Annotated in this window: 57 protein-coding genes and 1 rRNA gene (1 of these 58 only partly in view); 24 read left to right on the forward strand and 34 right to left on the reverse strand. The window is 59.1% G+C overall.

Annotated elements, in window-relative coordinates:
* Nucleotides 1–173 precede the first annotated feature (173 nt).
* Nucleotides 174–289: ribosomal RNA gene (gene rrf / locus ADS46_RS07225) — 5S ribosomal RNA — on the forward strand.
* A gap of 135 nt (nucleotides 290–424) precedes the next feature.
* Nucleotides 425–613 (forward strand): hypothetical protein, encoded by a 189-nt coding sequence (locus ADS46_RS07230; protein ID WP_066318197.1) that lies wholly within the window; start codon nucleotides 425–427, stop codon nucleotides 611–613.
* Nucleotides 614–684: 71 nt separating this feature from the next.
* Here the strand turns inward: ADS46_RS07230 and ADS46_RS07235 are convergent, their stop codons facing one another.
* The gene (locus tag ADS46_RS07235; RefSeq protein ID WP_066318199.1) at nucleotides 685–1710 is read right to left on the reverse strand and encodes a Fe(3+) ABC transporter substrate-binding protein; all 1026 of its coding nucleotides are present in this window, start codon (nucleotides 1708–1710) and stop codon (nucleotides 685–687) included.
* Between the two features lie 197 nt (nucleotides 1711–1907).
* On the opposite strand from ADS46_RS07235, the gene ADS46_RS07240 reads away from it, so the two are divergent.
* Nucleotides 1908–3020: an ABC transporter ATP-binding protein gene (locus ADS46_RS07240; RefSeq protein WP_066318202.1), complete on the forward strand. Its 1113-nt coding sequence runs from the start codon at nucleotides 1908–1910 to the stop codon at nucleotides 3018–3020.
* 20 nt (nucleotides 3021–3040) lie between these two features.
* On the opposite strand, the gene ADS46_RS07245 is transcribed toward ADS46_RS07240, so the two are convergent.
* From ADS46_RS07245 to dctP, 4 genes are all read right to left on the reverse strand, one after another.
* Complete coding sequence (locus ADS46_RS07245; RefSeq protein WP_066318204.1) at nucleotides 3041–4720, reverse strand: ABC transporter permease; 1680 nt, start codon at nucleotides 4718–4720, stop codon at nucleotides 3041–3043.
* Nucleotides 4721–4892: 172 nt separating this feature from the next.
* A complete protein-coding gene (locus ADS46_RS07250) occupies nucleotides 4893–6218 on the reverse strand; it encodes a TRAP transporter large permease (RefSeq protein WP_066318206.1) in 1326 nt (441 codons plus the stop codon).
* Complete coding sequence (locus tag ADS46_RS07255; protein WP_066318209.1) at nucleotides 6215–6718, reverse strand: TRAP transporter small permease subunit; 504 nt, start codon at nucleotides 6716–6718, stop codon at nucleotides 6215–6217. The genes ADS46_RS07250 and ADS46_RS07255 overlap by 4 nt, the downstream gene beginning before the upstream one ends.
* Nucleotides 6719–6800: 82 nt before the next feature.
* Complete coding sequence (dctP, locus tag ADS46_RS07260; RefSeq protein ID WP_066318211.1) at nucleotides 6801–7904, reverse strand: TRAP transporter substrate-binding protein DctP; 1104 nt, start codon at nucleotides 7902–7904, stop codon at nucleotides 6801–6803.
* Between the two features lie 321 nt (nucleotides 7905–8225).
* On the opposite strand from dctP, the gene ADS46_RS07265 reads away from it, so the two are divergent.
* A complete protein-coding gene (locus tag ADS46_RS07265; RefSeq protein ID WP_066318213.1) occupies nucleotides 8226–10406 on the forward strand; it encodes a GNAT family N-acetyltransferase in 2181 nt (726 codons plus the stop codon).
* Between the two features lie 32 nt (nucleotides 10407–10438).
* Nucleotides 10439–11905 (forward strand): aminoacyl-histidine dipeptidase, encoded by a 1467-nt coding sequence (locus ADS46_RS07270; RefSeq protein WP_066318215.1) that lies wholly within the window; start codon nucleotides 10439–10441, stop codon nucleotides 11903–11905.
* A 57-nt stretch (nucleotides 11906–11962) separates the two neighbouring features.
* Here the strand turns inward: ADS46_RS07270 and ADS46_RS07275 are convergent, their stop codons facing one another.
* Both ADS46_RS07275 and ADS46_RS07280 read right to left on the reverse strand, forming a co-directional pair.
* Complete coding sequence (locus tag ADS46_RS07275; protein ID WP_066318217.1) at nucleotides 11963–12439, reverse strand: Dps family protein; 477 nt, start codon at nucleotides 12437–12439, stop codon at nucleotides 11963–11965.
* 177 nt (nucleotides 12440–12616) lie between these two features.
* Nucleotides 12617–13753 (reverse strand): glycerate kinase, encoded by a 1137-nt coding sequence (locus ADS46_RS07280; protein WP_066318220.1) that lies wholly within the window; start codon nucleotides 13751–13753, stop codon nucleotides 12617–12619.
* Between the two features lie 92 nt (nucleotides 13754–13845).
* On the opposite strand from ADS46_RS07280, the gene ADS46_RS07285 reads away from it, so the two are divergent.
* The 4 genes from ADS46_RS07285 to ADS46_RS07300 are packed head-to-tail and all read left to right on the forward strand — an operon-like array spanning nucleotide 13846 to nucleotide 16455.
* Nucleotides 13846–14391, forward strand: coding sequence for a hypothetical protein (locus ADS46_RS07285; RefSeq protein ID WP_066318223.1), 546 nt, complete (start codon nucleotides 13846–13848; stop codon nucleotides 14389–14391).
* The gene (locus ADS46_RS07290) at nucleotides 14388–14750 is read left to right on the forward strand and encodes a hypothetical protein (protein ID WP_066318224.1); all 363 of its coding nucleotides are present in this window, start codon (nucleotides 14388–14390) and stop codon (nucleotides 14748–14750) included. Before ADS46_RS07285 ends, ADS46_RS07290 begins: the two co-directional genes overlap by 4 nt.
* Nucleotides 14747–15418, forward strand: coding sequence for a DUF1007 family protein (locus ADS46_RS07295; RefSeq protein WP_420706107.1), 672 nt, complete (start codon nucleotides 14747–14749; stop codon nucleotides 15416–15418). Before ADS46_RS07290 ends, ADS46_RS07295 begins: the two co-directional genes overlap by 4 nt.
* Nucleotides 15415–16455: a nickel/cobalt transporter gene (locus ADS46_RS07300; RefSeq protein WP_234346782.1), complete on the forward strand. Its 1041-nt coding sequence runs from the start codon at nucleotides 15415–15417 to the stop codon at nucleotides 16453–16455. Before ADS46_RS07295 ends, ADS46_RS07300 begins: the two co-directional genes overlap by 4 nt.
* On the opposite strand, the gene ADS46_RS07305 is transcribed toward ADS46_RS07300, so the two are convergent.
* Complete coding sequence (locus ADS46_RS07305; protein WP_066318225.1) at nucleotides 16452–16877, reverse strand: HIT domain-containing protein; 426 nt, start codon at nucleotides 16875–16877, stop codon at nucleotides 16452–16454. The genes ADS46_RS07300 and ADS46_RS07305 overlap by 4 nt on opposite strands.
* A 146-nt stretch (nucleotides 16878–17023) precedes the next feature.
* On the opposite strand from ADS46_RS07305, the gene ADS46_RS07310 reads away from it, so the two are divergent.
* Complete coding sequence (locus ADS46_RS07310) at nucleotides 17024–17155, forward strand: entericidin A/B family lipoprotein (RefSeq protein WP_066318226.1); 132 nt, start codon at nucleotides 17024–17026, stop codon at nucleotides 17153–17155.
* Between the two features lie 83 nt (nucleotides 17156–17238).
* Nucleotides 17239–17592: an I78 family peptidase inhibitor gene (locus ADS46_RS07315; RefSeq protein ID WP_066318227.1), complete on the forward strand. Its 354-nt coding sequence runs from the start codon at nucleotides 17239–17241 to the stop codon at nucleotides 17590–17592.
* On the opposite strand, the gene ADS46_RS07320 is transcribed toward ADS46_RS07315, so the two are convergent.
* From ADS46_RS07320 to ADS46_RS07350, 7 genes are all read right to left on the reverse strand, one after another.
* Entirely contained in the window at nucleotides 17589–18593 is a 1005-nt protein-coding gene (locus tag ADS46_RS07320; RefSeq protein ID WP_066318228.1) for a hypothetical protein, read from the reverse strand. The genes ADS46_RS07315 and ADS46_RS07320 overlap by 4 nt on opposite strands.
* A gap of 44 nt (nucleotides 18594–18637) precedes the next feature.
* The gene (locus ADS46_RS07325; RefSeq protein ID WP_420706108.1) at nucleotides 18638–19186 is read right to left on the reverse strand and encodes an acyl-CoA thioesterase; all 549 of its coding nucleotides are present in this window, start codon (nucleotides 19184–19186) and stop codon (nucleotides 18638–18640) included.
* Nucleotides 19187–19231: 45 nt separating this feature from the next.
* Entirely contained in the window at nucleotides 19232–20542 is a 1311-nt protein-coding gene (locus ADS46_RS07330; RefSeq protein WP_066318231.1) for a short-chain fatty acid transporter, read from the reverse strand.
* Between the two features lie 96 nt (nucleotides 20543–20638).
* Nucleotides 20639–21928, reverse strand: coding sequence for an MATE family efflux transporter (locus ADS46_RS07335; protein WP_066318233.1), 1290 nt, complete (start codon nucleotides 21926–21928; stop codon nucleotides 20639–20641).
* 9 nt (nucleotides 21929–21937) lie between these two features.
* A complete protein-coding gene (locus tag ADS46_RS07340; protein WP_066318235.1) occupies nucleotides 21938–22186 on the reverse strand; it encodes a YfhL family 4Fe-4S dicluster ferredoxin in 249 nt (82 codons plus the stop codon).
* A gap of 72 nt (nucleotides 22187–22258) precedes the next feature.
* Nucleotides 22259–22753: a pantetheine-phosphate adenylyltransferase gene (coaD, locus tag ADS46_RS07345; RefSeq protein WP_066318237.1), complete on the reverse strand. Its 495-nt coding sequence runs from the start codon at nucleotides 22751–22753 to the stop codon at nucleotides 22259–22261.
* Nucleotides 22750–24636: a beta-ketoacyl synthase gene (locus ADS46_RS07350; protein WP_066318437.1), complete on the reverse strand. Its 1887-nt coding sequence runs from the start codon at nucleotides 24634–24636 to the stop codon at nucleotides 22750–22752. The genes coaD and ADS46_RS07350 overlap by 4 nt, the downstream gene beginning before the upstream one ends.
* Before the next feature lie 313 nt (nucleotides 24637–24949).
* Between ADS46_RS07350 and trmB the strand changes: the two genes are divergently transcribed.
* Genes trmB through ADS46_RS07380 form a run of 6 tightly spaced genes read left to right on the forward strand, consistent with a single transcriptional unit; the run spans nucleotide 24950 to nucleotide 31751 of the window.
* Nucleotides 24950–25615 carry a tRNA (guanine(46)-N(7))-methyltransferase TrmB gene (gene trmB, locus ADS46_RS07355; protein ID WP_066318240.1) on the forward strand — a complete coding sequence of 222 codons (666 nt, stop codon included), beginning with the start codon at nucleotides 24950–24952 and terminating at the stop codon, nucleotides 25613–25615.
* Nucleotides 25612–25941, forward strand: a complete 330-nt coding sequence (locus ADS46_RS07360) for a DMT family transporter (RefSeq protein WP_066318242.1) — start codon at nucleotides 25612–25614, stop codon at nucleotides 25939–25941. Before trmB ends, ADS46_RS07360 begins: the two co-directional genes overlap by 4 nt.
* 10 nt (nucleotides 25942–25951) lie before the next feature.
* Nucleotides 25952–27421 carry a D-alanyl-D-alanine carboxypeptidase/D-alanyl-D-alanine-endopeptidase gene (gene dacB / locus ADS46_RS07365; protein WP_082926021.1) on the forward strand — a complete coding sequence of 490 codons (1470 nt, stop codon included), beginning with the start codon at nucleotides 25952–25954 and terminating at the stop codon, nucleotides 27419–27421.
* Nucleotides 27422–27446: 25 nt separating this feature from the next.
* Entirely contained in the window at nucleotides 27447–27818 is a 372-nt protein-coding gene (locus tag ADS46_RS07370) for a diacylglycerol kinase (protein WP_066318244.1), read from the forward strand.
* Between the two features lie 31 nt (nucleotides 27819–27849).
* Nucleotides 27850–30804: a bifunctional [glutamate--ammonia ligase]-adenylyl-L-tyrosine phosphorylase/[glutamate--ammonia-ligase] adenylyltransferase gene (gene glnE / locus ADS46_RS07375; RefSeq protein ID WP_066318247.1), complete on the forward strand. Its 2955-nt coding sequence runs from the start codon at nucleotides 27850–27852 to the stop codon at nucleotides 30802–30804.
* Between the two features lie 53 nt (nucleotides 30805–30857).
* Nucleotides 30858–31751, forward strand: coding sequence for an AEC family transporter (locus ADS46_RS07380; RefSeq protein ID WP_066318250.1), 894 nt, complete (start codon nucleotides 30858–30860; stop codon nucleotides 31749–31751).
* A gap of 44 nt (nucleotides 31752–31795) precedes the next feature.
* On the opposite strand, the gene ADS46_RS07385 is transcribed toward ADS46_RS07380, so the two are convergent.
* Nucleotides 31796–32155 (reverse strand): hypothetical protein, encoded by a 360-nt coding sequence (locus ADS46_RS07385; RefSeq protein ID WP_066318252.1) that lies wholly within the window; start codon nucleotides 32153–32155, stop codon nucleotides 31796–31798.
* A gap of 276 nt (nucleotides 32156–32431) precedes the next feature.
* Here ADS46_RS07385 and ADS46_RS18855 point away from each other — a divergent pair, with 276 nt between their 5' ends.
* Nucleotides 32432–32578 carry a hypothetical protein gene (locus ADS46_RS18855; protein ID WP_199825204.1) on the forward strand — a complete coding sequence of 49 codons (147 nt, stop codon included), beginning with the start codon at nucleotides 32432–32434 and terminating at the stop codon, nucleotides 32576–32578.
* Here the strand turns inward: ADS46_RS18855 and ADS46_RS07395 are convergent.
* Genes ADS46_RS07395 through ADS46_RS07405 form a run of 3 tightly spaced genes read right to left on the reverse strand, consistent with a single transcriptional unit; the run spans nucleotide 32575 to nucleotide 35285 of the window.
* Nucleotides 32575–33840, reverse strand: coding sequence for a GGDEF domain-containing protein (locus ADS46_RS07395; RefSeq protein WP_066318256.1), 1266 nt, complete (start codon nucleotides 33838–33840; stop codon nucleotides 32575–32577). The genes ADS46_RS18855 and ADS46_RS07395 overlap by 4 nt on opposite strands.
* Nucleotides 33833–34564: a substrate-binding periplasmic protein gene (locus ADS46_RS07400; protein WP_082926022.1), complete on the reverse strand. Its 732-nt coding sequence runs from the start codon at nucleotides 34562–34564 to the stop codon at nucleotides 33833–33835. Before ADS46_RS07400 ends, ADS46_RS07395 begins: the two co-directional genes overlap by 8 nt.
* On the reverse strand, nucleotides 34554–35285 hold the full coding sequence (locus tag ADS46_RS07405) for a substrate-binding periplasmic protein (RefSeq protein ID WP_234346783.1): 732 nt from the start codon (nucleotides 35283–35285) through the stop codon (nucleotides 34554–34556). Before ADS46_RS07405 ends, ADS46_RS07400 begins: the two co-directional genes overlap by 11 nt.
* Before the next feature lie 208 nt (nucleotides 35286–35493).
* On the opposite strand from ADS46_RS07405, the gene ADS46_RS07410 reads away from it, so the two are divergent.
* On the forward strand, nucleotides 35494–36846 hold the full coding sequence (locus ADS46_RS07410) for an MFS transporter (protein ID WP_066318265.1): 1353 nt from the start codon (nucleotides 35494–35496) through the stop codon (nucleotides 36844–36846).
* A gap of 63 nt (nucleotides 36847–36909) precedes the next feature.
* Nucleotides 36910–37089: a PLDc N-terminal domain-containing protein gene (locus ADS46_RS07415; RefSeq protein WP_066318266.1), complete on the forward strand. Its 180-nt coding sequence runs from the start codon at nucleotides 36910–36912 to the stop codon at nucleotides 37087–37089.
* Between the two features lie 83 nt (nucleotides 37090–37172).
* On the opposite strand, the gene ADS46_RS19080 is transcribed toward ADS46_RS07415, so the two are convergent.
* The gene (locus ADS46_RS19080) at nucleotides 37173–37304 is read right to left on the reverse strand and encodes a hypothetical protein (RefSeq protein ID WP_267886945.1); all 132 of its coding nucleotides are present in this window, start codon (nucleotides 37302–37304) and stop codon (nucleotides 37173–37175) included.
* A gap of 232 nt (nucleotides 37305–37536) precedes the next feature.
* Between ADS46_RS19080 and ADS46_RS07420 the strand changes: the two genes are divergently transcribed.
* Together ADS46_RS07420 and ADS46_RS07425 are read left to right on the forward strand one after the other, a co-directional pair.
* On the forward strand, nucleotides 37537–38295 hold the full coding sequence (locus tag ADS46_RS07420; RefSeq protein ID WP_066318268.1) for a winged helix-turn-helix domain-containing protein: 759 nt from the start codon (nucleotides 37537–37539) through the stop codon (nucleotides 38293–38295).
* 13 nt (nucleotides 38296–38308) lie between these two features.
* On the forward strand, nucleotides 38309–39904 hold the full coding sequence (locus tag ADS46_RS07425) for an ATP-binding protein (RefSeq protein ID WP_066318271.1): 1596 nt from the start codon (nucleotides 38309–38311) through the stop codon (nucleotides 39902–39904).
* Here ADS46_RS07425 and ADS46_RS07430 read toward each other — a convergent pair.
* Nucleotides 39867–40805, reverse strand: a complete 939-nt coding sequence (locus ADS46_RS07430; RefSeq protein WP_066318274.1) for a LysR family transcriptional regulator — start codon at nucleotides 40803–40805, stop codon at nucleotides 39867–39869. The genes ADS46_RS07425 and ADS46_RS07430 overlap by 38 nt on opposite strands.
* 99 nt (nucleotides 40806–40904) lie before the next feature.
* On the opposite strand from ADS46_RS07430, the gene metE reads away from it, so the two are divergent.
* Nucleotides 40905–43202, forward strand: coding sequence for a 5-methyltetrahydropteroyltriglutamate--homocysteine S-methyltransferase (gene metE, locus ADS46_RS07435; protein ID WP_066318275.1), 2298 nt, complete (start codon nucleotides 40905–40907; stop codon nucleotides 43200–43202).
* Nucleotides 43203–43253: 51 nt separating this feature from the next.
* Here the strand turns inward: metE and ppk1 are convergent, their stop codons facing one another.
* Nucleotides 43254–45380: a polyphosphate kinase 1 gene (ppk1, locus tag ADS46_RS07440; protein ID WP_420706111.1), complete on the reverse strand. Its 2127-nt coding sequence runs from the start codon at nucleotides 45378–45380 to the stop codon at nucleotides 43254–43256.
* A 205-nt stretch (nucleotides 45381–45585) separates the two neighbouring features.
* Entirely contained in the window at nucleotides 45586–46599 is a 1014-nt protein-coding gene (gene hemB, locus ADS46_RS07445; RefSeq protein WP_066318281.1) for a porphobilinogen synthase, read from the reverse strand.
* 160 nt (nucleotides 46600–46759) lie between these two features.
* On the opposite strand from hemB, the gene elbB reads away from it, so the two are divergent.
* Entirely contained in the window at nucleotides 46760–47419 is a 660-nt protein-coding gene (gene elbB, locus ADS46_RS07450) for an isoprenoid biosynthesis glyoxalase ElbB (protein ID WP_066318448.1), read from the forward strand.
* A 110-nt stretch (nucleotides 47420–47529) separates the two neighbouring features.
* On the opposite strand, the gene tatC is transcribed toward elbB, so the two are convergent.
* The 11 genes from tatC to ADS46_RS07505 form a co-directional block, all read right to left on the reverse strand.
* Complete coding sequence (tatC, locus tag ADS46_RS07455) at nucleotides 47530–48315, reverse strand: twin-arginine translocase subunit TatC (protein ID WP_066318284.1); 786 nt, start codon at nucleotides 48313–48315, stop codon at nucleotides 47530–47532.
* Complete coding sequence (gene tatB / locus ADS46_RS07460) at nucleotides 48312–48734, reverse strand: Sec-independent protein translocase protein TatB (protein WP_066318287.1); 423 nt, start codon at nucleotides 48732–48734, stop codon at nucleotides 48312–48314. The genes tatC and tatB overlap by 4 nt, the downstream gene beginning before the upstream one ends.
* 3 nt (nucleotides 48735–48737) lie before the next feature.
* Complete coding sequence (gene tatA, locus ADS46_RS07465) at nucleotides 48738–49013, reverse strand: Sec-independent protein translocase subunit TatA (RefSeq protein ID WP_066318289.1); 276 nt, start codon at nucleotides 49011–49013, stop codon at nucleotides 48738–48740.
* Nucleotides 49014–49055: 42 nt separating this feature from the next.
* Nucleotides 49056–49418, reverse strand: a complete 363-nt coding sequence (locus ADS46_RS07470; RefSeq protein WP_066318292.1) for a phosphoribosyl-ATP diphosphatase — start codon at nucleotides 49416–49418, stop codon at nucleotides 49056–49058.
* 21 nt (nucleotides 49419–49439) lie between these two features.
* Nucleotides 49440–51062 carry a ubiquinone biosynthesis regulatory protein kinase UbiB gene (ubiB, locus tag ADS46_RS07475; RefSeq protein WP_066318295.1) on the reverse strand — a complete coding sequence of 541 codons (1623 nt, stop codon included), beginning with the start codon at nucleotides 51060–51062 and terminating at the stop codon, nucleotides 49440–49442.
* Nucleotides 51059–51697, reverse strand: a complete 639-nt coding sequence (locus ADS46_RS07480) for a ubiquinone biosynthesis accessory factor UbiJ (protein WP_066318298.1) — start codon at nucleotides 51695–51697, stop codon at nucleotides 51059–51061. Before ADS46_RS07480 ends, ubiB begins: the two co-directional genes overlap by 4 nt.
* Before the next feature lie 22 nt (nucleotides 51698–51719).
* The gene (gene ubiE, locus ADS46_RS07485; RefSeq protein WP_066318301.1) at nucleotides 51720–52475 is read right to left on the reverse strand and encodes a bifunctional demethylmenaquinone methyltransferase/2-methoxy-6-polyprenyl-1,4-benzoquinol methylase UbiE; all 756 of its coding nucleotides are present in this window, start codon (nucleotides 52473–52475) and stop codon (nucleotides 51720–51722) included.
* 122 nt (nucleotides 52476–52597) lie between these two features.
* Nucleotides 52598–52981 carry a gamma-butyrobetaine hydroxylase-like domain-containing protein gene (locus ADS46_RS07490; RefSeq protein ID WP_066318303.1) on the reverse strand — a complete coding sequence of 128 codons (384 nt, stop codon included), beginning with the start codon at nucleotides 52979–52981 and terminating at the stop codon, nucleotides 52598–52600.
* A gap of 78 nt (nucleotides 52982–53059) precedes the next feature.
* Nucleotides 53060–54382, reverse strand: a complete 1323-nt coding sequence (gene hslU / locus ADS46_RS07495) for an ATP-dependent protease ATPase subunit HslU (RefSeq protein ID WP_066318306.1) — start codon at nucleotides 54380–54382, stop codon at nucleotides 53060–53062.
* 10 nt (nucleotides 54383–54392) lie between these two features.
* Nucleotides 54393–54926, reverse strand: a complete 534-nt coding sequence (gene hslV, locus ADS46_RS07500; protein ID WP_066318308.1) for an ATP-dependent protease subunit HslV — start codon at nucleotides 54924–54926, stop codon at nucleotides 54393–54395.
* A gap of 136 nt (nucleotides 54927–55062) precedes the next feature.
* Nucleotides 55063–55095, reverse strand: partial view of an SPOR domain-containing protein gene (locus ADS46_RS07505; protein ID WP_066318309.1) — the final stretch only. It continues 696 nt past the right edge of the window; the window shows 33 of its 729 coding nt (coding positions 697–729); its start codon lies beyond the right edge, outside the window; the stop codon is at nucleotides 55063–55065.

A 55095-nucleotide genomic window follows, 5' to 3' on the forward strand; every position in this document is an offset into this window, starting at 1 on the left:
GCTAACGTGTACTAATGGCCCGTGAGGCTTGACCCTATAACACCCAAGGGGTCTGGTCGTGATGATAACGATGGAAGAACCGGATACGCGTACTGAGCCAAGTGTTGATGACACAGGGCTTGGTAAGAGACGCACACAAAACACAGCCAGCATGATATGCATTAACAGTTACGCCTGACGACCATAGCAAGCGTGAACCACCTGATCCCTTGCCGAACTCAGCAGTGAAACCGCTTCGCGCCGATGGTAGTGTGGGGTCTCCCCATGCGAGAGTAGGTCATCGTCAGGCACCTATACCGCAGAAAACCCAGCCAACCGGCTGGGTTTTTTGTTTTTAAATGCCATTTATTGGCGTGATTCATGTGTGGCATCTAATATGTAGCGGCACTTGACTGTTTACTACCGTGATAGAAGGAGCATGGTGATGTATAAAGGATTCAAAACGATTGGTGTGGCACTTTTACTCGCATTCCTCGCCGTTGGTTTGACCGCCTGTGGCGATGATCAGGGCCCGGCAGAAGAAGCGGGTGAAAATATTGATGAAACCATGGAAGAAGCTGGCGATGAAATGGAAGAGGCCGGTGACGAAATGGAAGAAGCTGCTGAAGAGTAAGCGGCTGTAATGCAGTGACAAAAAAGCCCCACGTTCGATCGTGGGGCTTTTTGCATGGTTAACGCTGGGTATTAACGCCATTCAACCCGATCAAAGATACGAATCGCTTCGGGATTGTTTTCTCCCAGAATGTTGATATTGACGTCATCCTTTTTGAAGTTGCCCCATGATTCGAGGACAGGGTCACGCTTGACGTTATTCACGACGGGGAATTCATTGTTACCCGAAGCGAAGATTTCCTGAGCCGTATCGGATGCCAGGAACTCAAGGAATTCCACGGCGTTTTCGCGGTTGGGCGCACCTTCGACGACACCGGCTCCGCCAACATTGACGTGAGCGCCTCGGTCATCCTGATTGGGGAAAATGATGCCTACTTTGCGTGCAGCCTCGCGATCTGCTTCATCGTCCGACTTCAGCAGGCGCACGTAGTAATAGTGGTTGGCGACGGCGAGGTCGCATGCGCCGCTGGCGACACCAAGGATCTGGTCGGTATCACCGCCTTCTGGGTCACGTGCCATGTTATCGACAACGCCCTGAGCCCATTCTTCAGCGCCTTCCTCTCCGTGATGTTCGATCATTGAAGCGAGCAGGGACTGGTTGTAGATGTTATTGGACGAACGAATGCAGACGCTATACCCAAGGTCGTCGCTGGCAAGGTCTTCATAACGCGTGATGTCGCTGGGATCCACGTTCTCACGGTTGTAGTAGATCGCCCGTGCGCGCTGGCTAAACCCGAACCACATGCCTTCAGGGTGGCGCATGGATTCGGGGAGACGTTCAGCGAGCACGTCGGACTCGATGCCCTGGAAAATGCCCTCCTGTTCAGCGCGCCATAGCCTGCCAGCATCAACCGTCATCATGATATCGGCAGGGCTGGCGACGCCCTCGCGCTGGATGCGTTCGATCAGTTGATCGGAATCACCTTCCAGAATATTGACTTCAATACCTGTCTCTTCGGTAAATGCATCGTAAAGCCGCTCGTCAGAATCGTAATGACGAGCAGAGTAGACATTAAGCTCATCCGCTAGGGCGTGGCTTGCGAAGGCGGAGCTGGCAAGAGCAACCGCGATAGGGGCGGCGAAACGTGCAGTTTTCATTGGCGATAATCCTTACGTTGCTAATGATAATAAGTTGTATTATTAACTAGATTATTAGAGCTTTTTGCACCGTTAACGTCAAGGCGACTTACCGTTGAAGCGTGCATATAGAGTAAATAGAAAATAGAATGTTAATTACTTTCAAACGTATTGTAGGGTTGTCTGTTGCAGGCAATCGTGAATAGAGCGGTGGGTCAATGACAGCAACCATAAAGGCGGCGCAAAAAGCGCTTAATGAGACGGCGCTAACGATGCATCAGGTGCAGCACGCCTTTGGTCAGCATACCGTTGTGAAGGGTGTGGACCTAACCGTGGCACCGGGAGAGGTGGTGTGTCTGCTTGGTCCTTCCGGCTGCGGCAAGACCACCTTGCTGCGTATTGCAGCGGGTTTGGAAACGCTGCAAGAAGGCAGCGTCAGCTTGCAAGATGAACACATTGCCGCGCCAGGACTACGTCACGTGCCGCCAGAAAAGCGTAACGTGGGGCTGGCGTTTCAAGACTCGGCGCTATTCCCTCATCTGTCCGTGCTGGAAAACGTCACCTTTGGCCTGAAGCACTTGTCGGCCAGTGCCAGGCGTGAGCGTGCCGAGGAGTTGTTATCTCAGTTGGGGATGGCCAACTATGCGTCGACCTATCCCCATATGCTGTCAGGCGGGCAGCAGCAGCGTGTGGCCCTTGCCCGGGCGTTGGCGCCCGAGCCGAGGCTGATGCTATTGGATGAACCCTTTTCAAGCCTGGACGCGCGGCTTAGGGATAGGATACGCGACGATACACTGCACGTTTTAAAAAAGGTCGGGGCTGCGACCTTGCTGGTGACCCATGATCCGGAAGAAGCCATGTTCATGGCGGATCGTATTGCGCTGATGCGCGAGGGGCGCATTGTGCAAACAGGCACGCCAAGAGAACTCTACTGTTCACCCAAAGACCCGTTCGTGGTGACGTTTTTTGGTGAGGTCAATGAGATCGAAGGCGTGGTTGAAGAGGGGCATGTTACAACGCCTGTGGGGTGGGTGCCTGCTGAGGGCATCGCTGATGGGACGGCCGTGCAAGTGATGATTCGCCCGGAAGCCTTGCGTATCATCGAGCGGGACCTGCCTGTCAACTCCCATGCACATAGCCATATCGTGATGGCCAAGTTACTCGGTCGTAGTAGCCTGCTGCATCTTTGTGCCCATGCAGACGACGGCCAGGAAGCCCACTTGCATGCCAGGGTCCCTGGGGTTTTTCTGCCCGCTGAAGGGCAACCGATCGATATTCACCTGGATTTGTCGCAGGTGTTCGTGTTTCCCCGCGCCGCTGAGGACCGTTAACGACTTCTGGACAGTTACGGCTATGTTCCAGGGCGTGAGCGACGCATGGCCATACTCAGCAGTATCACTGGCAGAATGCCGACCACAACGATCGCCAGTGATGAAGTAGAGGCTTCAGCCAGGCGTTCATCAGACGCCAGGTTGTGCGCTCTGACGGCAAGCGTATCGAAGTTGAACGGCCGCAGTATGACGGTTGCGGGAAGTTCTTTCATGACATCGACAAATACCAGAATGCCCGCCGCAAGCAAGCTGCTGCGCATCAAGGGCGTGTGCACGTAGCGCAATGTACCACCCGCCGTTTGACCAAGGGTGCGAGAGGCAGCGTCCATGCTGGGGGTGACCTTGCCGAGACTGGCTTCTACGGCATTGAAGGAAACGGCTAAAAAGCGCACGACGTAGGCGTAGAGCAGGATGAAGGCCGAGCCGCTGAAGACCAGGCCAATGATCTGACCGTTGTACGCCTGCAAGCCCGTATTGATCATGTTATCCAGCCAGGCGAAGGGAATCAGAATGCCCACGGCCACCACCGAACCGGGAATGGCATAGCCCATCGCCGAAATACGTGTCGTAAAGCGCGCAAGCGCGGTGTCATGCACCCGAACGCCATAGCTGAGCAGTACCGCCGTGCCGACAGCGATGATCGCTGCAAGCGCCGCCAGACTTAGACTGTTCCAGGCAAAGCCGATAAAGCGTTCCCCCCACAGTGAATCTCCTTCCGTCAACGCCAAATCGAGAAGAATACCGCTGGGCAGCAGAAAACCGACGATGATCGGAATGGCGCATGCCGCTGTGGCGGCCGCTGCCCGCCATCCGTGAAGCGCATATTCGGGCAATTGCTGATAACGGTTGGTGGTATGGAAGTAGCGCCGCTTGCCGCGAGACCAGCGCTCCAGTAATACCAGAACAATGACGAAGCTGAGCAGGCAGGCAGCTAGCTGAGCCGCCGCCACGGGCTCACCCATGCCGAACCAGGTGCGATAGATACCGGTGGTGAAAGTGTCGACACCAAAGAACTGCACTGCCCCAAACTCATTGAGGGTTTCCATCAGCACCAACGATACGCCGCCCACCAGCGCCGGACGTGCCAACGGAACCGCGATGCTGAAAAAAAGACGCCAGGGGCCGCGACCCAGCGTACGGCCTACGTCGAGAACGCATACCGACTGTTCTAGAAAGGAGGCACGGGCTAGCAGGTAAACATAGGGGTAAAGCACCATGGTGATAAGGGTGGCGGCACCGCCTAACGAGCGGACGTTAGGAAAAAAATAATCGCCATGTTCCCAGCCGAACATGTCACGCAGGGTACTTTGCAAGGGGCCAGCAAATTGTAAGAAGTCGGTATAGGCGTAGGCGATCACATAGGTGGGTACCGCCAGTGGTAGAAGTAATGCCCACTCGAATAATCGCTTGCCCGGAAAGCGGCACATGACGACCAGCCAGGCGCTGCCTGTGCCGATGATCAGGGCACCAAGCCCCACCCAGACGACAAGCCAAAAGGTATTGTTCAGGTAGCGCGGCAGCACCGTGCTGGCAAGGTGTTGCCATACGCCATCGGTCGGCAGCGCAATATGCGCAAATACCACGATGACAGGCAGTGCCACTATCAATGCGACGCCGATGAGTACTGCCGACCAGGGAGTCAGTTTTCGCTGAGGACTGGGCTGCTGTGCGGCTAACTCACCAGAAGTGGAGCGGGACACGTGAAGACTCCTAGCAAAAGCAAACGGGTATCGCAGCGACGACATAAGGCGCGTGCGGCGAGGAATAGTACCATCGGCCGCCGATGGCTGCAGCCACTTGGCATCGGGTCAAGTGTTACCCAAAAAAAGCCCGGCTTTATGCCGGGCTGAACGACTTGAAGGATGATGAAGATCAACCGACCAATAAGCTGGGTAAGCCGGTAATCAGGACGGGGAAGAAAGCCATCAGTGCGCACGCGAATAGAATGAGCGCCACAAACGGAATAACCGCTTTGTAGAGGTCAACGATCTCAACGCCAGGCGGTGCCACCCCCTTCAGGTAAAACAAGGCATAGCCGAATGGGGGGGTAAGGAAGGAGGTCTGGAGCACAACGGCGACCATCACCACGAACCACAGCACATCGATGCCCATCGTCTCGACAATCGGCAGCATGATGGGGAAGCTGAGCAGCACGATTCCCGTCCAGTCCAGGAACATTCCCAGAATGAATACCAGAAAGAGCATCAGCAGCAGAGCGCCGAACGTACCACCTGGCATGGAAAGGACGACCTCGCTGATGACCTCCATACCGCCACCAATCGAAAATACCCCGGTAAACGCCGTGGCGCCGACCAGTACCAGCATTACCATCGTGGTGGTTTTGCCCGCTTCGATCATGGTGCTGTAGCAGGTGGAGAGCTTGCGGTCGCCGAAAATCATGAACAGGATAAAGGCGATGAAAACCCCGATAGCGGACGCTTCGGTCGCCGTTGCAATACCGGTAAACAATGCCCCCAATACGCCCAGAATCAATGACATCGGCGGAACCACGTACTTTGCAAGCATGACCATAAGCTGCCGAGTGCTGACTTCGGCGCGTTCCGCTGCTGGCACCTTCGGGCCGTAGGAGGGTTTTACATAGCAAATGATCAGCACATAAAGCGCATACATGACGCCGAGTATCAAGCCGGGCACCAGCGCCCCGGCAAATAGCGCACCCACCGAGACGGGGGAGTAGCTCGCCATCAGGATTAACATGATGCTGGGCGGAATCAAGATCCCAAGGCAGCCGCTGGCCATGATGACACCGGCACTCAGCTCTTTGTTATAGCCGTACTTGAGCATCGGTACCAGGGCAATCATGCCCATCACCGCAATGGACGCACCGACAATCCCTGTTGTGGCAGCGAGCAACACCGAGACTACGACCACCGTCAGCGCTAGCCCGCCGCGCAGGTTGGCGAGCAACAATCGCATGACATCGAACATTTTCTCGGTCACGCCTGAGTCGTTCAAAAACCGCGCCATCAGGATAAACAGGGGGATGGCCACGAGCACGTAGTTATCCATGGCGTTGCCATAGACGTTGTTGATAATAATGCCAAGGGTGTTGGCGCCAGGACCCAGAAAAGCGCCAATAACGGCCACGCCCCCCAGCACAAACGCTAGTGGATGACCCATGAACAGGCCGACTAGCAGGCCGCCAAACATCACCAGAGTCAATAATTCTGCACTCATGCGTGGTTCTCCTCACGCAGTTGAATAATAGCGCGCAGCACGATGGCAATGGCCTGCAGCAAAATCAAAACGGCTGCCAGGACAATCACCCCTTTCACGGGATACACCGGAATGGAAACCATACCGTAAGTGGTCTCGCCACGGCTGATGGAGCGTTCGAAAAAAAGCCAGCCGTAGGTCAGCATCAGCCAGATAAACGGGATGAAAAATACCGCATAGCCGATGATTTCCAGGACCGCCTGTTTCTTGCGGGCTAACAGACGCTTTAGCACGTCGACTTCCACATGCGCGTGATGACGAAGTCCATAGGCGGCCATCAGCATAAAGTGAGCGCCGAAGAGCATTTTGGTCACGTCAAAGGCCCAGTCGCTTGGGCGCCCAAGGAAAAAACGCATCGCGATGTCATACAACACAATCAGTGTGATAACCGCGATAAGGGGTGCAACAATTCGCCCAAATAGCTCATTGAACCTGTCAATGGCTGCTGCGATCGCATGCATGAGTTATCTCCCGATTCCGGATAATGGCACTAGACGTAAAAACCGCCCCGACGCTGACATCGGGGCGGTTATCGACGATTAATTACATGCAGGCTTCGATTTCTTCGAGCGATGGCAGGTTGTCGATGGAACGGCTCATGTTGAATGGCACGGTGATGTCACGCCAGTTCGCGTAGTGCTCCATATAGCTGATCATGGAGTGGTAAACTTTTGCGTGCATCGGGTCTTCACATGCGCCGCGCAGAATCACTTCGTTGGTCGCGTCCTGGATGGTGGCAAGGTCTTCAGCCGAGAGCGTGCTGATTTCGACGCCATCTTCCTGGAATTTCACGGTGGCCTCGGTGGACTGACGCTCTGACCATGCCAGCGACCACGCCATCGTCGCGTCGGCAGCGATTTTCAGGGTTTCCTGGGTTTCCTCGGAAAGCTCATCCCAGGCATCCTTGTTGATCATTACACCGAAGACACTCGCCGATTGGTGCCAGCCTGGGGTTGACCAGTAATCGGCCACTTCGGAGAAGCCGGCGTTATAGTCGACGCCCGGTGTAGAGAACTCACCCGCATCGATCACGCCGCGCTCGATCGCCTGGTAAACTTCACCACCGGCCAGCGTGACCTGTGAGCCACCCAGCTCTTCAAGGACGCGGCCCTGGTCACGGCCTGACAGGCGCAGGCGCTTGCCTTCAAGGTCGGCAATGCTTTCGATGGGCGTGTTGCCCATGAAACCGGATTCGTTATTGGTGATCCCGTAGGGCAGATACACCATGTTGTAGTTGCCATATACTTCTTGATAGAGGTCCCAGCCACCCCACTGCTGAATCCAGTTGAGGTAATCAACGCCGTTGAACAGGCTGGTGGTCGTGGCGAGGGGCGAAAACGCCGGGCTACGGCCTGCCCAGTAGCCGGGCCAGTCGCCCGATGCCTGGATAGCACCGGTTTCGGTGGCGTCAAATACCTCGGTGCCGGGCATCAGCGTGCCGCCAGCGCGGAAGTTGATCTGCAGCTCGTCGCCTGCCAACTGGTTGACCAACTCGACCCAATGCTGGTCAATTTTAATGAGGTCCAGGTTGTCTGGCCATGTCGTGGTCATGGTCCACTCTTGCTGGGCATGAGCGGTCGAGGAGATGGCTGCCAATGCAACACCGGCAGCGAGACTTGTAATGGCAAACTTGGCAGTTTTTTTCATGTTGGATCCTGTTGGTCGCCGTTAGATTTATTAGGAGATGTGGATGCAGTTCGTGCAGTTGGCATGCATTACGTTTACGTAAAGGAATGAATTACCCTGCATGCTTAAATTAGCACATTCAGGCCGTTGCAATGCAACATCCGTGCTGTGCCAGGTCGAGGGCTGACAAGCAGAGTGAAGATGTTTCTTATTTATATAAAAATCATGTGGTTAGTTGGTTACTGGGGCGTTCGGGCGACAACACCTAAGTGTGAAAAACGTTGAAAGGGTCTCGGTGATGCAACCAAAGTTGTAAGCTGTCTATCCCGTCGAGGAGATCTTATGTCGTCGTTATCAACCGGCGAAGCGGTAGTGTCACGGTCGATCACGCTACTGGTTCAACGGGCAAGACAGCTGGAGAGGCGGCGTTGGCGTCAGCTCGTCTGGCTGCAAGGCGGTGCCAGGCAATGTGAAGCGCTGGCGGTTGCGCTATGGCAAGCCCAGGCTTGGCATTCCCCACTATGGATAGGCAAGGGTGCTCCCGTTCAGCCTGCAATGAAAGCCAATCAGGCCATTCACTGGCTCGGTTCCGAGCATCAACTGGTGGTGGTCAATGCCCATGACCACGCCGGTGGCTTCAATCCTGATGCGTTAGGTGCCATTGGCGGGACCCTGACAGCGGGGGGGCTGCTTTTGTTGATAACGCCTGATGACTGGGGGCGGGAGCCCGACCCGGACTACGTGCGCATTGCCGACGCCCCCTGGCAGTGGAGCGACCTGACAGCGCGCTACCTGGCACGTCTGGCCGCTCAGTTGAAAGCGTCAGAACGGATCATCCGCTGGGTACCCGGAGCGCTGCCTCGACTGGGGCGCCTCGTGGCAACGCCGCCGATAATGCAAAAGCCCGAAGATGCCGATTGCATCACCCTGGATCAGGCGGCTGCCGTCAGGGCACTGGTCGGTCTCAAACGACGGCGACCGCTGGTCATCACCGCCGACCGAGGCCGGGGTAAAAGCGCCGCGCTGGGCATTGCCTGTGTTCGATTGCTACAGCAGCAGAGAACCTCGCGGGTGATTGTCACCGCGCCACGCCTGGCCGCCGTGGAAGCTGTGTTTGAGCGTGTCGTGGCGCTATGTCCCGATGGCAATCGAGCCACCCCAGAGCGATTTACCTTCACCAACGGCGCTGAACTTTTGTTCGTTGCGCCCGATGCGCTTGGCGAACACCTGGCATCAGGAACGCTGGGTGGCGACGGCAGCTACCTGATGGTCGATGAAGCCGCAGCGCTACCGCCAGCGCTGTTAGCACAATGGCTGGCCGCCTTTCCGAGACTTGCGTTTGCCACCACCGTCCATGGTTACGAGGGGTCCGGGCGCGGGTTTGCGCTGCGTTTTCGTCACGTACTTGATGTGCAGACACCGGACTGGAAGGCCCTTACGCTTAATACACCGGTTCGCTGGCAGGCGGCGGATCCGCTTGAGACAACGCTCAATCAGCTACTGCTATTGAACGCGCCGTTACCTACCACTAAGGAAGCATTATCGCGACCATCGGCTTCGTACGCAGTCCCCCGCGATGAATTGGCCCAGAACGAGGCGGCGCTGGCCCCGCTATTTGGTCTGCTGGTGCAGTCTCACTATCGCACGACCCCCAGCGACTTGCGCCAGTTGCTGGATGGCCCCGGTATGCGCCTGCGCGTTATCGGCCAGCAGCAACGGCCACAGGCAGTGCTGGTCACCCGTGAAGAAGGAGGCTTTGCAACGGACCTTGCTGATCAGGTGGCGCGCGGAGAGCGCCGCCCCCAGGGGCATTTAATGGCTCAGTCACTGGCGGCGCATGCGGGCTGCCGGGGTGCGCTGACAGCGCGTTGGCGGCGGGTGGTTCGTATTGCCTGCCACCCTGGCTGGCGTCGTCAGGGGTTGGGGGGCAGGCTGTTGAGTGACGATCGGCAACAAGCCGCCGATCAGGGCGTCATGCTGTATGGCGCGACCTTTGGCGCGGATGCGGGGCTGCTGCGTTTCTGGCGTGCCGAAGGGTTTAGAACGGTGCGCCTGGGCGTTACCCGTGAACCTTCCAGCGGCGAGTTCGCCATCATGGTGGCAAGCGCCTTGAACCCGGCAGGTGAAAAAGTGCTGGATGCCCTTTCCGAACGGTTTGTCGCCCTGCTGCCCAACTTGTTGGCATTTGAACTGGCGCGTTTGCCTGCCGAGGTGGTGAGCCTGGTGATCAGCGAACTGCCCGAGCAGCCGTTGACCGCGGTTGAATGGCAGGACATCGACGATGTGGCGACAGCGCATCGGTCCCCTTCCCTTGCCCGGTCGTCCTTGCAGGCACTGGCCCGCGAAGCGAGTCGCTGGCCGCTGTCGGCCACGGGTCAATCAGCACACCAGCAACTGGCCGCCTGGGCGTTCCAGAATCAGCCGCTTGCCGATGCGCCGAGCGTGTCCGTGCGAGCGCTACGCGAGGCGGTGCGAACCCTTTGGGCTCAGCAACCGCTTCCCCCCGCTGCCCGGGACCGTTAAAGTAAGCCGGTTATCCATGATAAAGAGTTTCCATGAACGAACATCTTGATGCGCTGACCCCAACACTTGTGTGGCAGCATTTTCGTACGCTGTGTAATACGCCTCGCCCATCCGGCCATGAGGCCCAGCTTGTTGAGCTGCTGGAAGCCTGGGCAGAGACACAAGGCATGACCCACGACCGTGATGCCTTTGGCAATTTGCGTCTGTGCAAGTCAGCTACTCCGGGGTATGAACACGTTCCTGGGCTTATTCTGCAGGGCCATCTGGATATGGTGGCTCAAGCCAATGCCGGTCACGCGCATGACTTCCAGCGTGACCCGATCGCGACCTATATCGCTGACGGCTGGCTGCATGCCGAGGGCACGACCCTGGGGGCTGATAATGGCCTCGGCGTGGCCGCGATTCTGGCGCTGCTTGAGGACCCAGAGCTAACCCATGGCCCTCTGGAGGCCTTGTTTACCCTTGAGGAAGAAACGTCAATGGGCGGTGCCCTGCATCTGGCCGAAAACTGGCTGGAAGGAGAGCGCCTGCTGAACCTCGACAGCGAGGATCACGGCGAGGTGTTTATTGGCTGTGCGGGCGGGGCTGATGTGGTCGTGAATGCCCAGCTGCCCAGCGCCGCACTCAGGGACGACGAGTGCCTGCTCAGGCTGTCGCTGACGGGATTGAAGGGTGGTCATTCGGGGTTGGATATCCATCAGCCGCTGGGTAACGCCAACCGCCTGTTGGTGCGCGTACTGCGCTCACTCGAGGATGTCGATGCCCGATTGCTGAGCTATCAGGGTGGCACATTGCGCAATGCGATCCCTCGCGAAGCCTTCGCCGATATCGCCCTGCCTGTTGACGAGCAGCAAGAGGCGCTGGCTATTGTCAACGAGCTGACGCAGACGCTGCAGCGCGAGCTGGGCAGCGGCGATGAGGGTATGCGGCTGATTGCCGAGCCCATCAGCCCAAGCGGAGACGTTGAGCCGCTGACACTGGATGCCAGCACCATGCTGGTGGCCGCGTTGCATGCCGCCCCCTGTGGCGTCGAACGGATGAGTGCCGATGTGCCCGGCGTGGTTGAAACGTCCAATAACCTGGGGGTGGTGAGCCTGGATAAAGGGCGCTTTCACCTTTGTGCACTGGTGCGCTCGCTGCACGACAGCGCCGTCGTGGCCATGGCGGACCGTTTTAAAGCGCTGTTTGGACTGATCGGGGCAAGGGTCAATGTCGAGCACGGCTACCCGGGCTGGGTACCCAATCCCGACGGTGACCTGCTCAAGCGCTTTAACGCCTGCCACCAGTCGCTGTTAGGCAAACAGCCAGCGGTCAAGGTGATTCATGCGGGGCTCGAGTGCGGCATTCTGGGCAGTAAATACCCACACCTCGATATGCTGTCATTCGGCCCGACAATTCGCGGCGCGCACTCGCCGGATGAGCGCGTTGAACTGGCAACGGTGGACGAGTTCTGGGGCTTGTTGAGAGCGTTGGTGGAAGACCTGGCGCATAACCCCTGAACCCGAAACGGCACCCGATGGGTGCCGTTTTTATTCGGTGACTGGCGGCTGAAGCGCTTATTTACTGAGGTAGGCGTTCAGCATCCAGACGGTTTTTTCCTGCTCGCGGATGTAATCGCTTGCCTGCGAGGCGGTGCCTTCATCGTCGGCGTCTGACGCGATGGACAGCAGCTCACGCTGCAGTTCGATCAGCGCTTGATAGCCGCGCAATACGCCATTGACGCAGGCGGTGCCGTCATGGACGTCTTTGTCTTCCTCGATCCGCGAGAGCTTGATGTAGTCGCTATAGGCGTGGACCGGTTTGTGGCCCAATGTCAGGATGCGCTCGGCAACCTCATCCACTTTCGTCAGCAGGTCGGTGTAAAATTCTTCGAACTTGGCGTGCAGCTCAAAAAAATCATTACCCCTGACGTTCCAGTGATAGCCACGAACGTTCATGTAAAAAATCTGGTAGTTGGCGAGCAGGTGATTGAGCTTCTCAGCCAACTGGGTGGCGCTGCCTTCGTGAAGACCGATGCTGTTGGTATCGGACATATTTTGGCTCCTTGGTGAGCGCCGCTGTGCGGCGACTGACGTTGGTGTTCAGGTTAAGTGGGCGAGCGTGGGTTGCAAAGCAGGTTTTTTGCATTGCCGCCATAGCGCTAGCCCATTACCTATCAATGTGTAGCCATTAAGTCTGTAGCTATTAAGTGCTGACGAAGTCGTCGCTTTTCAAGGGCGGGCCGCCCGCCAGAGCCGAATCAGGTTTTCGCAGCGGGCTTCAAGCAGCTCAGCCGTGCGCGGTAATGCGTCGCTTAACGGCATCGGGCCATCGGCAAGCGCAAAGGCGGCGGTCACGCCCTCCTGGAAACAAGCCTGCCAGCCATCGCCCAGACTGCCCGCTAATACAACCACCGGTACCTGTTGCCCCGCAGCCGCCCGCGCAACGCCGATGGGTGTCTTGCCGGAAAGGCTCTGGCCGTCCAGGCGCCCTTCACCGGTAATCACCAGGTCGGCCTGGGCAAGCAGGGTGTCAAACCCGGCCTGCTGCATGAGCATGTCGATGCCGGGTTTCAGCGTGGCGCCCAGGAAGGCGTGCGCCGCAAAGCCCATGCCGCCCGCTGCCCCCGCGCCGGGCAGGTCGCGGTCATCCCGGCCCAGAACATCGGCCGCGATGTCGGCAAAGTGGCCAAGCGCCTGGTCAAGTTGCTGAACCTGAGCGGGGGTCGCCCCTTTTTGTGGTCCGAAAACGGCGCTGGCGCCGTGCTCGCCCAGCAGGGGGTTATCGACATCCACGGCGGCGTCAATGTCCAGTTTGCCAAGCCGAGGGTCCAGCTCCTCTAATGACAGCGTCGCCAGGTCGGCAAGCGCTGCCCCGCCCGGAGGCAGCGCCTGCCCCTGGCTATCGAGCAAGCGAGCCCCCAGCGCCTGGAGCATGCCAGCACCGCCATCGTTGGTGGCGCTACCGCCCAATAAAAGCAGCGCTTTCTCTGCGCCGTGATCCAGTGCTGCGAGAAACAGTTGGCCTACGCCATAGGTAGACGTATAACGCGCATCGCGCTCCTGCTCGGTAAGGGGTTGCAGCCCACTGGCTTCTGCCAGTTCAATAAACGCGGTACGCTGCTCGGTAAGCCAGCCCCAATGGGCCTGGCGCGGGCGCCCCAGGGCATCCAACACCGTTTGTTGACGACGCTCGGCCCCGGTTGCCGCGATCAGGGCGTCGAGGCTGCCTTCACCGCCGTCAGCCAATGGGCAGATCAGCGGATGAAGGTCAGGGGCTGCCCGTGCGGCGCCCCGGGCCATGGCATGTGCCGCTTCTTCGGCGCTCAGTGCGTCTTTAAAACTATCGGGGCAAAACAGGATATGCATGGGCACCCTTTTCAATGATCATGGTCAGTAGAGTGAGCTTAGCGCGCCGTGTCGGTGCAAACCAGCGCCACCCGTCAACCCAAGGAGTGGTTATGAAGTGGATGCCTTTCAGTTTCATATGCCTGCTCGCCCTTGGGGGCTGCCAGGCGGTACCGTCATCACTGCCCTATGCGGACCCCCCGCCTTCCCAGGCGTGCTACTTTCCAAGCGCTGCGTCTTCAACCTTGACTGCCAGTGTCGATGTGCTGACTGAATGGGGTTTCAGTCTGGACGCAAGCGATACCCGGCTAGGCCTGTTAAGCGCCAGTCGAGAGCGCGAGCTACATGGCGCGTCGGACCTTTACGCCTGGCCGCATTTCAGCTCTCGAACGTCGCTGAGCGTGTTCGGTGGAATGGGTATTGGCGGCCGGTCGCACTTGGGAGTCGGCTTGGGCGGTGGGTTTGGTCAGTTGCCCACTGAAGTGGAGCGTGTATCGCTGCTGTGGGATAACCATCACGTGCGGGTGTCACGCGATATCCGCCGGTTTGACCAGTATGGCAGTTTGCGCACGGGGCGTAGCGCCAGTACCGACGATTTTTGCGCGCGATTCCAGCGTGCCCTGGACGCGTATACGGCCACAGGAGACAGCCCATCATGAGAGTGATTCACTGGGTCGCGGCTGGCTTGCTTCTGCTAATGCTCAGCGGCTGCGCGACAACACCGCCACCAGAGCCACGCGAACTGGTCTATCCGGTACCGGCTGAAGACACCTTTCGTGCGGCAGTTAGCCTGATGATCGAGCAAGGTTATGTCGTGCGCCATGCCGATTTATCGCTTGGGCGTGCCGAAGGCGTGTTGGCACGCTGGCCTGGTTACCGGTTAGTGCTTGAGGTGAATGAGGTAGGCAGGGAAAGCCATGTGCGCGTTTCGGCGTGGCGTGGCGGGCAGCCGTTACCGCCGAACCGTCTGGATCCATGGTTGGTGGCGCTCCAGAGCCGCCTGGAGGTGGCACCATGAGGTTTGTAACCCGTTGGCTGACGCCTGGATGGATGGGCTTTATGGGGGCGTTGAGCCTGCTGGTCAGTGCGAGCGCCATGGCGCATCCCCACGGATGGATCGATATCAGCGTCCGCGTGCTGACCGATGACCAGGGGCGGGTAACGGGGCTGCACCAAACCTGGCAAATGGATCCTTTCTATAGCCTGGTGGTGTTCGACGAACTGCAACGTGTTGATGGGGCGACGCTCGACGAAGGGCTGGATCAGTTGGGCGGCGAAATACGCAACAATCTCTCAAGCCAAGGCTACTTCACCGAAGTGCGGGTGGATGGTGAGCGTCTGCCACTGAAGGAGGTGAGCGAATACACCGCCATGCGGCGCGATAACCGACTGACGTTTATTTTTATCCTGCCGTTCGCATCCACGCCAGCATTAAGCGGCAGCACGCTCACGTATCAAGTGTATGACCCGACGTATTACCTTGAGGTGGTGCATGAAGCAGAAGGTGACCAGCCAAGCGACAATGCCCTTGTGCTGCGTGACATGCCCCAATGCGAGCTCACCATCATGCCCGCTGACCCGGATCCCGAGAAGGTCATGGCGGCGTCGCTTCTGGATGCCGATGAAAGCGGCGAATCCGGGTTAGGGCGTTATTTCGCCGAAACGGGCCAGGTGGTGTGTCCATGATGTCTCGGCGTTTCCCCTGGGGGCTGCTATGCCTGTTGGCCTTGGGGGTTGGCGTCTTCGGCCTTGTCGTGTGGCAGGGCGGGTTAGCGTCAATGAGTTACACCCTGCTCGGCTGGCAGCGTGACCTTCACCGGGAGCTTACCCTTGCGCTGACGGCGCTTTCAGAGCAGTCAGCGGCGGCCACCTGGGCAGCACTGATGGGCGTAAGCTTCGGCTATGGCGTGTTTCATGCCGCCGGGCCAGGGCATGGGAAGGCGGTGCTGGCAACATTTTTGATGTCTCACGGCGGTGCCGTAGGGCGTGCCCTGGGGCTTTCGTTTGCCGCGGCGTTGCTTCAGGGACTAACGGCCGTCGGGTTGGTGGCCATCCTGGTCTATGGCCTCGGCTGGGTGACGCGCCAGGCGATGGGCAGCGTTGCATGGGTGGAATACGCCAGTTTCCTTCTGGTGGCGGCGCTGGGCGTATGGCTTTGCTGGCGGGCTGTCGGCCAACTGCGCCGGGCTTATGCTGTGAGCGACCACGACCACGACCACGACCACGACCACGACCACGACCACGACCACGACCACGACCACGACCACGACCACGACCACGACCACGACCATGCATGCTGCGGGGGGCACGCTATTAGCCCTCAGCAGTCGCTGGATTGGCGCACCGCGCTATTGACCGTCGGTGCGATTGGCATGCGCCCGTGCAGCGGGGCGGTGTTGATGCTGGGAGCTGCAGGCTTGCTGGGTCAGTTTGTGGTGGGGGTGGCCGCTGTTGCCGCCATGTCGTTGGGTACGGGGCTGACCGTATCGGTGCTTGCGCTGGCCAGTGTGGTGGCGCGGGGCTGGGCACAGCGGCGCCTGGTGCGTCAGGGGGCGACTCATCGACGTGCCCAGCGCGCAGCTGGCTGGGTCGCGCTCGCGGGCGGCATCGTGATCGTGACGCTGGGCGTTTCCCTCTGGGCGGCGGGCATCGCCCAGCCTGTGGGTGACCCGGTGTTGGGCGAGCCGCCGTCTCGGTCAGGCAACCCGCTCACCGGCGGTTAGCCCCCTAAGTCCAGCGTTTCAATCAGCGTCGTGAGGCGTGCCTGAATTGCCTGCTGCTCGCCGGGTGAATACGGCTCGGCACTACCGTGGCCCCAAACGGGCGCTGGCCAGGCGTGGTCGTCATGATGGCGAATCACCACATGTACATGCAGCTGGCTGACCACGTTACCCAGCGTGGCGATATTGAGCTTGTCGCCGTTAAAGGCAGCCTTCATTGCCTGGCCCAGCTGGCCCGCCTCCCGCCAGAGTTGTTGCTGATCGTCGGGCGTCAGTTCAAACACCTCGCTCAGCGCAGCACGCCTGGGCACCAGGACCACCCAGGGATAGCGCGCGTCGAGCATCAACAGGGCGCGGCAGAGCGGCAAGTCTGCCAGTGGCTGCGTGTCGTTAGCCAGGCGTTCATCGAGTACAAAGGGTGTCATTACTTGGTTCCTTAATGGGGAGTGTATCCTGTGCGCGGCAAAGTAGGCGTAATCCTGAAAAGGCTGTTACTCTGAAAGTGCTTTTGGCTCATACGAATTGAGTTGAAGTATCCCGATAGTGAATGAATTTGTTAAGGAGAACACTCATGAAAAAACTACTGGCAATGAGCTTTATTCTTTTAATGTCGGCAGGCGCACTGGCGGGCTGCAATACCATTAGTGGGGCAGGACAGGATGTAGAAGAGGGTGGCCAAGCCGTCCAGGACGCTGCAAGCTAAGCAGAACGGTGCTTAGCGGGCCGACGTTTAGCGTCGGCCCGCTACGTTATAAACGTATTTTCTATGTGACAGGAGTTTCAAGGATGACATGTCAACGTGGTTGGCAGCTTGTTGTTTTGACGTTTTTAGCCCTCTTCTTGGCAGCCTGTGCCCAGACGCCAGGCAAAGGAGACGATGTTCCGAGTGCGCCACCGCCTCCGAAGGTGGATAACGCTCAGTCTCCCGGTGATGAAGCAGCCTGCCGTCTGGATGACATTCAGTACGCCGTGGGAACGCCGCTTGGCGACACCTCAAGCGACGCGCTGGCGCGTCAAAGCGGTGCCGAACAAGTCCGCGTGTTGCGGCCAGGGGAGGCGGCCACCATGGATCATCGCCCCGGGCGGCTGAATATCCACCTCGATGATAATGACGTCATCGAAGAGCTTAGATGCGGTTAGTCGTAGCGGTCCTTCCAGCGCTGGCGGTTGACCTGTTCTTTGAGTAATTCCAGGACGTCGTACACCACCTGCTCGGTGACCCGGTCACTGCCTTCGTCCGGTGTCAGCCAGCTGTCAAAGCCGTTTTCCGCCGCGCCTTCAACGAGCCGTTGGAACTCGGGGGAGTGAATCGACAGGGCGACTTCATCCACCAGCCGTTGGGCAACGCCACTTAACGACGCTTCCATGGCGCTGGCTGCAGGCTCACCCATGGGCAGGCGTCGCAGCCGCTGTATTTCGGGACTTTCACGCAGCGTGCGGCTGACCAGGTCGCTGATCGCCGCCATGATGGCCTGTCGGTTGTGCTGGTAGGCGGTGCCCACCGACGTCTCGAGCCGCTGGGCAATTTCCTGGATGAGTTGCTGTTTGCGAGGCATGACGACGCGGTCTATGACCTGTTCGGTCAATGAATCGCTTGAGCGTATCTGCTGCTGAACATTTCCCAGCAACCGCAGGGCGATACGGTCGGAGAGCTCTTCCAGCAAGATATCGTAATACTTGGCGAAGAACTTGTAGATCCACCAACCCTCGACGTTGATAAGACGCAGGCGGTGCAGCCGGTAAAGCAGCGAGATAACCCGCAGAATGCGCAACCAGCGCAGCCCGCTCAGCGGGATGCAGCCCAGGACGTCGTACCAATGTACAAAGGGGTAGAAAAACCAGCGATGGTAGCGACGCTCGGCAATTGCCACGGCCCAGCCCAGCAACACGTCGGCGATAAAAATGCTGACAAAGAACAGGTCGATGGTAATAAAACGGCTGTGAATGGTTGTCGCGTAGGCGCCGTGAAAGCCCGGCGATAACGCCTCTATCGTCTGGTTGATCGGGGCGAGTAAAAATAGCGAATCGAACAACAGCAAACCGAGGTTGATGACCACGGCCGCTAGAATGAAAAAGTCCCAGCCGATATGCGCGTACTCAACGCCCTTTGGCAGGTGGGGGTAGCGCTCCCTGGCAGGCATGGCGAACTCCTTGGACTTAGTGGCGAGTACCGCGCAAGACAGGATCAGGTCGGCGTTTGTGATTGATGCTGCTGCTGGGTCAGCTGTTCCTGGTCCTCGGCTTGTTTGCGCATTTTCTTGCGCAGGGCGGCTTTCTCAAAGCGTAGCTGCTGCAATGGCGTTTCCAAGGCAAGTGGCGGAACACGAGCGGGTTTTCCGTCGGCGTCCACCGCCACCATGCTGAGATAGCAGCTATTGGTATGGCGAATCAGTTTTTTGCGGATATCTTCAGCCACCACCTTGATGCCAATTTCCATCGATGAGCGCCCTACGTGATTGACGCTGGCCAAAAAGGTCACCAGCTCGCCAACGTGAATGGGCTGCTTGAAAAGCACCTGATCCACCGACAGGGTGACCACATAATGGCCTGAGTAGCGACTGGCACAGGCGTAGGCCACCTCGTCGAGCTTTTTGAGAATCGCACCGCCGTGAACTTTGCCACTGAAATTCGCCATGTCAGGCGTCATCAAGACGGTCATGGACAATTCGTGCTGACCGGGCAGGGCGGTCATTGGGGTATCCGACATCGGCTCTACTCGTCTCTTGATATCCATGTAAAGCGCCTGCCGATATGGCAGGCGCTGAGGCATTACCTGAGCTTAAAACCACACCAGGCCAACCGAGATGATGGCGCCGGTGATAAACAGCTGAACCAGGCAAAAGCCCATAATATCCTTGGCTTTCAAGCCTGCAATGGCCAGAACAGGCAAGGCCCAGAACGGCTGCAGCAGGTTGGTCCAGGCATCACCCCAGGCAACGGCCATGGCAATGCGTGAAATATCCGCCCCCAGTGCTTCCGCTGCGGGCAGCATGACCGGTGCCTGAACAGCCCACTGGCCACCGCCCGAAGGCACAAAGAGGTTGACGACCCCGGCGCTGATGAACGACCAGAATGGCAGAGACGTTTCCGTGGCAAACGAGATCAGCCATTCTGACATGCTCTGTGCCAGGCCTGACTCCACCATGATGGCCATAATGCCCGCATAGAAGGGGAACTGAATGACAATGCCAGCGCCACCTTTAATGGCTTCGTGCAGGCTGTTGAGCAGGTTGCGCGGTGTGCGGTGAAGGACAATCGCCAGAAACAGGAACAGGAAGTTCACCACGTTGAGGTTCAGGCCGCCCCCACGCAGCAGGAAATGATCCGCCAGGAAAAGCAGGCCGGGAATACCGACCAGCCAGGCCAGAGACGTGCTGTTTTCCAGCTTTTCAGCCGGGCGGGTAATACGGCCTTTGGCTTCGGGCTCATCGTCCAGCAGCTTGGTATCCACATAGACGCTGTCTTTTTCGTCCGGCAGCATCAGCCGGTTGACCAGCGGAATGGAGACGAACAGGCACGCCACAATGGCCAGGTTAAAGAATGCAAACACCGTTGAACCGGTGCCGATAACGCCGATATCATCAGCGGCAAAGTGGCCCTCGGTGGCAATGGTAAGCGGAATTGACCCCGCCAGGCCCCCGTGCCAGACCACAAAGCCGGAGTAGGCGCTGGCGACCAGCAGGCGGTAATCGACGCGCACCAGGCGCGCCAGTTCCTTGGCAAACAGCGCACCCACCACCAGGCCGAAGCCCCAGTTAATCCAGCTTGCCGTCAGCGACACCAGAGTGACCAGAATAATCGCGCCGCCGGGGCTTTTTGCCGTACTGGCGAGGCGTTGCAGCAGCCGTTTGACCGGTGGCGAACTGGCCAGCATGAAGCCGGTGACCAGTACCAGCAACATCTGCATGGAGAAGGTCAATAACCCCCAGAAGCCATCGCCCCAGAAACGCAGGACGGCCAGCGGTGTCTGGCGCTCGATAGCAATCGCCGCGACAGCGGCAATCAGGGTCAGTAGCAGTACAAAGATATACGGATCGGGAAGATAGCGATCGACCATCTTCACCGCCGGTTTGGATATCATTTTCAACATGGCAGGCTCACTTTTTCATTATTAGGAAGTGCACCGCTAATATACGGGGCAACGACAGTTTTTTCATCCCAACAGGCAGGTTTGACAACTGCTTGATCAACGCCAGCGCGTAAGGCGGTAGTGGCGGTAATAGCCTATCAGGACAGCCGAGCGTACGCAGGTAAATGCCATGAAGGCGAGCCACAGGCCATGGTTGCCAAGCCCCTGGGTCAACCACCAGGTAGGCAGGTAGGCCGCCAGGCCGATAAAGATGCTGTTGCGCATGGCCGCAATGGAGGTGGTGCCGATAAACACGCCGTCCAGCAGGTAGCTCCACACGGCGATCAGCGGCATCACGACCATCCAGGGCAAGTAAGCAGCGGCGGTGGCACGCACCTCTTCAAGACCGGTGAGCAGGGCAATCAATCCATTGCCGCCGAGGGCAAACACGAGCGCGGCACCGGCGGCGGTCCACCAGGAAAAGCGCGCCGCCGCCCGGACCGTATCGGCAAACGCTGACCAGTCGTCACGGCCAACAGCACGCCCTACCAGCGACTCCGCTGCGTGGGCAAAGCCGTCAAGGGCATAACTGGTGAGCATGATGAATTGCAGCAGTACGGCATTGGCGGCGAGGATGGTATCGCCCTGGCGTGCACCCTGGGCAGTGAAAAACGCCATGGCAAACAGTAGCCCGAGTGTGCGTATAAAAAGATTGGCGTTGACGTTAAACAACGCCGCATAGGCGGAAAGCACCCCCAGGCGGCTGCGTAGAAAAGTCCCCTCGAGCTTGCCTAGCTGACGCAAGACGAGAAAGCCGCCAAACGCCAGGGCGGAATAGTCGGCGATCACGCTGGCCCACGCCACGCCGTCGCTGGTGAGGCCCAGGCCCATCACGAACCACACATCAAGCACGATATTCACGCTGTTGGTCAGCACCAGGATCATCAGCGTGACGCGGGCGTTCTGCTGGCCGAGAAACCAGCCCAGAATGGTGTAATTGGCCAACACCGCCGGGGCCGACCATAGGCGTATTTCAGCGTAGCTTCTGGCAAGCGCAGTGGCGGCCTCGCTGCCATCGAGCAGCCACAGACCGAGGGAGACAATCGGCGATGCAAAGACAATCAGCAGGCTGCCGATCACGATTGCCATGATCAGCGATTGGCCGAGCAGGTTGCGCACGTCGCTGTCGCTTTCGCGGCCGACGGCCTGGGCCACCAGGCCGGTGGTGCCCATGCGCAGAAAGCCAAACCCCCAATACAGGAAGCTGAACAGAGTAGCGCCCAGGGTGACGGCAGCCAGATAGCGGGAGTCAGGCAGGTGGCCGACCACGGCCGTATCCACCAGCCCGAGCAGCGGAACCGTGATGTTGGAGATGATGATGGGCCAGGCTAGCTGCCATATACGCACCTGATTCGCCTAGGCAGCCGTGATCAGCCGGTACTTGTGCATCAGTTGGTCGTGCGTTTCGGGGCGTTCCGGGTCAAGGGGAATGCAATCGACCGGGCAGACCTGCTGGCACTGGGGCTCATCGTAGTGGCCGACGCATTCGGTGCACAGGTTGGGGTCGATCACATAGATTTCTTCGCCCGGCGAGATGGCGTCGTTGGGGCATTCGGGTTCACAGACGTCGCAGTTAATGCACTCGTCGGTAATCATCAGGGCCATGGGCATACCTCACGGATGGCGTTCGCACTCGGGTAATGCGATTACCCGAGTGTTTTGCTCAACATTAGCGTCCTAGCCATTGTAGTGCTTACGCAACGTCTCTGCGACCTTGGGATGGACCAACAGCGATATATCGCCGCCAAGCTTGGCAATTTCCCGCACCATCGTGGAGGAGATGTAGGAGTTTTCCACCGCCGGGGTGAGGAAGACACTCTCAAGTTCCGGGTTCTGGGCGCGGTTCATGTTGGCAAGTTGCAGCTCGTACTCAAAGTCGGATACGGCACGCAGTCCGCGCAGGATAATCGTTGCCCCCTGTTCGTGCATCATGGAGGTGAGCAGATTGGAAAAACCGATCACCTCCACGTTGGGTAAGCCCGCGCAGACCTCCTGCGCCAGCTCGATGCGGGTGGCTAAATCCAGGTGAGGGTGTTTGCCGGGGCTGGCGGCGATCGCAATCACCACCTTGTCGAACATGCGGGCACCACGCTCGATCAAGTCGTAATGACCGTGAGTGATGGGGTCGAAGGTGCCCGGGTAGACGGCGATATTGACGCGCTGGTACGTCATGACGCTGGCTCCTCATCGTCCAGGCGGCCGAAAGGATTATCGCTTTCCAGCGATACCGCCTGATCATAACCGGGAATATGGATGCGATCCGCCCGAATATCCAGTTCGGGACCCTCAAGTACCGCTTCGCCAAACTGATAGCGGGGCGCGTAATGGCCTCGGTCGGCATGCTCCAGATAGGCGGCGGCATTCTCGCGAACGCTTTCGCGGCGTGTTTTCCAGGCCTGGATGGCAGCGGCGCCGTGGCGCTGCGTTAACAGGCGTTCGGTCACAGCGGGTGACAGCACAACGCCGGTCGCGTTGTTACCGCCGAACCCCTTGGCGTTGATGAGGGCGGCATCGGCGTTAAACGACTGGGCAACTGACGAAAAGCGCAGGCGGTCGGCGTAGACGTCGTCGGCCACGGCGTCCAGGGTGGGGATGCCGGGCAGTAATTGGTGGGCAAAGCTGCCCAGTGCGCTGACTAGCTGGTCACCCGCTGCGCTGCCCTGAGAGTGGCCGATAAAGGCCTTGACGGCCACCACCGGCCAGTCGTCGATGCCGTTAGCGCGGGCGATCTCATCAAAGACGTGGGATTCGGTAAGGCGGTTTTTAGGCGTGCTGGTGCCATGAGCGTGCAGGAAACTGCGCGACTTCAAGGCGTTGTCGCCCAGCATGTTACGGATCAACGACGCTGACTTGCCCAGCGTAATATAGTTGCCGATACCGGGCGCCGAAATGGACCGTTTGTAGCCGTCGGCGTTGACGAACACCTCTGGCACGGCACCCAGAATATCGGCACCCACTTCAAGGGCCAGGGCGTCGTCCATCAAGAGTACAAACTGGCTGGCCTCGGCCATGGTAAAACCACAGTTGCGTGCAAAGGGGCGACAGGCGCGCTGGTAATCTGCGTCGGTCAGCAACTCCAGCGCATCGAGCGCCTTGAGGCTGGCATCATCGGCCAGTGCGCCCATGGCCCGGAAGCCTTCGATAATCTCGGGGGTAATCGGCGCATCGGCGGTGCCGACCATCACGACTCGGCGTCGCCCGGCGCGAATATCATCGATACCCAATCGCAGATTATAGAGAAAGCTCGCGCAGGCGCCCAGCGCGGCGCCAGTGCCGCCAACGCTGCCCAGCACGTAGGCGTTCAGGAAGTCGGCGGGCATCTGGCCATAGCCTAACGGCATCTGTTTCGAGGTGGCACGCTGCCCGCTTACCAGGCTCTTTAGCAATCCTCCCCAGCCCTGTTCGTCTAGCTGGCCGATCGAGTTACCCGCATAGACGGCAATGTGGTCCGGGTTCAACTGCTGGCGAAGGTGTTCCCAGGAAAGGCCGCTGGCGCCCAGGCAGTCACTGGCCCCAAACACTGACATCGCCAGACCGCGAGGGTGATGGACGCTGCGGTAAAGGCTGGCGGGATCGAAGCCGGTCGGCAGTTGAGCGGCCGCGCGTACCTTGGGGGGCTGCGCATCGGGCAGCAGGGCGTTCATTTCGCCCGCAGGCACGCAGACGTCAACCGTGCGCAGGTCGATATCCTGGACCTGCCAGCTGCTGGGTAGCTGCTCAGGCAGCTGCCGACGGCGCAGCCGAAAGCGCAACGGCTCGGCGAGTTGCATGCTGACGTGGCGATTGGCGGGCAGCCCGGGCTCACTAAACCGCGGGTCTTCGTTGCGGCGAATTAGCGTGTGGTTGAGAACGTATTCGCGTAACGTATCCGCGGGCGCTTTGACGGACTGCCCTGTGTTGTCGTGCCACCCCTGGGGAGACGGCGAAGCCAGGCGCATCAATGCCGCCAGCCCCTCTATTGTCTGGCGTTGCTGGTCAGCAGGGAGCGCATCAAGCACGGTCCGGCGGAAGGCCTGATGGCCCGAGGTTCTGCCAGCGGGATTGATGCCGCCCATGCCGACAATCACCGGTAAGTGTGACAAGCCGGGTTCCTCGTGGTGCGGTGGTTTAAATAACAGTTATCGGCAATGCGTCACTGACAGTAAAACCTGTTGCTTATAAGCAAAGAGTCTTACCCGCCGCTTTGCACTTAATAAATATGACAAAATGCGTGTTACTGCCAATGATCATATCACCGTGCGAGCAGCGGCGTCATGCCGCAACCATGTCGGGCTGGTAGAATCGCCTTACTTTACGCGATTTATTGCGTGCTGGCCCCTGGGGGGCATGACGCGATGGTCAACGGATCCTTTTTACATGAGAGTCAATATGCAGCAGCCTTCGCGGCCGGTGGTAACCAATCAGCCAGGCCCGCACCACGATTTGGCCCGCCGGGTCAGCCGTGGGCTCACACATCCACTGCGTAAGCCGATTGCGAGCCATACCCAGGCGGCATTCGCCTCGGTAACGCAATGGTGTGAGCGCCAGACAGGCCCGCTGATACTCGATGCAGGTTGCGGCGTGGGGCTATCGACCCGGCGGCTGGCGGAGCAATTTCCTGATCACACGGTGATTGGTGTCGATCGCAGCGAGGACCGGCTCACCCGGGCCCATGGCGAGCTACCTGAGAATGCCCGGCTGGTGCGTGCCGATCTGGTCGACTTCTGGCGGCTGGCGCACCAGGCCGGGTGGGCGCCCGAGCGGCACTATCTGCTTTATCCGAATCCTTACCCCAAGGCGTCGCATTTAAAAATGCGCTGGCATGGACATCCGGTCTTCCCCACACTGTTGGCGCTGGGTGGCTTGCTGGAGGTTCGCTCAAACTGGTCGCTGTATATTGAGGAGTTCGCCATGGCAGTTTTCCAGGTGACCGGTCAGCGGGCCGAGGTCAGTGAATGGGGGCCCAGCGGCGACTATTTAACGCCGTTCGAGGCCAAGTACCATCAAAGCGGCCAGACGTTATGGCGTTTGCGTGTGGCATTGGAGTCGAGATGACATTTGTCTATTTGGTGCTGGCGATTATTGCCGAAGTGATTGCCACCAGCGCGTTAAAAGCGTCAATGGGGTTTACCCGTCCACTGCCAAGTCTTCTGGTGGTCGGTGGCTATGGGGTGGCATTCTACTTGCTGAGTCTGGTACTGCGCAGCTTGCCTGTCGGGATCACCTATGCCATCTGGGCAGGGCTGGGTATCGTACTGGTCACGCTGGTGGGAGTAGTGATTTTCGGCGAAAAGCCGGATGTGCCCGGGATCGTCGGTATTGGCCTGATCGTCGCTGGTGTAGTGATGCTACAGGTGTTTTCGAAAATGAGCGTGCATTAAGGAGAGGCGAATGTTGCGCGGCGGCTGGCAGCGTTTTAGTAGCAGTGATTGGGGATGGCGGTCAGCAGTGGGTGTGCTGAGCTTTTTGATCAGTTGCCCGTTGTGGGCTGATTTTAGCCGGGTAGGCCAGCTTCAGGATAAAGGGTTTGCCGTCAGCGCCGAGGCGCGTTTGCTGAATGCCGATGCGGCACCGCTGGCAAGCATTGAGCCGATGAGCCAGCTTTCCCCGGCATCGGTTACCAAGGCGTATCTGGCCGCTGCTGCGTTGGAGCGCTTTGGCCCCCAGCATCGGTTTACCAGTCAACTGATCAGTTCCGGGCGCGTGCAGGATGGCGTGTTACGCGGCGACCTGATTTTCGAAGGCGGCGGTGATCCCGGTCTCACCACCGAAGATATCTGGCGTTTGGTGCAACGGTTGCAGCAAGCAGGCGTGCGTCAGGTCGAGGGGGCCCTGGTTGTCAACCAGTGGCGCTTTGGCCCCGTGGACTGCATCACCACAGACCGTTGTGATGCGCTGACGCGCGTCGCCAATGCCTATAGTGCCCCTTTATCGTCGGCAGGGGTGAATTTCGGTAGCTGGTGTGCCAACGTCGCCCCGGCGTCGGTGCCCGGCAACCCGGCGCGTATATCGCTGTGCGACAGTCAGTCGCTGGGCGCCACGATTGACAATCGAGTGGTCACCAAGCCCGATAATAGCGGCACCGAGCTCAGCGCCGAACGGATCACCAACGCCGACGGCGATGTCTTTCGGTTGAGCGGGCAGATATCGACCAATGCCCGGGCACGGGATGTCTATCGTGGTGCCGGAGATGCCGCCGAGGTCACCGCCGAGGTACTGCTGGACATGCTCCGGCAGGCAGGGATCAGCGTACGCGACGGGTGGCGACTCACCTCGCTACGGCCGCCGGGGGATGCACAGCGCCTTGCCGCGGTGGATAGCAAGCCGCTGCAGGAGTTGCTGCTACGCATCATGAACTATTCGAATAATTACATGGCCGATGTGCTGGCCCTCAACCTGGTGGGGTCTCCCCAGGCACAGCTTCGCGAAGCAGGGTTGGCATTGGAGCATTTTGCCGAGAGCCTGCCGGGGCACGGGCCGCTGACGCTATACAGCGGTAGCGGGCTGACCACCGAAAACCGCACGTCGGCACATGGCATCAATGTGATGCTGACCGAGATGTTCCATGAAGGCTCGCTGTTTCCGAGTTTCATCGCGGCCTTTCAGTCACCCGCCAATGGCGTGATGCGTTTTATCCGGCGCGGTTCCGATACCTTTCAACACAACGTCATGTTAAAAACCGGTACGCTTAATCAGCCCTTCGCCGTGCGCGCCGCTGCGGGCTACTTTCGCACGGCGCAGGGGCGCTGGGGGGTATTCAGCGTGCTGGTCAACGGCAATGCCAGTACACCCTACCTGAACTGGTCGCAGGTGCTGGATCCGCTGACCAAAGATCTTGAAGCCATGATACTCGCCAATTGATGACGTTATTTTTGAGGCAATTGCCATGAAACCAGGGCATACCGGTTTGACGCATTTAGCGCACTCTACGCGCTACTCATGGAAAGGGTTGAAAGCGGCGTTCCGCAACGAATCCGCGTTTCGTCAAGAGGTAACGATTACCGCCATTCTACTGCCGCTGGCCTGGTGGATAGGCGAGGGCCCGGTGAGCTGGCTGTTATTGATCGGCAGCTGCTTTTTCGTATTGGTCGTCGAGTTGCTCAATAGCGCCATTGAAAACGTCGTTGACCGTATCGGCACCGAACATCATGAACTGTCCGGGCGGGCCAAGGACATTGGCTCGGCCGCCGTGATGCTGTCGTTGATACTCGCGGGGCTCACCTGGGGACTGTTAGGCTGGCAGAAGTTCATCGGCTAACGTATGAAGATTCCAGGGCAGCGAGGTCATTATGCAACTCAATGAAGCGTTTTTACCGTTCGATACCTTACCCAAAGCGCTTCAGCCGGTGACGAAGCAAGCATGGCAGCGGCTATGTGAGGCGCTTTCCCAGGCGGATAATGTGGCCGATATGACCGACCAGCCACGGCCATCCGCTGAGTGGCAGTCGCTGTCTGCTGAACGCCGCCAGGCCCTTTTGCGCGTGCTTTCGATCTCGAGCTTTGCCCTCGATACACTGATCCGTTATCCCGACTGGCTGGCGACGCTTGACAGTGGTGGAGAGCTGGATGTCGCGCCCTCCCGCGAGGACCAGGTCCAGTTGTTAGCCAGCGCACTGGAAAATGCCGACGACGAAGACGCCATGCACCGGGCCATTCGCCGCTTCCGGCGTGCGCGTATGCTGGGTATCGTTTGGCGAGACCTCAACCGGCCGTCGGGCTATACCATGTGGGATACCGCCCACGCGGTCTCCCGACTGGCAGAAATTTGTCTTGAAGCGGCGCTTGGCTGGCTCGAACAGTTTTATGCCCCGCGCTGGGGGCTGCCAGCCCCCACGCGCGATGGCGAGCCGCAGCGGCTAGTGGTGCTGGGTATGGGCAAGCTGGGGGCCGGCGAGCTGAACCTGTCCTCGGATATTGACCTGATCTTTGCGTTTGCTGAAAACGGCGAGACCCAGGGCGGTCGCAAGCCGCTTGAGCACCAGGAGTACTTTACCAAGCTGGGCCAGAAGCTCATCGCCGCGCTGGATGCCATGACCGCCGATGGCTTTGTCTTCCGTGTGGACATGCGTCTGCGCCCGCTGGGCGATGGCGGGCCCCTGGTGGGCAGTTTTGCGATGCTTTCCAGCTATTACCAGGATCAGGGCCGCGAGTGGGAGCGCTATGCAATGCTGAAAGCGCGTCCTGTCGCGGGGGATCTGGACGCGGGTGAGGCCTTGCTGGCCGGACTGCGCCCCTTTGTGTACCGCAAGTATCTGGATTTCGGTGCCATCGAGTCCCTGCGCGAACTGAAAGCGATGATCAATCGCGAGGTGAAACGCAAAGGCATGCAGCAAAACATCAAGCTGGGGCCGGGCGGTATCCGCGAGGTCGAGTTTGTGGTGCAGGCGTTTCAGCTGATTCGCGGTGGGCGCGACACCGAGCTTCAGGTGGCTTCCTTGCAGACGGCGCTGACACGCTTGCCAGCGCTTGGGCTGTTACCGCAGGAAGTGGTGGATGATCTGCTGCCTGATTACGCCTTCCTGCGCGATATCGAGCACGTCCTGCAGGCCCTGGAAGACCGCCAAACGCAAACACTGCCTGGCGACGAAACGGATCGTGAACGGGTCGCGTTTGCCATGGGTCATGAGGACTGGCCAAGCCTCGTGCACCAGTTGGAGGAGGCTCGCGAACGCGTCCGTCAGCATTTCGACGCGGTGATTGCCGAGCCAGAAGACGAGGTGGAAAACGAAAGCGATGAACAGACGCCGGGTCTCGAACAGTGGCGTCTGCTGTGGCGCGGCGAGCTGGAGCAGGACGAAGCCCTGGAACGCCTGGAGGAAGCCGGGTTCCAGTCGCCTGACCAGACACTCAAGCGACTGTCCCGCCTGTATCATTCGCGTCAGGTGCAAAGCATGCAGCGGATTGGCTTTGAGCGCCTGGATGCGCTAATGCCCCTGCTGCTCGACGCCCTGGCCGACAATGACACGCCGGATACCGCGCTTTCGCGCGTTCAGCCCCTGATCGAAGCGGTCCTGCGGCGCACGGCATACCTGGCCCTGCTGCGTGAAAATCCCCATGCGCTGGAGCATCTGATGCGTTTATGCGCGGCGAGTCCCTGGATCGCCGAGCAGCTGGCGCGCTACCCCATTCTGCTGGATGAATTGCTGACCCCCGATACCCTCTATACGCCAGCCGATAAAGACCGGCTGGCGGATGAACTGCGCCAGACACTGAACCGGCTTCCCGAGGATGACGAAGAAGCCCAGCTCGAAGCGCTACGGGTCTTCAAGCATGCCCAGATGCTCCACGTGGCAGCCTCGGATATCGCAGGCACCCGGCACTTGATGAAAGTAAGCGATTACTTAACTTACATCGCCGAGGTGATCCTGGATGCCGTGCTGGCGATGGCCTGGAAGCATCTCGCCGCTAAGCATGGCGTGCCCAGCGGCTGTGATTCCCGCGAGCCCGCGTTCTTGATTGTGGGTTACGGCAAGCTTGGGGGAATCGAGCTGGGCTATGGGTCCGACCTGGATCTGGTGTTTCTCCACGATAGCGATGGTCAGGGCGCCACCGATGGCCCGCGGCCCATCGATACGCCGGTATTTTTTACCCGCCTGGGCCAGCGGATTATTCATCTGCTCACGGCGGTGACCCCGGCGGGCAGCCTGTACGAGGTCGACATGCGGCTCAGGCCTTCGGGTAATTCCGGCCTGTTGGTCACCTCACTTGCCGCCTTTGCCGATTATCAGCGCCAGCACGCCTGGACCTGGGAGCATCAGGCGCTGGTCCGCGCGCGGGTGGTGGCCGGCAACGCATCGTTGGCAGACAAGTTTGATCAGTTGCGCGGTGATATTCTGGGACGCCAGCGGGATACGGCCGCCTTGCGGGAAGAAGTGGTCAATATGCGTCAAAAAATGCGCGATCATCTTGCTACCAAAAGCGGGGGAGATACTTTCAATCTCAAGCACGACGCCGGTGGCATGGTGGATATCGAGTTCTTCTGTCAATACGCGGTGTTAGCACTTGCTAACCAGACACCGTCACTCCTGACCTATAGCGATAACATCCGTATTTTAGAGGCTCTGGCAGAGAGTGGGCACTTACCCAAGGAGGAGGCGGAACAGCTTCGTGACGCCTATCTTGCGTACCGGAGCGCGACCCACCGGGCCGCGTTGACCGGTGACAAAGCGGTGGGGCTTGCCGCTGACTACGCCGAGCACCGTAATGTCGTCTCGACATTGTGGCAGCGTTTTCTGGCGCCTTGATACAGGGATACGAATGGCGATAACACGGCAGGTAAACAGCACAGAGGTGCGCGATGATCGGTAATATCCTCGGCACCTTGCTGCCCGTTTTTCTGATTGCCGGGGCGGGGGCTGCCTATGGGCGGTTTCGCACGCCGGATATTCGCAGTTTAAACACCCTGAATATGGAGCTGTTTGTCCCGCTTCTGGTGTTCGCGGTACTGGCCGACCGGCAGGCCCCGTTGGCCGATTACGCCTGGCTGGCAGGTGCGGCCATAGCGGTTGTGCTGGGCTCAGGGGTGTTGTTGTGGCCGGTTGCACGCTGGCTGGGTCTGGATATCAAAACCTTCCTGCCACCGATGATGTTCAACAACTCCGGCAACATGGGCGTGCCCCTGCTGGTTCTGGCATTCGGTGAGGAAGCGCTTCCGGCGGCGGTCGTGGTCTTTATTGTCGAAATGCTGCTGCACTTTTCGGTAGGGCTTTACATGCTCAACCCGCGCACATCGCTTTGGCATTTGTTGCGCATGCCGATTGTGGCAGCCAGCCTGGCGGGTTTGGCCGTCAACGTGAGCGGGCTGCCATTACCCGAATGGTTGCTGGAGGCAATGAACATGTTGGGCGGGGTGTGTATCCCGTTGATGTTGTTTGCGCTTGGGGTGCGGCTGCTGGATGTCGATTTCAGCGACTGGCGTACCGGCCTGCTCGGCGCCTTGCTGTGCCCACTGTCGGGGCTTGTCATTGCGCTGCCGCTGATTGTGCTGCTGCCACTGAATAGTCTTCAGGCGGCGGTGTTGCTGGTATTCGGCGCGCTACCGCCAGCCGTGCTGAACTACCTGGTCGCGGAGCAGTATCGACTGTCGCCGCACAAAGTGGCCTCAATCGTGTTGATTGGTAACCTGGGCAGCCTGGTCGTGATGCCGCTGACCCTGGCGGCTGCCTTTATCTGGCTTCATGCTCCTCAATAACGCCAGCTGCCGTGAAAAAGGGGCATTCAAGCTATCTGACATCGTCAGTTTTTCTTTTCCGTTTCACTTTTGACTTCGTACTGCCCTTCAAGAATATCCCGATGACGAGAGCCTGAAGAAGACTCGGAGTGATTGCCGCCAATGTCATGGGCCTGTTGGGCGCGCATCTGCTCCATGCGCTTTTTCATCTTGTGGCGGACAAACGGCATCATGGCCCAACCGGCCAGCAGGAAGAAAAAACCTAGCACGACGCCGACAATCATCAACATGCCAAATGCCAGCCAGGTGAAAAGCAGCTTTAAGCCACCCGCGACGCCATTGGGTTGAGTCCGTGTCGCCCGGGCGCGCCACTGGTGGGCAGCCTGCCAGGCGGCATTACGTTGATCACGATTCATGTGGGGCATGCAAGCCTCCCTCGTTTGGTGACACTGATTTGAACACACTGGTCGAGGAGAGTTCAGTCTGCCTGGCTTGGCAATAACGTTAAAACTGCTTTGCATGCAGAGCGAGAGCGCAGGTGTTACGCTCTCCTGTACCGTAACGAGCGCCCTTCAACAGGGGCTATACGGCAATCCTGGAGCAAGGTCGGCGTTCATCGCATCGACGCTGATCATTTTCGGCCTGGTGGTGGCCGGCGCATTAAGCACTGAGGGTATCTCTCCCATGAAGGGTAACGACTGATGGTCAGGCAAACGCGGCACGGTGCCACTCGGCGAGCGTCCAAGGGGGCTGTCTTCGACCGCTGGTTAGACCGAGCCGTCTGTGTCGCCGTCATGATGGCGCTTGTCATCGGGCTTGCCGCCGTTATCGCGCATTGGTGGTTTTAAGCCGTCCGCGGGCGGGTTTCGATGCGGTTTCGGCCTAGATGCTTGGCGTGATAAAGGTGCTGATCGGCCTGGGCCAGTAGCGCCGCTGGGCTGATCGTCGTCTGGGCGGATGTGCTGGCGACCCCCATGCTGGCAGTCAAGTGGGTATGCGTACTCGAGTAGGCGTGAGGGATGGCCAGCGAAAGCACGGCCTGGCTTAAACGCTGGGCGACCTCAAGCGCGGTTTCTTCATCCTTATTGGGCAAGACGCAGACAAATTCCTCCCCCCCATAGCGTGCCAGCAGGTCGTGGGCCGGGTCGATGCAGTTATTCAGCACCTGTGCCACCGCACGAAGCGTGTCATCCCCCATGGCGTGACCGTAATGGTCATTGAATTCTTTAAAGTTGTCGATATCGATAAAGATAATCGAGAAGGGTTGGCCACGTCGCTTGGCGCGTTTCCACTGCTGCTGATAAAACAGGTCAAAATGCCGTCGGTTGGCAACGCCGGTCAGCCCATCAATATGCGACAGGTGGTGGAGCTGGTCGCGTTGGTCCAACCCTTGTTGAAAGGCCTGCAACAAGTGGTCGAGGCTGTCGACCAAATGCCCCAGCTCATCATGACGATGACCTCGCAACTGCGGTTTATCCCACTCGCCGGGGCGTTCGGGGTCGGCATGGGCGATAGCGTCGTGGACCTTGAGCAGTGGCCGGGTAATAAAATAGTGGAAGAAGGCAATAATCAACAGGCTGAGTATAAAGGCTTCCAGCACGCTGGACCCAACGACGGAGATACTTCGATCGAGAAATTGTTGGGTAAGGCGCTGCTCGTCAAGCCGAAGCTCGACCTCGCCTACCTCGGCTTCGGGTAAGTCGGCGGCCACGTAATAATTAAGCGGAATCCGATAATGCAGCATATCGCCAAACAGCCGTTGGCTTAGCCAGCTCGTTTCAACTGCCTCGGTGGGAGCAAATTCGGCCAGGGGGCTGCCGAAATCGTCGCGGATGGCGACTTCGGCAATTTCGTTATCGCTGAATAACCCATAGGCAATCTGGTGGGCCAGGTCAGGGTTCAACTGAAAAGCGGCTTCGGCAGCCGCACCCTTGACGATAGCCAACTGCTGTTCAACACGCTGGGCGGCGCTCTGGCGCATCGACAAGGCGTGATTGAACAGCTCCACACTGCCTGCGATAACGCTGATCAAGATAGCCAGCAGTAGGGTGAGCAGCGCTTGCTTGGACGTCAGGCTACCCGAGCGCAACGGTAGGGATGTTTTATTCATGGCGCGAAACTCCGAGGGTCTCGCCAAGGGGAGGAAGGTGATGCTGTAGCCGCTTGATCAGATCCTTGGACACGCTGGGATGACAGGCAAGATACAGCGGCGCACGATAAAACGTAAAGAGATGACTCAGCGCCACGTTTTTAGCGTTGGCCAGAAACTCGCCGGTGGCTTTACCGGTGACGATGACATCGACAAGGCCTGCGTTCAAACGCGCCAGGTTTTCGCGTTCATTGGGTGCGCGCAGCACGTCAATCCCCTGCGCAGCGACATGATTACCCACCGCATCTTCGCGGAAGCTGCCCACGCGAAAGTCAGCCAGCTCTTGTATTGAGCTCGCCTTGATATCCTGGCCCGCCAGGCTGAACGCTGCCCACTCATTGACTGCCAGTGGCCCCGCCCAGCGAAAGAGAGCCTCGCGTTCGGCGGTGCGGGTGGTGGAGTAAACGCAGTTTTGCTCGCGCAGGCGTGCAGCGGTGTAGGCCCTGGCCCAGGGAAGCAGCCGAAACTCCGCATCAATATCCGCCGCGCGCAAGGCGTCGCGTAGCACCTGGGTGGCGCTACCTATGATCTGTCCTTGCTCATCTGGGTAATTGAAGGGCGGGTAATCTTCGGTATTGATGATCAGCGGCGCCGCACTGAGTGGCTGGCTAAGGGCCAGCAATAAGCTTCCAAGCAAACACCGCCAGCCTGTCGAGATACGTTGTTTTAACGGCTTAGTCCGCATGACGGATGGCCTCGCTTTGTCCAGCACGAACGTCCTCCAGGGCCTTCTGCAGGCGATTAACCAGGCCTTGATCCGTGGCGGGGTTGATAGCAAAGTATAAATCCGATTCGCTTAACGTATGCACGGCCGTTAATCGACTGGCGTCAAGGCTTTCGCGGGTGGCGATCCAGCGCGCCACCTCATCGCTATAGGCCCATAAGTCGACACGCCCACGACGTAACATGTGCAAGGCGCTACGGTTATCGATGGCCGGGCGGAGTAACTCGGCCGGGTAGTCGGCTTCTTGCAACGCTTGAGCGCCGATATCTTCACGGATCACCGTGATGCTTAACCGTTTGTCAATCGCCTCTTCCAGCGAGCTGAGCCGAGCGACCTGATGATCCCAGGTCAACAGCACGACCCGGTCGCGAGCAATGGGGCCTACCCATTTGAAGTGTGCTTCCCGGGCAGGGGTACGGGTGGTCGAAAATAACGCCGTATTGGGTTCGTTTTGTGCCAACTCGTAGCCGCGTACCCAAGGATAGTAGATAATATCCTCACGCTTGAAAGGTGCGTCAGCCTGCTCAAATATTGACTCAAGCAGCGTGACCGCTCGACCTTCCAACTGACCGGTCTGTGGGTCCAGATAGTTATAGGGAGGGTACTCCTCGGTAACAAAGGTCAGCGACGTCAGGTCAGAAGGCGAACCGTCAGCCAATGCCAAGGGGGCAAGCAGGGACACTAGCCCTGCCAACCACCGCCTGACGATCGGCTTTCGACGACAACTCCCTGCCCCCACTTCCTTCATGTACTAACGTCCCTGTTATTAGATGATCAATCAAACTTAGAGCAAGCCGCCGCGACTGTCACCTCTATTCTTCCAACGATAGGCGTGTCGCTTGTGCGCCAACCTGATACGCTTGGCATCTTGTTAGCTGGTGAGAGACATCATGGTGCACGCTCAACCTACCCAAGCTGCTTCAGACTTCGCTTCGCGTCGTGAAATTTTTGGCTGGGCGATGTTCGATTTTGCCAACCAAGCCTATACATTGCTGATTATCACCGTGGTGTTCGGCGAGTTGTTTACCACTGTGATCGTCGGCGACCGCGGCGATAACTTTAGACTTGCCAATCTGCTTTGGAGTCTTGCCCTGGCCACCAGTTACCTGTTGGTGGTGGTTACCGCACCGCTATGCGGCGCGATCATGGATGAGCGGGCAGAGAAGAAACGCTTTCTGCTGTTCAGCTACCTGGCCACCGTTGCGACGACCGCCATGCTGTATTTTGTGGCGCCGGGCTACGTGGTCCTTGGACTCATTCTGATCATCATTTCGAATTATGCCTACTCGATGGGGGAGTCATTTATCGCGGCCTTTTTGCCTTCGCTGGGTCCTCCCCAGTCGCTGGGCAAGATCTCCGGGTTTGGCTGGGCGCTGGGTTATATCGGCGGGCTCTTTGCGGCGGGTTTCACCCTGGTGGTGCTGGGTGAAGCAAGCGCCGACAACTTCGAGCGCATTCGCTGGGTAGGCCCCTTCGCTGCCGGGTTTTTCCTGGTGGCCGCCATACCCACCTTCCTATGGTTGAAAGAGCGGGCAACGCCGCAACCGCATCGCGGATCCTACTGGCATACGGCGCGTCGGCGGGTCACGGCCACTTTTCATGACCTGAAACATTTCAGGGATCTATCGGTGTTTCTGGTATCGCTGCTGTTTTCGATGGCAGGGGTGTACATCATTATCGCCTTTGCCTTCATTTACGGGGCCCAGGTAATTGGTTGGGAAGCAAGCGTGCGCAATATCATGTTCATTATTGTGCAAATAACGGCGGCCGCCGGGGCGTTGGGCTTTGGCTGGATTCAGGACCGGCTGGGTGCCAAGCGTACCTATCAGATCACCCTTGGGCTGTGGATCGCCGCCATCCTGGCGATCTGGCTGACCCCTGAGTTCACCAACTGGGTTAACCAGGCCACCGAGTGGCAATGGCAACCCCAGTATGTCTTTTTATTCGTGGGGTGTTTAGCCGGGCTAAGCCTGGGCTCCAGTCAGTCGGCGAGCCGTGCCCTGGTCGGCTTGTTCTCGCCAACGACCAAGTCAGCGGAATTCTTTGGCTTTTGGGGGTTGGCCAACAAGCTGGCCGGTGTCATCGGGATTGTGCTGCTGGGAGGGCTGCAGGCGCTGGTCGGTCTCCAGGCATCTATCCTGCTGTGCGCGGTATTGTTTGGCGTGGCGATGCTGATTTGCGCCAGTGTCAACGAAGCGCGTGGCCGCCAGGCAGCCCTGAACTGGCAGGCATCCCCTGGGTAGCTTGTGTCAGCTGTAGCTATATGCTTAGCTGCACAATCATGGATCCCGATACAAGGAGTTGATATGGGCATTGAAGTTGGTGGATTACTGGGGCTTATCTGGCTCGTCATCATCGTTTGGGCCATCATCAAGGTAGCGAAAAGTACCGCGGGTGGTCTGGCCAAGTTACTGTGGATACTGGTGTTGCTGTTTTTTCCACTGGTGGGGTTTATCGTTTGGCTGCTGCTGGGGCCGAAAGGATAGTACCGCGTTACTGATGATGCCGATATGAATAAGGCAGGCCCCGGGCCTGCCTTATTAGGTAACTGACTATCGATTAATGGCGATCAGCTTTGTTCTTCACCGGGAGGCGCCTTGTAATGCCCGGGAATTTTAAGTTTCTCACCGTTAGGCAGATCGCGCACTTGGGTGGGTACGTAAACGCGTTTGATGACACTTTTGGGTTTGTCACTTCCCATGACCGTCTCCTCCTGTCAGGTTGTCGACAGCGTAGTCACTTACATTAGCTGTCGATGTGGCAAGAATCAAGCGGCGGCTTTTGGGTAAAATGGTCAAGAAACGTGCAGATTGTGTCGCCTGACAAGCGCTTGGCCACTTTTGAGGTATTCTGTTAATAAACATAAACAGCCTGCTTTTGCGTGGGGTAAGCAGGCGATAAGACACATAGCTTACATGGAGTTGACAACTAGGATGGTGGATCACTTAGAAGAACAGTTTCAGACGCTTGGAAGTCAAGAATCGCACAAGCCTGATTATCCCGACCAGGATCATATCCTCATCATCGAAGATGATCAGCGCCTGGCTGAGCTGACCCGGGATTATCTGGAAGCCAACGGCTTTCAAGTCACCTTGGAGGCTGATGGGGCGAAGGGGGTGGATCGCATTCTGACGCTGCAGCCGGATCTGGTGATTCTTGATTTAATGCTGCCCGGGGAAGACGGCCTGGCGATCTGTCGTCGCGTGCGGCCCAACTTTGCGGGGCCGATCATGATGTTGACGGCACGTACGGACGATCTGGATCAGGTGTTGGGGCTGGAAATGGGCGCAGATGACTATGTGCCCAAGCCTGTTCAGCCCAGAGTACTCCTGGCTCGTATGCGGGCGCTGTTGCGACGTGCCGATGGGCCCGCCTCTGAAGGCGAGATACGTCTGCGCTTCGAGAACCTGGAAATCGATAATGCCACCCGTGAAGCCTGGCTGTCGGGGGAGCGTATCGATTTGACCAGCGCGGAGTTTGACCTCTTGTGGCTGTTGGCGCGCAATGCCGGGCGTGTACTCACCCGTGAAGAGATTTTCAATGATCTGCGCGGGATCAAATACGATGGACAGGATCGCTCGATCGATGTGCGAGTGTCACGTATTCGCCCCAAGATTGGTGATGATCCCAACCAGCCCCATCGTATCAAGACGGTACGTAGCAAGGGTTACCTGTTTGTGAAAGACAGCTAAGAAGGACAGCCACATGCGGCGGGTTCTCAGCCACGGCTCGTTTTTACGCTTTTATCTGCTGCTGGGTGCCGCGCTGTTAATGGTGTTTTTAATTGCCCTGGGTGGGCGCGCCTTTATCGAGCAGGTCAGCCGTGAGGACCATCGCGAGGCATTAGCGGCGCTGCCGATGTCGTTAATGGCCCAGCAACTCGCCGACAGTACGCCCCGTGAACGCCAGGCGAGGCTGGCGGGTTGGGCCGAGCTGCTCGATATGCAGTTGACCCTTGTGCCGCTGGAAGATGCATCCCTGAGCTATTTCGAGCGTGCCCGCCTGGAGCGGGGGAAAGTACTGGTGGCGACCTCCCCCTGGCGATTACAGCGCCGTCTGCCTGACCAACCCTGGCTGTTACAGGCCGACTTCCCTTACTGGAGCGAGCGACAGTGGCACGCCACCATAGAGATGCTTGGTGCCTGGCTTTCACCGCTTGGCGGTAGCGAACGCCGTGAGCGGCTGGGTGCACTGGAGCAGGGTAGCTGGCCACTTTCGCTGACCGACCGCCCGCCTGCTGCGTTGAGTGATGCGCAGCGTCGCCAGCTCGATCGCGGCGAGGTGGTCACGCGATTACGCGGTGAGCAGCTGTCGATCAGTTTCGTCTATCAACTGCCCGACGGTTCCCAATGGCTTGAAGCAGGCCCTGCCGCCGGGGGCTCTGACCTGCCGCTCAATCTTCACCTGCCGTTATTGATGGCCCTGATGGTCGTGCTGGCGCTGATTATCTACCTGGTGATGCGCAGTATCGAATCGCGCATGGCGCGTCTCGAACTGGCGGCGACAAGGATTGCCAGCGGCCGCCTGGAAACCCGCGTCAAGGTCGAAAGCGGCGACTTTCTGGGGCGCCTTGGCATGGCCTTCAACGGCATGGCCAATCAGGTGCAGTCGCTGTTGCGCGGCCAGCAGGAGATGATTCGCGCCGTGTCACACGAGCTGCGAACGCCGGTAGCCCGGATCCGGTTTGCCGTGCAAATGGTCGAGGACATGACCGACCAGCCCGCGATACGGCGCCAGCTTCAGGGTATCGATACCGATATTGCCGAGCTGGATGAGCTGATCGATGAAATTCTCACCTATGCCCGGCTGGGGGGGGAGACGGTCAACGGTGCCGAGCTGGAAACCTCGCTGGTGGAATGCCGGGCGATGGCCGAGCGGGTGATCGACGCGCTTTCGCCGCTCCATGAAGGCTTGGCGATAACGCTGGCGCCGGGGCCTGACATCGAGCTGCTGGCGGAGCCTCGCTATCTTCAGCGCGCCTTGCAGAACCTGGTCAGTAATGCCTGTCGCCATGGTCAGTCCAGGGTGGTGATTGGGCTTTGGGATGAACCCCACCTGGTACGTATTGATGTGGAGGACGATGGGCCGGGGATTCCAGCCGATGCGCGGGCCGACGTGTTCAAACCTTTCGCCCGCCTGGACGATAGCCGTGCGCGCAGTTCGGGAGGCTACGGGCTGGGGCTGTCCATTGTGCAAAAAGTCATGGCAGGCCACGGCGGTAGCGTCACCGTGGATACCAGTCCTTCCCTGGGCGGCGCGCGGTTTACGCTACTGATTCCGCGTCGCGAGTCGCCGGTTTGATGCCGTTGAGGACGGCAAACGACGTTTCCTGTGCGGTGCGTAAAAAATCCTGCATCCATGGTGCTTCCAGCGTTTCCTCGCGGACGGCGGCATACAGCGTACTCCACACCCCCTGCTCGCCAAGCTTGACGGCACTTACATAGTCGCGTTCCAGGTACTCCGAGAGCGCCCAGTTAGGCAGCGCGCAGACACCACGGCCGCTGGCGACAAGCTGCATCATCATGATCGTCAGCTCGGCGGTGCGGATTTCCCGGGGGCGCACATTGGCGGGTGTCAGAAATTGGCTAAAGACGTCAAGCCGTGACTGCTCGACCGGGTAGGTGATCAGGGTTTCATCGGCAAGTGCCTCGGGCGTCACGAAGCCCTGGCTGGCAAGCGGATGCTGCCGGGCAACCGCAAGCAATCCTTCATAGCGGAACAGCGGCGCATAGTGAATCCCCTCGATGGGCTGCGGATCCGCCGTGATCACCAGATCGAGCTGTTCGCGCGCCAGCGCGGGTAGCGGGTCAAAATGGTGGCCGCTGGGGATATCGATCTCGACCTCGGGCCAGTGATCGCGAAAGTAGTCCACCGTGGGCATCAGCCACTGGAAGCAGCTGTGGCACTCAATGGCCATGTGCAGCCTGCCCATTTCGGTCCCGGCCATGCGGGCCAGGTCGCGCTCTGCCTTGCGGACTTCGGGCAGAATCTGGTCGGCGAGGGCCAGTAGACGCAGTCCGGCGCGGGTGAACTCAACCGGCCGGGTCTTGCGCATGAACAGCGGGCTATCCACTCGGCTCTCAAGGTCCTTCAACTGATGGGACAGCGCAGACTGGGTGAGGTGGACCCGCTCGGCGGCTTCTACCAGAGACCCTGTCTCACGCAGCGCCAGCAGGGTGCGCAAGTGGCGTAATTCAATCATGGTGAAATTTTTTCATTCTCAGTATTAGAAACTTTAGTTTGATTCACTTTTTGTGGATGCCCAGACTAAGTGAAATCATTCACGTTGCAAGGTTTCATCATGACAGTTTCTCATATCCTCGGCTATCCCCGAATTGGTGCCCAGCGCGAGCTTAAAAAAGCCACCGAAGCCTACTGGCAGGGCGAGTGTTCCCGCGAAGCGCTTGAACAGACCGGCCGCGACTTGCGTTTGCGCCATTGGCAAGCCCAGCGGGCGGCGGGGCTCGATCTGGTCAGCGTGGGGGATTTCGCGTTTTACGACCAGGTACTCAATGTCTCGGTACTGCTAGGCGCGGTGCCCGAGCGCTTCAAGGCGGCACAGGAAATCGCGGCGGGTGACGTTGACCTGGATACCACCTTTCGCATGGCACGGGGGCGGGCGCCCAGCGGCGAACCGGCGGCTGCCTGTGAAATGACCAAATACTTTGATACCAACTACCATTATCTGGTCCCGGAGCTGCACCAAGGGCAGCGCTTTACCCTGGCCTCCAACCGACTGTTCGACGAAGTCGACGAGGCACTGACCGCGGGATTTACCCCCAAGGTGACCCTGACCGGACCGCTCACCTGGCTTTGGCTGGGTAAATCCCCAAGCGGCGAGCTGGACCGGTTGACGCTGCTGGACAGCGTTCTGGACGTTTACTGCGAAGTGCTGGCACGCCTTGCCACTCAGGGCGTCGAGTGGGTTCAACTGGATGAACCGGCGCTGGTGCAGGACTTGCCCCCTGCCTGGCAGCAGGCCTTTGAGCGCGCCTATCACCGCTTGCAGTCCGCTCCCTTGAAGCTGATGGTGGCCAGTTACTTTGGTGGTCTGGGTGACAACCTGTCGGTGGCGACCCGGCTGCCGGTGGATGGGCTGCACATTGACGCCGTCTGCGCGCCTCAACAGGTAGACAGCGTGATTGATCGACTGAGCCCTCACCAGGTGCTATCGGTGGGGTTTGTCGATGGCCGCAATATCTGGCGTGCCGACCTTGCCGCGCTGCGCGAACGCCTGCTGCCGCTCAAGGTTCGCCTGGGTAAGCGGCTCTGGCTGGCGCCAAGCTGTTCGCTGCTGCACGTGCCTGTGGATCTGGCCCAGGAAAAAGACCTTGATGAGGCATTAGTCAGTTGGCTGGCCTTTGCCCGTCAAAAGCTCGACGAGGTGGTTTGCCTGGCCCGGCTGATCGATAATCGCGCCACCGATCTTGATGAGCAGCGCTTGAAGGCAGCAACGCAGGCGTTGGATGAGCGGCGCGAATCAGGACGCATTCATCGGCCTGCTGTCAGTGCCCGGGTTGCTGCCATCACGGCCGAAGACAGACAGCGCCATGCCCCCTATGCCGAGCGTGCCGTGGCCCAGCGGCGTGCCCTGAACCTGCCCCTGTTGCCGACCACGACGATTGGCTCCTTCCCGCAAACCCCCGCTATCCGAGCGGCGCGTCGCGCCTTTAAAGCGGGTGAGATAAGCCAGTCTGACTACGAGGCGCGCATGCGTTCGGACATTGCCTACGCGGTCGAGCGCCAGGAAGCATTGGGTCTCGATGTACTGGTACACGGTGAGGCCGAACGCAACGACATGGTGGAATACTTTGGCGAACAGCTGGACGGCTTTGCCTTTACCCGCTTTGGCTGGGTGCAAAGCTACGGCTCGCGGTGCGTCAAGCCGCCGATCATTTTTGGTGACGTGACCCGTCCGGACGCCATGACCGTGCGCTGGAGCACGTATGCGCAAACGCTCACCGACAAGCCCATGAAAGGCATGCTGACCGGCCCGGTAACCATCCTGCAGTGGTCCTTTGTGCGCGATGATCAGCCGCGGGACACCACCTGTCGGCAGATTGCCCTCGCGCTGCGCGACGAAGTGCAGGATCTGGAGCGCGCCGGTATTCGGATCATTCAAATCGACGAGCCCGCCCTGCGCGAAGGCTTGCCGCTACGCCAGCAGGAATGGCAGGACTACCTGGACTGGGCAGTGGCGTGTTTCCGGTTAACTGCTTCAGTCGTCGACGACAGCACGCAGATTCACACTCATATGTGCTATTCGGAGTTCAACGACATCATTGGCGCGATTGCGGCGCTGGATGCCGACGTGATCACCATCGAAACGTCACGCTCGAACATGGAATTACTGGACGCCTTTCAGGACTTTGCCTACCCCAATGAAATGGGGCCAGGTGTTTACGATATCCACACGCCGAATATTCCCGACGTGGCGTGGATGGTCGATTTGCTCGAAAAGGCGCTGGAAAAGATGCCTGCCGAGCGGCTGTGGGTCAACCCGGACTGCGGCCTGAAAACCCGTACCTGGGCCGAGGTGGAACCGGCCCTGGCCAATATGGTCGAGGCCGCCCAACAGGTGCGTCAGCGCTATACGTAAACGGACCTTTAATCCCCCGGTCTGGTACCGGGGTTTTTGCTCCGGGCATGGCTAGCTTTTGCTGGCGTAGGCGTAGAGCAGGGTTTCCTGGGCGCTGATGGCATCCCCGCTGCCAGGGTCTTGCAGGTGGTAGCTGCCGTCGCTCTGCAGCAGCCAGCTCTGGCAGTTGTCGACCAGGTAGGTTTCCAGGTCCTTGCGCACCCGCGTGGCCAGCTTTTTATCCAGCAGCGGAAAGCAGGTTTCCACCCGGTGGAACATGTTGCGCGACATGAAGTCGGCACTCGAACACCAGATCTCCGGCTTGCCGTCGTTGTGGAAGTGGAAAACCCGCGTGTGTTCCAGAAAGCGGCCAATGATCGAGCGGACACGGATATTGTCCGACACCCCCGGCACGCCGGGCTTAAGGCAGCACATGCCACGGATGATCAGGTCGCATTCCACACCCGCCTGGGAGGCGCGATAAAGCGCCTTGATCAGTTTCGGCTCGGTGAGCGAATTGCACTTGATAATGATATGGGCCCGCTTGCCCTTGCGGGCGACCTGGGCTTCACGGTCGATCATTTCCATGAGCCGTTCGTGCAGGGTAAACGGCGCGTGGAGCAGCGTGTCGATCTTGCGCGCGCGACCCATCCCCGACAGCTGCTGAAACACCCGGTGAACGTCGGCGCAAAGCGCCTTGTTGGCGGTCAACAGGCTGTAGTCGGTGTACAGCTTGGCGGTCTTCGAATGGTAGTTACCGGTACCCAGATGCGCGTAGTGGCGGAGCTCACCATGCTCGCGGCGCACAATGTGCAGCATCTTGGCATGCGTCTTGTATGCCATGATGCCGTAAATCACGATGGCACCGGCTTCCTGAAGGCGCGATGCCAGCTGCAGATTATCGGCTTCGTCAAAGCGCGCGCGCAGCTCGATCACCACGGTGACTTCCTTGCCCTGACTGGCCGCGTCCACCAGTGCGCTGACAATCGGCGAATCGGCGCCGGTACGGTAGAGCGTCTGTTTGATGGCCAGCACATACGGGTCGCGGGCTGCTTCGCTGAGCAGGTCCTCGATTGGCGAAAACGACTGGAAAGGGTGGTGCAGCAGCACGTCCTGCTTGGCGATGGCATCAAACAGGCTGCCGCCTTTCAGGGCTTTGGGGATCCCAGGCGTGTATGGCCGGTAAAGCAGTTCCGGCCGGTCAACATCGCCTAGCACGGCCATCATCCGGGTCAGGTTGACCGGGCCTTGCACACGGTACAGGTCGTCAGCTTCAAGGCTGAACTGGCGCAGCAGGAAGTTGGTCAGGTCGTCCGGGCAGTTATCGGCCACTTCCAGGCGTACGCCACTGCCATAGCGGCGAGCCAAGAGTTCGCCACGCAGCGCGGAGGCCAGGTCGGAGACCTCTTCCGGGTCGACGCTCATGTCGGCGTTGCGTGTCAGGCGGAACTGGTAGCAACCGCGCACCTTCATGCCGGGAAACAGTTCTTCGGCATGGGCATGAATCATCGACGACAGGAACACGTACTCGGTATAGCCCTCGCTACACAGATGCTTGGGAAGCGCCATGAGGCGTGGCAGCGAGCGGGGCGCGGGGAGAATCGCCATCCCCCCGGCGCGTCCGAAGGCATCCTTGCCCTCCAGCTCGACGATAAAGTTGAGGCTTTTGTTCACCAGCCGCGGAAAGGGATGCGAGGGGTCCAGCCCGATGGGGCTGATGACCGGCATGATGTCGTTGTTGAACAGCTCTTGGACCCAGTCTTTTTGCGCCTTGGTCCATTGATCGCGGCGGCGGAATCTTAGCCCCTGCGCTTCTAGAGCAGGCAACAACGTATCGTTGAGAATCTGATACTGACGGACGATTTGCGCGTGGGCAATGTCGGAAATTTCGGCCAGCACCGCCCTTGGCAGCCGCCCGTCGGCACCCGTTGTATCGTCACCCAGGGCAATCTGGTGCTTGAGTCCGGCCACACGAATTTCAAAGAACTCATCCATGTTGGATGAAAAAATCAGCAAGAACATCAATCGGTTGAGCAGCGGGTGTGCTTCATCCAGCGCCTGCTCCAGCACACGGATATTGAACTGCAGGTGGGAGAGCTCGCGATTGAAGTAAAGCTGCGGGTCGTCCAGATCGGTCTCAGGCAGCGCTTCGCGGGCCTGAACGCCCGTGGGCGTGCGGTTGACGCGAAGCGTGGACATCTCACTGTCGCTACCGTCATGGTCATGGCGCGGATAGGGCGAGTTATCGGTGACCTGGTCGTCCATGGTAGCTGCCTCCGGCGTTAGTCGTCTCTGAGCATATCACTGCCTGATACGCATTTGTTAACGCAGTATGGCGGAGGAAGATGACAAAGACGTGTCACGGCATTGTCATCTAGGCCATGTCGGTCTCAGCCACCCAGGATCAACGCGTATTCGTCAGCAGTCGTGCGGCGTCAAGGGCAAAATAGCTCAGAATACCGTCAGCCCCGGCGCGCTTGAAACACATCAGGGACTCCAGGATGACCGTGTCGGCATCCAGCCAGCCATTGTCGAAAGCGGCGCGATGCATCGCGTATTCGCCGCTCACCTGGTAGGCGTAGGTGGGCACGCGTAATTCGCTTTTGACGCGTCTGACAACGTCCAGGTATGGCATACCCGGTTTGACCATGACCATATCAGCGCCCTCGGCAAGGTCCATCGCCACCTCATGAAGCGCCTCGTCGCTGTTGGCCGGGTCCATCTGGTAAGTCCGCTTGTCGGCCTTGCCCAGGTTGGCGGAGGAGCCAACGGCGTCGCGGAAGGGGCCGTAGTAGTGCGAGGCATACTTGGCGCTGTAAGCCATGATGCGCACGTTGTGCAGATGCTCCTGTTCAAGCACCTGGCGGATAGCGCTGATACGCCCATCCATCATGTCGGAGGGGGCTACGACATCGGCACCGGCTTCGGCATGGGAGAGCGCTTGTTTGAGCAGGGTGTCGACGGTGCGGTCGTTAAGCACGTAGCCGTTTTCGTCGATAATGCCGTCCTGACCGTGGATGGTATACGGGTCCAGGGCGACGTCGGTGATGATACCCAGTTCCGGGAGCGCCTCTTTGAGTGCGCGCACGCTGCGCTGTACCAGGCCATTGGCGTTGTACGCCTCTTCGGCAAACTCGGTTTTCTGTTCGCCGCCGACGACCGGGAACAGCGCAATCGCGGGAATGCCCAGGGCGTATGCCTCGCGTGCCTGCTCGATCAAGAGGTCAATGGATAGCCGCTCAACGCCTGGCATGGAGGCGATAGCCTCGCGCTGCTGGCTGCCTTCCAGAACGAAGACCGGCAGAATAAGATCGCCGGTCGTCAGCGTTGATTCGCGCATTAAACGGCGGGAGAAATCGTCGCGACGCATGCGTCGCAGACGCGTCGCGGGAAAGTGACGAGGGGTAGGTGTACTCAACGGTATTCTCCACAAAAACTCAAAAATGAGGCTATCGGCCGCCCTTGACTGAGTATATCAGCCCTGACCTGCATCGAAAGCCGTCTTGTGGTGCGCTTAAAGACTGACTAAAGTGGCGCAAATGCTGCTGAACGAGCAGGCCCTGCACAAGGAGAAAAGCATGACCAAACAGGTAGCAGTGATTCTTGCTGGCTGCGGTGTATACGACGGGTCGGAAATTTACGAAACCACCCTGACGCTACTGCGCTTGGACCAGTTGGGGATAGGATATCGTTGTTTTGCCCCGGATATCGAGCAGCACCATGTGGTCAATCACCACACCCAGGAGGCCAGCACCGACGAACGCCGCAACGTGCTGGTGGAGTCCGCTCGGTTGGCGCGCGGTGACGTCAGCCCGCTGACCGAGCTGGCGGCTGACGAATTCGACGCCGTGATTGTGCCCGGCGGCTTCGGGGTGGCCAAGAACCTGTCGGATTTCGCCAGTGCCGGTGACAGCATGGAGGTATTGGAATCGTTCAAGGAGGTGCTGTCAGGCTTTCGCGAAGATGCCAAGCCGATCGGCCTGATCTGTATTGCACCGGTGTTGGCGACGCGTTTACTGGGTGATGGCATTGCCGTGACGGTGGGTAATGACCCTGGCGTATCCGGTGCCATCAGTGCCATGGGCGGCCTGCACCGCAGCTGTAGCGTCGAGGATATCGTGGTCGACCTGGAGCACCGTGTGGTCACCACGCCTGCCTACATGCTGGCAACGCGGATCAGCGAAGCCGCCACCGGCATTTTCAAGCTGGTTGATCGGATTGATGACATGATGGGCTGATCCGTTGGGGCCATGCCCTGCCGGATAGCTTTATAGACTGACCCGCCACTGCCCTCAGGCAGCGGCGGGGTGTTTTATTCGCCGAAGAGCCAGGCGAGGAATAGGTTATTTTATTCCTCGCCTGGCTCTTCGGCGGCTTTTTCAGCACGCCGCTTGCGGACCAGACGGCCAAACAGCAGGCCAACCTCGTAAAGCAGGTACATGGGAATGGCCAGCAGGCTTTGCGAGATAACGTCGGGGGGAGTAAGCACCATGCCAATCACGAAACAGCCCAGGATAATATACGGGCGTTTTTGGGAGAGGCTTTCGACCGTGGTGGCGCCGGATAGAATCAGCAAAAAGGTGGCGACCGGAATTTCAAACGCCACGCCAAAGGCAAAGAACAGCTTGAGCACGAAGTTCAGGTACTGATTGATATCCGTCATGACCGTGATGTTTTCCGGCCCTGCCTGGGTGAAAAACGCAAACAGCAGCGGAAACACCACGTAATACGCAAACGCCGCCCCGGCATAGAACAGCAGAATGCTGGAGACCAGGATCGGAATTGCCAGTGCTTTCTCGTTATCGTAAAGCCCCGGTGCGATAAACGACCAGGCCTGGTGCAGCACGAACGGCACCGCAATGAATAGCGCGGTCACCAACGTCAGTTTGAACGGCGCAAGAAAGGGGGAGGCCACTTCGGTCGCGATCATTTGCGACCCCGGGGGCAGCAGCGCCATCAGCGGTTCTGCCACGAAAAGATAGATGTCGTTCGAGAACGCATAAAGCCCGAGAAAGATCACCAGAATCGCGATAACGGCCCGCATCAGTCGCGAGCGTAGCTCGATCAGGTGCTCGATTAACGGCGCTTGTTTCTGATCATTGTTGGGCTCCTGCGAATCACCAGAGGTACTCATGGGTGCTTGCTGTCCTTGGTAGATGACTCGGCGTCGGCCGACGCGGGTGCTTTCTCACGGACGGTTTCCAGCGCTTCATCCAGATGCGAGGCGGCACTGGTGGCACGCTTTTCCGTCGCTTCCGATGTATCGCTGGAGGGTGGCGTTGACTTTTCGGGGTCGTCCGCTATCCGTTCTACGTCATGCTTGGCTTTACGAAGGCTGTCATCGAGCTTTTTCTGCTGGTCGGAGAGCGTTTTACGCAGATCTTCCGCTTCGAGCTGGGCGCTGATTTCGCGCTGCATGCCCGAGACGGTGCGCTTGATCTTGCCGACCCAAAGGCCCACCGTGCGTGCCGCGCGCGGCAGGCGTTCCGGACCCAGTACCAGTAGCCCGACAACGCCAATGACCAGAATTTCAAAAAAGCCAAAATCGAACATGGCTTATTTGCGCTCGTCGTGATTATCAGCTGCCTGCTTTTCTTTCTCTTCAGCCTGAACGTCGTAAGTGTTACCGGCCTCATCGTGACGAACTTTCGCCTGGGGCTGGTCGTCTTCCTTCTTGTCGGCGTCCTTCTCGTCCTCATGTACGGCTTTCTTGAAGCCTTTTACCGCACCGCCCAGGTCGGTACCGACGTTGCGTAGCTTTTTGGTGCCGAAAACCAGGATGATGATGCCTAGTACAATCAGCAACTGCCAAATACTGATACCACCTAACATATGCGTGTCCTCGTGATGGGGCTGTGTTGTAAAGCCTGAAAGCTATTGTGGGCGTGCCGCTTTTTCGTCGTGGCCGGAAATGCCGAAACGGCGCGCCAATTCGTTGAGTACATCCTGATGATCCAGGTCCAGATGCGACAGCATCACCAGGCTATGAAACCATAGGTCGGCGGTTTCGGCGACCAGTGCCTGTCGTTCGTCAACGCTGCCATGTTCGGCGTCTTTGGCGGCGAGCAGTGTTTCGGTGGCTTCCTCGCCGAGTTTTTCGAGTATCTTGTTCAATCCCTTGTAATGCAAGGAGGCAACATACGAATCGTCCGGCGACGCGTGACGACGCTCGCGTAATACGTCGGCGAGCGCATCAAGCACAGGTGCATTATTGGGGGTGGAAGGCGTCGTGTCCATGGGGATCCTCGGGTTCTTGAACTATTGCCATACCAGCAGCAGCAAACCGATGGCGGCGGCCACCAGCACCGGCCATTGCTGACTGCCTGCCCATTGGCTCAGGGGCTGCCAGGCCAGTGCCAGGCCCAACAGCACCAGGCCAATACGCAGGCGATGCTGGCGTTTGCCCTGGCGAGCCATTTGCTGTCGCATGTCGCTGATGGCAGAGGTCTGCTGGTGACGCTGGCGGTGCTCGTGCTCCATGCGGCTGAGCGCCTGATGTGCCAGTACCGGTAGCTCGGGTAACTGGTGCGACAGTTCGGGTGCCTGGCGTTTCAGCGAGCGCCATAGGCCGCCGACACCTGCCCGTTCTTTCATCCACTGCTCGAGATAGGGCTTGGCCGTGCTCCACAGGTCCAGATCAGGGTAAAGTTGCCGACCCAGGCCCTCGATATTGAGCAGGGTTTTCTGCAACAGTACCAGTTGGGGCTGTACTTCCATATTAAAGCGCCGTGCGGTCTGGAACAGCCCCAGCAGGACCTGGCCGAAGGATATATCTTTCAACGGTTTTTCCAGAATCGGTTCGCACACCGTGCGAATCGCCGCTGCAAACTCGTTGGCGCGGGTGTTTTCGCCCACCCAGCCGGACTCAATGTGCAGCGCGGCGACTTCGTAATAATCCTGATGGAAAAACGCCAGCAGGTTGCGGGCCAGGTAATCCTGGTCTTCCCGGGTCAGGCTGCCGACAATGCCGCAGTCAATGGCGATATATTGCGGATCTTCCGGGTTATCGCAGTTGACGAAGATATTGCCGGGGTGCATGTCGGCATGGAAGAAATTGTCGCGAAATACCTGGGTAAAGAAGATTTCCACGCCGCGTTCGGCGAGTTTCTTAAGGTTGGTGCCGTTGGCCTTGAGGGTGTCCAGGTCGGCAACGGGCACGCCGCGAATACGTTCCTGAACCATGACGTGGCGGCGGGTGAACGGCCAGTAGATGGTCGGTACGAACAGCAGCGGGGAGTCTTTGAAGTTGCGCTTGAGTTGCGAGGTGTTGGCGGCTTCCTTGTACAGGTCAAGCTCGTCGAACAGCGTGGACTCGTAGTCCCTGATGACTTCCACCGGGCGCAGGCGGCGCGCTTCGGGCACCTTGGCGAGCAACTTGGCTACCTGGTACATCAGCGCCATGTCCTGACGCATGATGCGGTCGATGCCCGGGCGAATGATCTTGACCACCACGTCTTCGCCGCTATGCAGTTGGGCGACATGAACCTGCGCAATGGAAGCCGAGGCCAGAGGCGCCGGGTCGAAGAACGCAAAGGCATCGCTGAGCGACATGTCGAGTTCTTTTTCCACCCGGGTCACGGCGTGTTCACCCGGAAAGGGCGGCACCTGGTCCTGCAAGCGCCTGAGTTCGTCGGCGATGTCTTCGGGCAACAGGTCGCGGCGGGTGGAAAGCATCTGGCCGAATTTGATAAAAATCGGCCCCAGCGTTTCCAGCGCGAGGCGAAGTCGCTCGCCACGGGAACGCTGGCCGATGGGCAGCAGGCGTAGCGGCGAGAACCACAACAGGAAGCGCAGCCACCAGGGCAGGCGATCAAGCGGCAGGAGCGTATCCAGACGGTAGCGGGCGATCACCCAACTGATGCGAAACAGCCGCAAACTCATTGGCGCGCTCCTGCTCGCAGCCGTCGGTCGAGGCGCTTGAATCGGGCCTCCAGGCGGTCAGTCGCCACCTCGAGGGCGGTCAACTGGTCGCGTAATACATCACGTTGCTGGCGGCCGGGCAGCAGGCGGGCTTCTTCAAACACGTACTCGGCGACGTCCTGCACCAGCTCGTCCCTGGTACGCAGACCCCAGTCAGCCGCTCGCCGCACGCCCTCGGCCAGCGAGTGGGCAGGCGTATCCCCCAACCAACGTGCCAGTTCGTTTTCCCAGTCGAGATCCAGGTCGAGGAGCAGCGTGCGCGTCGCTTCCAGTAAATGCACCTGGCCGCGTATCGCCAGCTTGCCTTCAAACATCAGCTGCTCGACCGACGTGCCGCCAAGCCAGGCTGACAGGGTTTCCGGGGTTAGTTCCACGACGGCATCAGCGTGGCGGTCATCGAGATCGTCAGCGCGCAGCAGGTCGATCCCGGCGTCGTGATAATGAAGCACCAGGGCGAGCCTGGGCTGTTCAAAACGCACCAGCAGGCGACTCCCCGAAAGTCTGGCAAGCCGCGCGGGTGACGCCGGGTCACGGGCAAGCAGGGCGTTCAGCGTGCGTTCACATCCGGCCAGCAGCAGGGTCGGGGTTAGCAGCATGCTGACCTCTCGGTGGTTGGTGTCATAGCTTGATGCCGCGGTGCAGTGCCACGATGCCGCCGGTTAAATTGGTGTACTCCACCCGCTCCAGACCGGCGTCTTCCATCATGCTTTTCAGCGTTTCCTGGTCGGGATGCATACGAATCGATTCCGCCAGATAGCGGTAGCTTTCGCCGTCGCCTGCCACCCATTCGCCCATTTTCGGCAACAGGCGGAAAGAATATTCGTCGTAGGCCTTGGTCAGCAGCGGGTTGTTGGGTTTGGAGAACTCCAGCACCAGCAGGCGGCCGCCGGGTTTGAGGACCCGTGCCATGGAACGTAGCGCGGCGTCCTTGTCGGTGACATTACGCAAGCCAAACGCGATGGTGATGCAGTCAAAGCTGTTGTCGGGAAACGGCAGGCATTCGGCATTGGCCTGCACATACTCGACGTTACTGCCCACGCCGTTGTCCATCAGCTTGTCGCGACCCACATTGAGCATGGAGGCGTTGATATCGGCGAGCACGACTTTGCCCCGCGGGCCGACCAGGCGGGAAAACTTAAGTGTCAGATCACCGGTGCCGCCCGCGATATCGAGCACCTGGTGGCCCGGCCGAACGCCGGCGCGCTCGATGGTGAGGCGTTTCCAGACACGATGAATGCCCATCGACATCAGGTCGTTCATGACGTCGTAACGTGCGGCGACCGAGTGGAAAACGTCGGCTACCCGAGAGGCTTTTTCGTCGAGAGGCACTTCCTGATAACCAAAATCGGTCGTGCGTTTATCCGTGGGGCTCATGGGGCTCTGGCTCCAGCGTTCGAGGCGATGAGCGTCGACCCAGCGGTCGCCGCATTGATAAGGTTGACGACATTGTAGCCTTGTCCGCCCCGACTTGTCTGCGTTTGCTCTGGGGCGTTACGTCACAGCTGTTTGAACTGGATACTGGCAGGCTCGCGGGAGGCTCCGGCCTCCTCCAGCCGTTGCAGGTAGTTTTCCCAGTAGGCCGTTTGATGCTGGGCCAGATCATAGAGGTAGTTCCAGCTGAACAGGCCGCTGTCGTGGCCGTCGTCAAAGTGCAGTTTGAGCGCGTAGTTGCCTGCCGGGGTGATGTTTTGCAGCCCTACATCCTTTTTGCCGACCTGCAGCACGGCGGTGTCGCCGCCATGGCCGCGTACCTCGGCAGAGGGCGAGTAAACCCGCAGCAGTTCCACCGGCAGGCGATAGCTTTCGCCATTGGCGTAGCCGAGCTCAAGCTCGCGGGTCGACTTGTGATAGTGAACGCGGGTGGGCGTGGGAGCAGTCATGATACACCTCAAAAGCGGCTGGGTGTCGGCGGCCAGGGGTGGCGCGCCAAGGCTCGGCATCCCTGCCGAGCCAACAGGTTACAGAATATAGCGCGACAGGTCTTCGTCTACGGCTAGCTCTCCGAGTTGGGCATTCACGTAATCGGCATCGATCAGTAGCGGGCTTTCCATGTCGCCGCCCTTGAACGAGGCCTCTTCCAGTAGTCGCTCCATGACGGTATGCAGGCGACGCGCGCCGATGTTCTCGGTACCTTCGTTGACCTGCCAGGAAATTTCGGCGATGCGCTCGATACCGTCCTGGGTGAACTCGATGTCCAGCCCTTCGGTGGCCAGCAGGGCCGTGTATTGCCTGGTCAGCGACGCCGACGGTTCGGTCAGGATGCGTTTGAAGTCGCCGGGGGTCAGCGCATCCAGCTCGACGCGGATGGGCAGGCGGCCCTGCAGCTCGGGGATCAGGTCCGACGGCCGCGACAGATGGAAGGCACCGGAGGCGATAAACAGGATATGGTCGGTCTTGACCATGCCGTACTTGGTCGAGACGGTCGACCCTTCGATAAGCGGCAGCAAGTCGCGCTGCACACCCTCGCGAGAGACGTCGCCGCCGCTCGACTGGCCGCTGCCCTTGGCGACCTTGTCGATTTCATCCAGGAAAACGATACCGTGCTGCTCGACCGCTTCCACGGCGCGAGCCTTGATCTCTTCCTCGTTGACCAGCTTGCTGGCCTCTTCGTCGCGCAGCAGGCCGAAGGCTTCCCTGACCTTGACGCGGCGTGTCTCGCGCTTCTGCTGGCCCATGTTGGAAAACAGGCTCTGCAACTGGCTGGTCATCTCTTCCATGCCGGGGGGCGTCATGATGTCGATACCCTGACCCTGGGCGGAAATCTCGATATCGATTTCCTTGTCGTCCAGTTCGCCTTCACGCAGCTTCTTGCGGAACGTCTGGCGGGTGCCGTTATCCTCGCGCGGCTTGTCTTCCTGGCCGCGGGGCGGCGGCAGTAGCGCATCCAGAATGCGGTCTTCGGCGGCATCCTCGGCCCGGTGGGCGACTTCTTCCTTGGCGTGTTCGCGGACCATCTTGATGGCCGCTTCGATCAGGTCGCGAATGATCGATTCAACGTCGCGACCCACGTAGCCCACCTCGGTGAACTTGGTGGCCTCGACCTTGATGAACGGCGCACGCGCCAGTTTGGCCAGGCGGCGGGCAATCTCGGTTTTACCCACGCCGGTGGGGCCGATCATCAGGATGTTCTTGGGCGTGACCTCCGGGCGCAGCTCATCGTCAAGCTGCATGCGGCGCCAGCGGTTGCGCAGGGCAATGGCGACGGCGCGTTTGGCATCCTGTTGGCCAATAATATATTGATCCAGGGCGTGGACGATTTCGCGGGGTGTCATCTGGGTCATAAAAGGGGCCTCAACGTTCGTTGGTGTTCAGCTCTTCAAGCGTGATGTGGTGATTGGTGAACACGCAGATGTCACCGGCGATAGCGAGAGATTTTTCGGTGATCTCCCGGGCGCCCAGTTCGGTATTTTCGAGCAGCGCCCGAGCACTGGCTTGCGCATAGTTGCCGCCGGAACCAATGGCGATGATGCCGCGCTCGGGCTCGACGACGTCACCGTTGCCGGTAATGATCAGCGACGCACTGTGGTCGGCCACGGCCAACAGGGCTTCGAGGCGGCGCAGGGCGCGGTCGGTGCGCCAGTCCTTGGCAAGCTCGACGGCGGCCTTGGTGAGGTGCCCCTGGTATTTTTCAAGCTGGGCTTCAAAGCGTTCAAACAGGGTGAAAGCATCGGCGGTGCCGCCCGCAAAGCCCGCCAGTACCTTGCCCCGGTAGAGGCGGCGTACCTTGCTGGCATTGCCTTTCATCACGGTATTGCCCAGCGACACCTGGCCGTCACCCGCCAGGGCGACTTGGTTTCCGCGACGCACGGATACGATGGTGGTCATGGAGGTAACTCCTTGGGGGGAGGCTTGCTCCCGATGACGATCGGGTCGATGTTCGACCCTCGTTAAGTAGTTCTCAACAAAGTGCGGGCGGTCGATAAAAAATCAACCGCCCGCACGTCATTGGGGAGTGAGTTTGTCAATTCTGCAGTTGAATCAGCAGCGGCTCGAT

The sequence above is a fragment of the Halomonas sp. G11 genome, assembly GCF_001663515.1.
Lineage (GTDB): Bacteria > Pseudomonadota > Gammaproteobacteria > Pseudomonadales > Halomonadaceae > Vreelandella.

Bases quoted from the DNA above. Each gene is read 5' to 3' on its own strand.
- ADS46_RS07230 (WP_066318197.1), top strand. From the start codon at position 425: ATGTATAAAGGATTCAAAACGATTGGTGTGGCACTTTTACTCGCATTC.
- ADS46_RS07235 (WP_066318199.1), bottom strand. From the start codon at position 1,710: ATGAAAACTGCACGTTTCGCCGCCCCTATCGCGGTTGCTCTTGCCAGC.
- ADS46_RS07240 (WP_066318202.1), top strand. From the start codon at position 1,908: ATGACAGCAACCATAAAGGCGGCGCAAAAAGCGCTTAATGAGACGGCG.
- ADS46_RS07250 (WP_066318206.1), bottom strand. From the start codon at position 6,218: ATGAGTGCAGAATTATTGACTCTGGTGATGTTTGGCGGCCTGCTAGTC.
- ADS46_RS07255 (WP_066318209.1), bottom strand. From the start codon at position 6,718: ATGCATGCGATCGCAGCAGCCATTGACAGGTTCAATGAGCTATTTGGG.
- dctP (WP_066318211.1), bottom strand. From the start codon at position 7,904: ATGAAAAAAACTGCCAAGTTTGCCATTACAAGTCTCGCTGCCGGTGTT.
- ADS46_RS07265 (WP_066318213.1), top strand. From the start codon at position 8,226: ATGTCGTCGTTATCAACCGGCGAAGCGGTAGTGTCACGGTCGATCACG.
- ADS46_RS07270 (WP_066318215.1), top strand. From the start codon at position 10,439: ATGAACGAACATCTTGATGCGCTGACCCCAACACTTGTGTGGCAGCAT.
- ADS46_RS07275 (WP_066318217.1), bottom strand. From the start codon at position 12,439: ATGTCCGATACCAACAGCATCGGTCTTCACGAAGGCAGCGCCACCCAG.
- ADS46_RS07280 (WP_066318220.1), bottom strand. From the start codon at position 13,753: ATGCATATCCTGTTTTGCCCCGATAGTTTTAAAGACGCACTGAGCGCC.
- ADS46_RS07285 (WP_066318223.1), top strand. From the start codon at position 13,846: ATGAAGTGGATGCCTTTCAGTTTCATATGCCTGCTCGCCCTTGGGGGC.
- ADS46_RS07290 (WP_066318224.1), top strand. From the start codon at position 14,388: ATGAGAGTGATTCACTGGGTCGCGGCTGGCTTGCTTCTGCTAATGCTC.
- ADS46_RS07295 (WP_420706107.1), top strand. From the start codon at position 14,747: ATGAGGTTTGTAACCCGTTGGCTGACGCCTGGATGGATGGGCTTTATG.
- ADS46_RS07300 (WP_234346782.1), top strand. From the start codon at position 15,415: ATGATGTCTCGGCGTTTCCCCTGGGGGCTGCTATGCCTGTTGGCCTTG.
- ADS46_RS07305 (WP_066318225.1), bottom strand. From the start codon at position 16,877: ATGACACCCTTTGTACTCGATGAACGCCTGGCTAACGACACGCAGCCA.
- ADS46_RS07310 (WP_066318226.1), top strand. From the start codon at position 17,024: ATGAAAAAACTACTGGCAATGAGCTTTATTCTTTTAATGTCGGCAGGC.
- ADS46_RS07315 (WP_066318227.1), top strand. From the start codon at position 17,239: ATGACATGTCAACGTGGTTGGCAGCTTGTTGTTTTGACGTTTTTAGCC.
- ADS46_RS07320 (WP_066318228.1), bottom strand. From the start codon at position 18,593: ATGCCTGCCAGGGAGCGCTACCCCCACCTGCCAAAGGGCGTTGAGTAC.
- ADS46_RS07325 (WP_420706108.1), bottom strand. From the start codon at position 19,186: ATGGATATCAAGAGACGAGTAGAGCCGATGTCGGATACCCCAATGACC.
- ADS46_RS07330 (WP_066318231.1), bottom strand. From the start codon at position 20,542: ATGTTGAAAATGATATCCAAACCGGCGGTGAAGATGGTCGATCGCTAT.
- ADS46_RS07340 (WP_066318235.1), bottom strand. From the start codon at position 22,186: ATGGCCCTGATGATTACCGACGAGTGCATTAACTGCGACGTCTGTGAA.
- coaD (WP_066318237.1), bottom strand. From the start codon at position 22,753: ATGACGTACCAGCGCGTCAATATCGCCGTCTACCCGGGCACCTTCGAC.
- ADS46_RS07350 (WP_066318437.1), bottom strand. From the start codon at position 24,636: ATGGGCGGCATCAATCCCGCTGGCAGAACCTCGGGCCATCAGGCCTTC.
- trmB (WP_066318240.1), top strand. From the start codon at position 24,950: ATGCAGCAGCCTTCGCGGCCGGTGGTAACCAATCAGCCAGGCCCGCAC.
- ADS46_RS07360 (WP_066318242.1), top strand. From the start codon at position 25,612: ATGACATTTGTCTATTTGGTGCTGGCGATTATTGCCGAAGTGATTGCC.
- dacB (WP_082926021.1), top strand. From the start codon at position 25,952: ATGTTGCGCGGCGGCTGGCAGCGTTTTAGTAGCAGTGATTGGGGATGG.
- ADS46_RS07370 (WP_066318244.1), top strand. From the start codon at position 27,447: ATGAAACCAGGGCATACCGGTTTGACGCATTTAGCGCACTCTACGCGC.
- glnE (WP_066318247.1), top strand. From the start codon at position 27,850: ATGCAACTCAATGAAGCGTTTTTACCGTTCGATACCTTACCCAAAGCG.
- ADS46_RS07380 (WP_066318250.1), top strand. From the start codon at position 30,858: ATGATCGGTAATATCCTCGGCACCTTGCTGCCCGTTTTTCTGATTGCC.
- ADS46_RS07385 (WP_066318252.1), bottom strand. From the start codon at position 32,155: ATGCCCCACATGAATCGTGATCAACGTAATGCCGCCTGGCAGGCTGCC.
- ADS46_RS18855 (WP_199825204.1), top strand. From the start codon at position 32,432: ATGGTCAGGCAAACGCGGCACGGTGCCACTCGGCGAGCGTCCAAGGGG.
- ADS46_RS07395 (WP_066318256.1), bottom strand. From the start codon at position 33,840: ATGAATAAAACATCCCTACCGTTGCGCTCGGGTAGCCTGACGTCCAAG.
- ADS46_RS07400 (WP_082926022.1), bottom strand. From the start codon at position 34,564: ATGCGGACTAAGCCGTTAAAACAACGTATCTCGACAGGCTGGCGGTGT.
- ADS46_RS07410 (WP_066318265.1), top strand. From the start codon at position 35,494: ATGGTGCACGCTCAACCTACCCAAGCTGCTTCAGACTTCGCTTCGCGT.
- ADS46_RS07415 (WP_066318266.1), top strand. From the start codon at position 36,910: ATGGGCATTGAAGTTGGTGGATTACTGGGGCTTATCTGGCTCGTCATC.
- ADS46_RS19080 (WP_267886945.1), bottom strand. From the start codon at position 37,304: ATGGGAAGTGACAAACCCAAAAGTGTCATCAAACGCGTTTACGTACCC.
- ADS46_RS07420 (WP_066318268.1), top strand. From the start codon at position 37,537: ATGGTGGATCACTTAGAAGAACAGTTTCAGACGCTTGGAAGTCAAGAA.
- ADS46_RS07425 (WP_066318271.1), top strand. From the start codon at position 38,309: ATGCGGCGGGTTCTCAGCCACGGCTCGTTTTTACGCTTTTATCTGCTG.
- ADS46_RS07430 (WP_066318274.1), bottom strand. From the start codon at position 40,805: ATGATTGAATTACGCCACTTGCGCACCCTGCTGGCGCTGCGTGAGACA.
- metE (WP_066318275.1), top strand. From the start codon at position 40,905: ATGACAGTTTCTCATATCCTCGGCTATCCCCGAATTGGTGCCCAGCGC.
- ppk1 (WP_420706111.1), bottom strand. From the start codon at position 45,380: ATGTCCACGCTTCGCGTCAACCGCACGCCCACGGGCGTTCAGGCCCGC.
- elbB (WP_066318448.1), top strand. From the start codon at position 46,760: ATGACCAAACAGGTAGCAGTGATTCTTGCTGGCTGCGGTGTATACGAC.
- tatC (WP_066318284.1), bottom strand. From the start codon at position 48,315: ATGAGTACCTCTGGTGATTCGCAGGAGCCCAACAATGATCAGAAACAA.
- tatB (WP_066318287.1), bottom strand. From the start codon at position 48,734: ATGTTCGATTTTGGCTTTTTTGAAATTCTGGTCATTGGCGTTGTCGGG.
- tatA (WP_066318289.1), bottom strand. From the start codon at position 49,013: ATGTTAGGTGGTATCAGTATTTGGCAGTTGCTGATTGTACTAGGCATC.
- ADS46_RS07470 (WP_066318292.1), bottom strand. From the start codon at position 49,418: ATGGACACGACGCCTTCCACCCCCAATAATGCACCTGTGCTTGATGCG.
- ubiB (WP_066318295.1), bottom strand. From the start codon at position 51,062: ATGAGTTTGCGGCTGTTTCGCATCAGTTGGGTGATCGCCCGCTACCGT.
- ADS46_RS07480 (WP_066318298.1), bottom strand. From the start codon at position 51,697: ATGCTGCTAACCCCGACCCTGCTGCTGGCCGGATGTGAACGCACGCTG.
- ubiE (WP_066318301.1), bottom strand. From the start codon at position 52,475: ATGAGCCCCACGGATAAACGCACGACCGATTTTGGTTATCAGGAAGTG.
- ADS46_RS07490 (WP_066318303.1), bottom strand. From the start codon at position 52,981: ATGACTGCTCCCACGCCCACCCGCGTTCACTATCACAAGTCGACCCGC.
- hslU (WP_066318306.1), bottom strand. From the start codon at position 54,382: ATGACCCAGATGACACCCCGCGAAATCGTCCACGCCCTGGATCAATAT.
- hslV (WP_066318308.1), bottom strand. From the start codon at position 54,926: ATGACCACCATCGTATCCGTGCGTCGCGGAAACCAAGTCGCCCTGGCG.